The 55,263-nt window shown below is 67.0% G+C and carries 36 protein-coding genes and 3 pseudogenes; 19 read left to right on the top strand and 20 right to left on the bottom strand.

Annotation, left to right across the window (positions count from 1 at the left end; genetic code table 11):
- A partial coding sequence (locus CRO07_RS19425) for a calcium-binding protein (protein ID WP_407919628.1) occupies positions 1 to 359 on the bottom strand: 359 nt, incomplete at its 3' end.
- A gap of 102 nt (positions 360 to 461) precedes the next feature.
- Complete coding sequence (locus CRO07_RS11460) at positions 462 to 719, bottom strand: PepSY domain-containing protein (RefSeq protein ID WP_097030829.1); 258 nt, start codon at positions 717 to 719, stop codon at positions 462 to 464.
- Between the two features lie 114 nt (positions 720 to 833).
- Here CRO07_RS11460 and CRO07_RS11455 point away from each other — a divergent pair, with 114 nt between their 5' ends.
- From CRO07_RS11455 to CRO07_RS11445, 3 genes are read left to right on the top strand one after another with little or no spacing between them, the layout of a single operon-like run.
- Positions 834 to 1,145: a PepSY domain-containing protein gene (locus CRO07_RS11455; RefSeq protein ID WP_097030828.1), complete on the top strand. Its 312-nt coding sequence runs from the start codon at positions 834 to 836 to the stop codon at positions 1,143 to 1,145.
- 5 nt (positions 1,146 to 1,150) lie between these two features.
- The gene (locus CRO07_RS11450) at positions 1,151 to 1,813 is read left to right on the top strand and encodes a response regulator transcription factor (RefSeq protein ID WP_097030827.1); all 663 of its coding nucleotides are present in this window, start codon (positions 1,151 to 1,153) and stop codon (positions 1,811 to 1,813) included.
- On the top strand, positions 1,810 to 3,222 hold the full coding sequence (locus tag CRO07_RS11445) for a sensor histidine kinase (protein ID WP_097030826.1): 1,413 nt from the start codon (positions 1,810 to 1,812) through the stop codon (positions 3,220 to 3,222). Before CRO07_RS11450 ends, CRO07_RS11445 begins: the two co-directional genes overlap by 4 nt.
- 100 nt (positions 3,223 to 3,322) lie before the next feature.
- On the opposite strand, the gene CRO07_RS11440 is transcribed toward CRO07_RS11445, so the two are convergent.
- The 4 genes from CRO07_RS11440 to CRO07_RS11425 all read right to left on the bottom strand — a co-directional run bounded on the left by CRO07_RS11440 (position 3,323) and on the right by CRO07_RS11425 (position 9,960).
- A complete protein-coding gene (locus tag CRO07_RS11440; protein ID WP_097030825.1) occupies positions 3,323 to 4,330 on the bottom strand; it encodes an ArsJ-associated glyceraldehyde-3-phosphate dehydrogenase in 1,008 nt (335 codons plus the stop codon).
- A gap of 5 nt (positions 4,331 to 4,335) precedes the next feature.
- Positions 4,336 to 5,190: a metalloregulator ArsR/SmtB family transcription factor gene (locus CRO07_RS11435; protein WP_097030824.1), complete on the bottom strand. Its 855-nt coding sequence runs from the start codon at positions 5,188 to 5,190 to the stop codon at positions 4,336 to 4,338.
- A gap of 252 nt (positions 5,191 to 5,442) precedes the next feature.
- The gene (mgtA, locus tag CRO07_RS11430; RefSeq protein WP_097030823.1) at positions 5,443 to 8,007 is read right to left on the bottom strand and encodes a magnesium-translocating P-type ATPase; all 2,565 of its coding nucleotides are present in this window, start codon (positions 8,005 to 8,007) and stop codon (positions 5,443 to 5,445) included.
- Positions 8,008 to 8,058: 51 nt separating this feature from the next.
- The gene (locus tag CRO07_RS11425; protein WP_097030822.1) at positions 8,059 to 9,960 is read right to left on the bottom strand and encodes a PHA/PHB synthase family protein; all 1,902 of its coding nucleotides are present in this window, start codon (positions 9,958 to 9,960) and stop codon (positions 8,059 to 8,061) included.
- 230 nt (positions 9,961 to 10,190) lie between these two features.
- Between CRO07_RS11425 and CRO07_RS19105 the strand changes: the two are divergent.
- The 3 genes and pseudogenes from CRO07_RS19105 to CRO07_RS11410 all read left to right on the top strand — a co-directional run.
- Positions 10,191 to 10,337: pseudogene (locus CRO07_RS19105) on the top strand (IS481 family transposase); the annotation flags it as partial.
- A 271-nt stretch (positions 10,338 to 10,608) separates the two neighbouring features.
- The gene (locus CRO07_RS11415; protein WP_235840986.1) at positions 10,609 to 11,352 is read left to right on the top strand and encodes a biliverdin-producing heme oxygenase; all 744 of its coding nucleotides are present in this window, start codon (positions 10,609 to 10,611) and stop codon (positions 11,350 to 11,352) included.
- Positions 11,353 to 11,437: 85 nt separating this feature from the next.
- Positions 11,438 to 13,723 carry a bifunctional diguanylate cyclase/phosphodiesterase gene (locus CRO07_RS11410; RefSeq protein WP_235840985.1) on the top strand — a complete coding sequence of 762 codons (2,286 nt, stop codon included), beginning with the start codon at positions 11,438 to 11,440 and terminating at the stop codon, positions 13,721 to 13,723.
- A gap of 449 nt (positions 13,724 to 14,172) precedes the next feature.
- Here the strand turns inward: CRO07_RS11410 and CRO07_RS11405 are convergent, their stop codons facing one another.
- The 10 genes from CRO07_RS11405 to CRO07_RS11360 all read right to left on the bottom strand — a co-directional run bounded on the left by CRO07_RS11405 (position 14,173) and on the right by CRO07_RS11360 (position 26,957).
- Positions 14,173 to 15,402, bottom strand: coding sequence for a dynamin family protein (locus CRO07_RS11405; protein WP_097030821.1), 1,230 nt, complete (start codon positions 15,400 to 15,402; stop codon positions 14,173 to 14,175).
- Positions 15,403 to 15,415: 13 nt separating this feature from the next.
- The gene (locus tag CRO07_RS11400) at positions 15,416 to 17,542 is read right to left on the bottom strand and encodes a dynamin family protein (protein WP_235840984.1); all 2,127 of its coding nucleotides are present in this window, start codon (positions 17,540 to 17,542) and stop codon (positions 15,416 to 15,418) included.
- Between the two features lie 4 nt (positions 17,543 to 17,546).
- Positions 17,547 to 19,115 (bottom strand): dynamin family protein, encoded by a 1,569-nt coding sequence (locus CRO07_RS11395; protein WP_097030820.1) that lies wholly within the window; start codon positions 19,113 to 19,115, stop codon positions 17,547 to 17,549.
- The gene (locus tag CRO07_RS11390; protein ID WP_097030886.1) at positions 19,112 to 21,124 is read right to left on the bottom strand and encodes a dynamin family protein; all 2,013 of its coding nucleotides are present in this window, start codon (positions 21,122 to 21,124) and stop codon (positions 19,112 to 19,114) included. Before CRO07_RS11390 ends, CRO07_RS11395 begins: the two co-directional genes overlap by 4 nt.
- A gap of 482 nt (positions 21,125 to 21,606) precedes the next feature.
- On the bottom strand, positions 21,607 to 22,350 hold the full coding sequence (locus tag CRO07_RS11385; protein ID WP_097030819.1) for a glycosyltransferase family 2 protein: 744 nt from the start codon (positions 22,348 to 22,350) through the stop codon (positions 21,607 to 21,609).
- Positions 22,347 to 22,901: a VTT domain-containing protein gene (locus CRO07_RS11380; RefSeq protein WP_097030885.1), complete on the bottom strand. Its 555-nt coding sequence runs from the start codon at positions 22,899 to 22,901 to the stop codon at positions 22,347 to 22,349. The genes CRO07_RS11385 and CRO07_RS11380 overlap by 4 nt, the downstream gene beginning before the upstream one ends.
- Positions 22,898 to 23,986 (bottom strand): ceramide glucosyltransferase, encoded by a 1,089-nt coding sequence (locus CRO07_RS11375; protein WP_097030818.1) that lies wholly within the window; start codon positions 23,984 to 23,986, stop codon positions 22,898 to 22,900. The genes CRO07_RS11380 and CRO07_RS11375 overlap by 4 nt, the downstream gene beginning before the upstream one ends.
- Positions 23,983 to 24,783, bottom strand: coding sequence for a UDP-2,3-diacylglucosamine diphosphatase (locus CRO07_RS11370; protein WP_097030817.1), 801 nt, complete (start codon positions 24,781 to 24,783; stop codon positions 23,983 to 23,985). Before CRO07_RS11370 ends, CRO07_RS11375 begins: the two co-directional genes overlap by 4 nt.
- Positions 24,784 to 24,938: 155 nt before the next feature.
- On the bottom strand, positions 24,939 to 26,507 hold the full coding sequence (locus CRO07_RS11365) for a sensor histidine kinase (RefSeq protein WP_176504559.1): 1,569 nt from the start codon (positions 26,505 to 26,507) through the stop codon (positions 24,939 to 24,941).
- A 75-nt stretch (positions 26,508 to 26,582) separates the two neighbouring features.
- Positions 26,583 to 26,957, bottom strand: coding sequence for a DUF2237 family protein (locus tag CRO07_RS11360; RefSeq protein ID WP_097030815.1), 375 nt, complete (start codon positions 26,955 to 26,957; stop codon positions 26,583 to 26,585).
- A gap of 145 nt (positions 26,958 to 27,102) precedes the next feature.
- On the opposite strand from CRO07_RS11360, the gene CRO07_RS11355 reads away from it, so the two are divergent.
- Positions 27,103 to 28,320, top strand: coding sequence for a urate hydroxylase PuuD (locus CRO07_RS11355; RefSeq protein WP_097030814.1), 1,218 nt, complete (start codon positions 27,103 to 27,105; stop codon positions 28,318 to 28,320).
- Positions 28,321 to 28,433: 113 nt separating this feature from the next.
- On the opposite strand, the gene CRO07_RS11350 is transcribed toward CRO07_RS11355, so the two are convergent.
- A complete protein-coding gene (locus CRO07_RS11350) occupies positions 28,434 to 29,336 on the bottom strand; it encodes a zinc ABC transporter substrate-binding protein (protein WP_097030813.1) in 903 nt (300 codons plus the stop codon).
- Between the two features lie 69 nt (positions 29,337 to 29,405).
- Between CRO07_RS11350 and CRO07_RS11345 the strand changes: the two genes are divergently transcribed.
- From CRO07_RS11345 to CRO07_RS11330, 4 genes are all read left to right on the top strand, one after another.
- Positions 29,406 to 29,897, top strand: coding sequence for a Fur family transcriptional regulator (locus CRO07_RS11345; RefSeq protein WP_097030812.1), 492 nt, complete (start codon positions 29,406 to 29,408; stop codon positions 29,895 to 29,897).
- Positions 29,894 to 30,664 (top strand): metal ABC transporter ATP-binding protein, encoded by a 771-nt coding sequence (locus tag CRO07_RS11340; protein WP_097030811.1) that lies wholly within the window; start codon positions 29,894 to 29,896, stop codon positions 30,662 to 30,664. Before CRO07_RS11345 ends, CRO07_RS11340 begins: the two co-directional genes overlap by 4 nt.
- A complete protein-coding gene (locus tag CRO07_RS11335) occupies positions 30,657 to 31,439 on the top strand; it encodes an iron chelate uptake ABC transporter family permease subunit (protein ID WP_097030810.1) in 783 nt (260 codons plus the stop codon). Before CRO07_RS11340 ends, CRO07_RS11335 begins: the two co-directional genes overlap by 8 nt.
- A gap of 185 nt (positions 31,440 to 31,624) precedes the next feature.
- The gene (locus CRO07_RS11330; RefSeq protein ID WP_097030809.1) at positions 31,625 to 34,120 is read left to right on the top strand and encodes a GcvT family protein; all 2,496 of its coding nucleotides are present in this window, start codon (positions 31,625 to 31,627) and stop codon (positions 34,118 to 34,120) included.
- A 60-nt stretch (positions 34,121 to 34,180) separates the two neighbouring features.
- Here CRO07_RS11330 and CRO07_RS11325 read toward each other — a convergent pair whose 3' ends face one another.
- Together CRO07_RS11325 and CRO07_RS11320 are read right to left on the bottom strand one after the other, a co-directional pair.
- On the bottom strand, positions 34,181 to 35,848 hold the full coding sequence (locus CRO07_RS11325; protein WP_097030808.1) for an FAD-dependent oxidoreductase: 1,668 nt from the start codon (positions 35,846 to 35,848) through the stop codon (positions 34,181 to 34,183).
- An 84-nt stretch (positions 35,849 to 35,932) separates the two neighbouring features.
- Positions 35,933 to 37,171, bottom strand: a complete 1,239-nt coding sequence (locus tag CRO07_RS11320; RefSeq protein WP_097030807.1) for an Hsp70 family protein — start codon at positions 37,169 to 37,171, stop codon at positions 35,933 to 35,935.
- Positions 37,172 to 37,565: 394 nt separating this feature from the next.
- Between CRO07_RS11320 and CRO07_RS11315 the strand changes: the two genes are divergently transcribed.
- The 7 genes from CRO07_RS11315 to CRO07_RS11285 all read left to right on the top strand — a co-directional run bounded on the left by CRO07_RS11315 (position 37,566) and on the right by CRO07_RS11285 (position 49,949).
- Positions 37,566 to 40,478, top strand: a complete 2,913-nt coding sequence (locus CRO07_RS11315; RefSeq protein WP_097030806.1) for an SdrD B-like domain-containing protein — start codon at positions 37,566 to 37,568, stop codon at positions 40,476 to 40,478.
- A gap of 126 nt (positions 40,479 to 40,604) precedes the next feature.
- On the top strand, positions 40,605 to 40,787 hold the full coding sequence (locus CRO07_RS11310) for a hypothetical protein (RefSeq protein ID WP_097030805.1): 183 nt from the start codon (positions 40,605 to 40,607) through the stop codon (positions 40,785 to 40,787).
- Between the two features lie 165 nt (positions 40,788 to 40,952).
- Complete coding sequence (locus CRO07_RS11305) at positions 40,953 to 43,409, top strand: hypothetical protein (RefSeq protein WP_097030804.1); 2,457 nt, start codon at positions 40,953 to 40,955, stop codon at positions 43,407 to 43,409.
- A complete protein-coding gene (locus CRO07_RS18705) occupies positions 43,406 to 44,839 on the top strand; it encodes a hypothetical protein (protein ID WP_097030803.1) in 1,434 nt (477 codons plus the stop codon). Before CRO07_RS11305 ends, CRO07_RS18705 begins: the two co-directional genes overlap by 4 nt.
- Positions 44,836 to 46,323, top strand: coding sequence for a hypothetical protein (locus CRO07_RS18425; protein ID WP_097030802.1), 1,488 nt, complete (start codon positions 44,836 to 44,838; stop codon positions 46,321 to 46,323). Before CRO07_RS18705 ends, CRO07_RS18425 begins: the two co-directional genes overlap by 4 nt.
- 143 nt (positions 46,324 to 46,466) lie before the next feature.
- Positions 46,467 to 48,425, top strand: a complete 1,959-nt coding sequence (locus tag CRO07_RS11290; protein WP_176504558.1) for a tetratricopeptide repeat protein — start codon at positions 46,467 to 46,469, stop codon at positions 48,423 to 48,425.
- 213 nt (positions 48,426 to 48,638) lie between these two features.
- A complete protein-coding gene (locus tag CRO07_RS11285) occupies positions 48,639 to 49,949 on the top strand; it encodes an IgGFc-binding protein (RefSeq protein ID WP_204840007.1) in 1,311 nt (436 codons plus the stop codon).
- A gap of 318 nt (positions 49,950 to 50,267) precedes the next feature.
- Here the strand turns inward: CRO07_RS11285 and CRO07_RS11280 are convergent.
- Positions 50,268 to 54,762: pseudogene (locus CRO07_RS11280) on the bottom strand (RecQ family ATP-dependent DNA helicase).
- Between the two features lie 282 nt (positions 54,763 to 55,044).
- Here CRO07_RS11280 and CRO07_RS18920 point away from each other — a divergent pair.
- Positions 55,045 to 55,263, top strand: a pseudogene (locus tag CRO07_RS18920) (hypothetical protein); the annotation flags it as partial.

The raw sequence follows: 55,263 nt of genomic DNA, 5'->3' as shown, positions 1-55,263 counted from the left end.
AAATCATCAAGCTCGATACGGTCCTCGCCATTGACGAAATCGGTGATGATGTCGCGCCCGTCGCCGCGTTCGAATTCGAAGCGGTCCGCACCGGCACCGCCCGTCAGAATATCGTTGCCGCGCCCGCCTTCGATCTTGTCATCGCCGGTTCCGCCGTCCAGACGATCGTTGCCCGCCCCGCCGTCAAGATCGTCGTTGCCCGCATCGCCATAAAGTTGGTCACTGCCGCGGCCGCCGTCCAGATCATCATGCCCGTCAAGCCCGTAGAGGCGGTCATTCCCGTCGCGGCCGTCGATGTCGTCGCCAAACGCACTGCCGCGCAGGGTGTTGGCCGAAGTGGTTCCGGTGATGCGTGTCATGTCTTGGTTATCCTTTTGTCATGCGGGTTTGCAGGGGGCACAGGGGCCTTGCAAACCGGTTTGGTTCCAGGGCGATTCCGCAGGGCAGTCGTTTCTGGGGGGTCAGTCGTCGACGCTTTCGCGCAAGACGCCGGCGGTCGCCGCGTCGACGATCAGTTCGACCCGGACGCCGTCGCGGGTGGTCGCGTCGATTTCAAGCCAGCTTCCTTCGCTGTCGATGTCGTGCACCTTGTAGCCCTTGGCCTCGATCTTCGAGATGGCCGCCGTCAGGGATGGGGTGGTCTGGGCCAGGGCCGTGCTTGCAACAAGCGCCGAGACGACAAGCCCCGCGACAAGGGGTGCGGACAGGATGGCTTTCATGGGTTTCTCCGAATGTATTCGAACCGTGATGCCTTCGGATCGCACAGAGTCGCTGACAGCGGCCTGAGCCGTGCTGTAGGGAAATTGTCAGCGGGGCCGGTGTAGGGTGGTCACATGAAACAGCTTGCCTTTCTCATCGTTGCGCCCCTTGCGCTTTTGCCGCTTCCGGTTGGAGGCGAGGACACCGCCTTTCCGGATTTCGAGATCGCCGAAGATGCCGTGAAGCGGGGCGAAATCCTGTCGCTGGCCACCATTCTCGACCGGGTTGCCGCGGTTCAGCCCGGCCGCGTGATCGAGGTGGAGCTGGAGTTGGAAGACGGCATCCGGGTCTACGAAGTCGAACTGATCAGCCCTGACGGTCGCCTGCTTGAGGTTGATCTGGATGCGCGGACGGGGGAAGTCCTGTCGTTGGACGAGGACAACTGATCCGCATGCGTGCCCTGATCGTCGAGGACGATGCCCGCATCGCCGAAGACCTGACCCGTGCGCTGTCATCTTCCGGGTTCCGGGTCGAACATGTGGCCGACGGGGAAGCCGCGTGGTTTCAGGGCGGCACCCAGGCCTATGACCTGATCGTTCTTGACCTTGGCCTGCCAAAGCTGGACGGGCTGAGCGTGCTGAAACGGTGGCGCGCCGAAGGCGTGACCAGCCCCGTGCTGATCCTGACGGCACGCGGGGCCTGGACAGAGCGGGTCGAGGGCATTGACGCGGGCGCCGATGATTACCTGCCAAAGCCCTTCCGGATGGAAGAACTGCTGGCGCGCGCGCGGGCGCTGGTGCGCCGGACCGGGGGGCAGGCATCGTCGCAGCAGGCGATCGGCAAGCTGTCGATCGACCTGAACCGGATGACCATCGCGGTGGAGGGTGTGCCGGTCAGCGTGACGCCGCTGGAATTCCGGCTGATTGCCTACCTTGCGCTGCACCGCGACCGCGTGCTGCCGCCGACCGAGCTTCTGGACCATCTTTATGGTGACGAGGACAGCCGCGACACCAACGCGCTTGAAGCAATCATCGTGCGGGTTCGGCGCAAACTTGGGCCCGGGATTGTCGGGACCAGACGCGGATTTGGCTATTTCCTTGAGGGGGCTGCGTGAATCGCCAGTCCCTTCGCCTCAGGCTGGGTCTGTTTGGCGGGCTGGCCATTCTTGGCACGCTTGCGCTGTCGCTGATCGGGCTGGCGCTGCTGTTTGACCGCCATGTGGAACGCGTTGCCGTGGCCGATCTGGAAGCCCGATCCTATTCGGTCGCCGCAATGATCGAGTTGACCGGCCCGGAGACGGCCGGTTTTCGCCGCGCTCCGGTTGATCCGCTGTATGAACAGCCCTTCTCTGGCCATTACTGGCAATTGGAGCTGGGCCCCGAGGTTCGCCGGTCGCGGTCGCTTTGGGATGTCACGCTGCCCCGGATCGGCCCGTCTCTGCCCTCGGGAAGCGAGCGTGTGCTGGATCTTGCCGGCCCGCGCGACGCGCCGCTTCTGGCCTTTGAGACGTGGCTGACCGTTGGAACCGGGCCATCGGCGACAGAGGTGCGGATCGTGGTGGCGACCGATCGCGCCGCGCTCCGGGCCGCGCGCGAGGGGTTCATCCGCGATCTTCTGCCCTATTCGCTGGTGCTGGGGGCTGTGCTGTCCTTCGCCTTCTGGACCCAGTTGACGCTGGGCATTCGGCCGCTGACCGCTGTAAGCAAGCGGGTGTCGGCGCTGCGTGCCGGACACATCGCGCGGATGGGAGGAGAGCTTCCGGCCGAAGTCATGCCGCTTGCGCGGGAAATCGACACGCTGCTGACGGACCGGGACGAAGAACTGATGCGGGCGCGCAACCGGGCCGCCGATCTGGCGCATGGCCTGAAGACGCCGCTACAGGCGCTTTTGGGCGATGCGGCGCAACTTCGCGATCAGGGCGAGGCGGGCCTTGCCGACAGTATCGACGTCATCGCTGCATCGATGCAGGGCCTGGTCGACCGCGAACTGCGCCGGGCGCGGATCCAGTCGGATCGGATGCTTCAAACGGCCAATCTCAAGACGATTACCGAAGGTGTGGTGAATGTGCTGCGCCGGACACCCACCGGATCGGCACTGGACTGGGATCTGGCTATTCCGGCCGATCTGACCCTTCGGATCGACCCCGACGATCTGGCCGAGGCCATGGGGGCCATTGCCGAAAACGCGGCCCGGCATGCGGTCTCGCGGGTCACGGTGCGGGCGGCAGCGGATCAGGGGCAGGCCACGATCAGCCTGAGCGACGACGGGCCGGGTGCGCCTGCCGATTCGATGGAAAAGCTGATGAGCCGGGGGTTCCGGCTGGATGAGCGCGAGGGCGGAGAAGGCTTTGGTCTGGCCATTGTCGCTGAAATCGTCGCCGCGGCGGGGGGATCGGTGGCCTTTGCAAATGGCGGGCCGGGTTTGACGGTAAGCCTTACCCTGCCAAGGGCCGCCGGCATTCCGGCAGTGGAGCCCCAGGGCGACTCTTTCGCAAGGCAGAGGGCATCCAGCAACAAAGCATAAAGCACAGGTGCAGGCCCCCGGCCTGATGGCCGAAGCCCGACAGCCCGCCGTGACAGCCAGAGCGGGTCCGGCGACGGTCCGGGCTGGCTTGCGGCGCGGGTCACAGCGACCCCGCAACCATCCGCGCGATGTCGGCCAGCCGGCAGGCATAGCCCCATTCGTTGTCATACCAGGCGTAGATCTTCACCTGGGTGCCGTTGATCACCATGGTGGACGGACCATCGACGATCGCGGATCGCGGATCATTGGTGAAGTCGCCCGAAACCAGCGGCCGCGCTTCGAAGCCGAGGATGCCCTTCAGCGGGCCGTCGGCAGCGGCGGCGAACAGGGCATTCACCTCCTCAACCGTGGTCGGACGATCGACCTCGAACACGCAGTCCGTCAGCGAAGCATTGAGCAGCGGCACGCGCACGGCATGGCCGTTCAGGCGGCCCTTGAGCTCGGGATAGATCAGCGTGATCGCCGTGGCGCTGCCGGTCGTCGTCGGGATCAGGTTCATCAGGGCCGACCGGGCCCTGCGCATGTCCTTGGCGGGGCGGTCAACGATGGTCTGGGTATTCGTCACGTCATGGATCGTGGTGATCGACCCGTGCCGGATGCCAAGCGCCTCGTGGATCACCTTGACCACCGGGGCAAGGCAATTGGTGGTGCAGGAGGCTGCGGTGACCAGCACCTGCGACCCGTCGTAGAGGTGATGGTTCACCCCGTAGACAAGGTTCAGCGCGCCGCCATTCTTGACCGGGGCGGAGACGACGACCTTTTTGACCCCGGCGGCATGATAGGGCGCGACCTTGGCGGCGGACGTGAAGACGCCCGTGCAATCGATCACCAGATCGACGCCAAGTTCGGCCAGCGGCAGCGCCTCGATGGATGTTTCGTGGGTCAGGCGGCAGGTCCGACCGTTCAGGACCAAGGCCCCTTCAGCAAAGCTGACAGGCGTCCGCCAGCGGCCGTGAACCGAATCGAACTCGATCAGAAGTGCATGCTGTTCGGCATCGCCAACGGGATCGTTCAGAAGGACGATCTCGCCGCCCGCGCCCGTGTCGATCAGGTCGCGCAAAAGAAGCTTTCCGATGCGGCCAAGGCCGTTCAGGGCAATACGGGTCATGGATCTCAGGCCTGTGTCTGCGCGTCGGTGCCGATGGCATCGACACGGGATTGCAGGGACATCCGGCTCAGACTGTCGAAGGGAAGTTCGACGAAAGCCGTGACGCGGCGGCGCAGCGCGGCGTAGGTCTGGGCGAAGACCAGCGCCTTTTCGGCATCGGTCCCTGTCGCCTTTACCGGGTCGGGCAGGCCCCAGTGGCCGGTAATCGGCTGGCCCGGCCAAGGCGGGCATTCCTCTGCCGCCGCCGTGTCGCAGACGGTGAAGACGAAATCCATGATGATCGAAGCGGGCTGCTGGAATTCCGAGATGTGCTTTGACCGCAGGCCGGATGTGTCATGTCCGTTGCGTTTCAGGATCTCGATTGCGAAGGGGTTCAGTTCGGTTCCCGGCTGCGTTCCGGCGGAAAAGGCCTGGAACTTGCCCCTGCCCAGATCGCGCAAGAGCGCCTCGGCAAAGATCGACCGCGCCGAGTTGCCCGAGCAGATGAAGAAAACGTCGAAATGGGGCGCGCGTTGGGGGGCAGTCATTCGGGCGGCATCCTTTTGAACGGAGAACAGTGGGCCGAGCAGGTCAGGACGGGCGCGGCCCACGTCGAGCGCGAGGTAGCCGATAAGCCCCTCGGTCGCGTCCAGATCGACCGCGTAGTAAAGCGACCGGCCGGCCCGCGTGACGCAGACAAGGCCCGAGGCCGTCAGGTCGGCCAGATGATGCGACAGCGTGTTCTGTTTCAGGCCAAGCGCCTCGGCGATCTCGGTCGGGCGCACGCCCTGCGGGGCGAAGCGCATCAGCAGGCGAAAGACCGCCAGCCGGCCGGGATGGCCAAGCGTGGCGAAGGCATGGGCGGCGCGATTCTGTTCCATATTTCCGGATTATCGGAAATAATAGTGCCGGTCCAATGAAGGTTCCATGACAGTGCGGACACGCGCTTTCCCTGATTGATCCAGATCACGAACCCTGCGGCGCGCCTCTGGCCGCGGCTGACAAGGACACCCATTTCGCCATCAAGGACGGGCTTGGTCTGAACGGCCGTCCGTGACCCGGTCAGTTCCGACCGATCATTGTGGGCCGATCATTGCGGGCCACACCGCCCCACCGCCATTCAGGGTTCGAGATCAACTTGGCGCGGGCGCAGCGGCAGGGTCCGGCCTGCCACGGAAGAACCAAAGCTTCACCGTCTCGGTTGTGACGATATAGCCGGCCAGGATGGCGACGATTGCGGCCAGCATGGCCGGGGACAGCGGCACGAAGCCAAAGGCGGCACGGACGGGGCCAATCGAGGGGAGGACGAAGGTCACCCCCAGAATCGCGACAGTCAACCAGATCAGGATCCTTCCCGGCTGGCTACGAAGCGCCGGGCGACGGGTGCGAAGGACCAGAACGACGGCGAGTTCGGTCATCAGCGAGATCATGAACCACGAGGTCTGGAACAGCGCCGCGTCCGCCTGAAGCACCCAGATCAGCAAGCCGAAGGTCAGCAGGTCGAAGACCGAACTGGTCAGCCCGAACAGGACCATGAAGCGCCGGATCTCGCTGACGTTCCACCGTTGCGGCGTGGCCAGCCGCTCGGGATCGACACGGTCCGAGGCGATGGCCAGCGAAGGAAGATCGGACAGAAAATTGTTCAGCAGGATCTGCTTGGCCAGAAGCGGCAGGAAGGGCAGGAAGGGGGTCACGATCGCCATGCTGACCATGTTGCCGAAATTGGCGCTGGTGGTGATCGAGATATACTTCAGCGTGTTGGCGAAGGTCCGCCGCCCGCCCTCGACGCCGGCGCGCAGCACTTCAAGGTCGCGGTGCGTCAGCACGATGTCGGCGCTTTCGCGGGCCACGTCCACCGCCTCGGCGACCGATATGCCGACATCGGCTGCGTGCAGCGCGGGCGCATCGTTGATGCCGTCGCCAAGATAGCCCACCGTCGCGCCGGTGCGCTGAAGCGCGCGGACGATACGCTCCTTCTGCTGCGGGTCGATCTCGACGAAAAGCTCTGTCCGGGGGGCGAGGTGCCACAGCGCCTCGTCGCGCATGGCGGCGATTTCGGTGCCGCTGAGCATGGCGCCTGCATCGAGGCCGACCGTCCGCGCGACATGGGCGGTGACGTGGCGGTTGTCGCCGCTGATGACCTTGATCGCGATCCCGAGACCGCGCAGGCTGGCGATGGTGGCGGCGGCGTCCTCTTTCGGCGGGTCGAGGAATACCAGAAAGCCGCGGAAGGTCATTCCGGCCTCGTCGGCCCGGTCATAGTCCTGCTTGGGCGTAAACTGGCGCGTGGCGAGCGCCAGCACGCGCAGCCCCTCGGCGCTGTGGGCGTGGAAGATGGCGTTCAAGGCGGCGCGGTGGCCCTCATCCAGCGCGACCTCGGTTGCGCCGGTCGCCACGCGGGTGCAGATGGCGAGGATTTCGGCAAAGGCGCCCTTGGTCACCATCCGGTGCCCGTCCGCCTCGGCCAGCACGATGGTCAACCGCCGGCGCTCGAAGTCATAGGGGATCTCATCGATCTTCGCGCATCCGGCCGGGCCGAAGCCCGCCGCCTCGCCGGCCGCGACAAGGGCCGCATCCAGAGGGTTCTCGATCCCGGTCTCGAAACGGGCATTCAGCCAGGCAAGCCGCTTCACGCTGTCCGATGGGCGGCCGGCCGCGTCCAGCGCCTGCTGCAACACCACCTCGCCTTTTGTCAGCGTGCCGGTCTTGTCGGTGCAGAGCACGCTCATCGAGCCAAGGTTCTCGATCGCGTCGAGCCGCCGGACGATCACCCCCTCGGCCGCCATGCGCCGCGCCCCGGCCGAAAGCGTGACGCTGACGATGGCGGGCAGAAGCTCGGGCGACAGGCCCACGGCAAGCGCCGCGGCGAACAGCAGCGACTCGACCACCGGCCGGTCGAGCGCGGCGTTCACCGTCAGCACGAAAAGCACGACGACCACCATGACCCGGATCAGCAGGTAGCCGAACTGCCGCACGCCCCGCGCGAAATCCGTCTCTGCGGTGCGGGCGCGCAGGCGCTCCGCGATGGCGCCGAATTCGGTGTGGCGACCTGTCCTGACGGCCAGCACCCTTGCCGTTCCGCTGCGGACCGATGCGCCAAGAAAGACCATGTTCAAGCGTCGGCCCAACGGCGCATCGGCGGCGACGATCCCGGGGCGCTTCTCGACGGGGAAAGACTCGCCCGTCATGCTCGCCTCGCTGACCAGGAAATCCTGCGCCTCAAGCACGATCCCATCTGCCGGGACGAGATTTCCCGCCGACAGCAGGATCACGTCGCCCGGCACGATTCTCGTCACAGGCAGCACCCGTTCCGTCCCGTCGCGCAGCACGCGAGCGGTCAGGGCAAGACGCTTCTTCAGGTCCGCAACGGCGGCCGATGCCCGAATCTCCTGAAAGAAGCCGAGAAACGCGCTGCCCATCACGATCAAGAGGATGATGATCGCATCGACCCATTGGTGAAGCACCAGCGAAATCGACGCTGCGACGGCGAGGATCAGGACGAGCGGACTTTCGAACTGGCGCAGAAGAAGGCGCAGCGTGCCGCGGCGGGGGGCCTCGACCACGGTGTTCGGGCCCAAGGCCAGAAGCTTCGCGGCCGCCCGATCCGAGGTAAGGCCCCGGGATCCGCTGCCCAAACCTGCCGCAACCTCTGCCGCGCCGATGGACCAGTAACGTTCGTCATGCCCTGCCTCAGACAAGGGAACCTCACGCCTCGCGCCTTGATGCTGTCGTGCAGCCATGCGCCCTGCTTATCGTTCAAGAACATATAGCCCCGGTGCAGGACCGAGGGTCGGGTAGCCTTTCTTCACGGACCCGAGCGGGGGCGGAACGTTGCGCCCGGCAGACTGGCTTTCCAGCCAGTCCGCCCAGACCGGCCACCAGGAGCCCTGGGTGCCGGGATGGCTCCGATACCATGTATCGGGGTCCATGTAGGGCGATCCCACAGGCCGGTGCGAGACGCGAAAGTGTCGGCGTTTTTGGCCGGGAGGGCTGATGATGCCGGCATTGTGGCCGCCACTGGTCAAAAGGAAGGTGACGTCCGTCTCGGTCACAAGGTTGATCTTGTAGACCGACCGCCAGGGCGCGACGTGGTCCGTCTCTGTCGAGACCGTGAAGATCGGCGCGCGGATGTCGCTCAGCACGACCGGGCGGCCGTCCACCTGATAGCGGCCCTCGAACAGATCGTTCTTCAGAAACAGGCGGCGCAGATATTCGCTGTGCATGCGATAGGGCATCCGCGTTGCATCGGCGTTCCAGGCCATCAGGTCGAAGCCGATCCGGAAGGCGCGCTGGCCCATCAGGTAGTCCTTGACGACCCGCGACCAGATCAGGTCGTTCGAGCGCAGCAGCTGGAACGCCCCAGCCATGTGCCGCGTGTCCAGATAGCCCTGGTCCCACATGATGTCTTCGAGATAGTCGAGCTGGCTCTCGTCGATGAAAAGCGTCAGCTCGCCCGCCTCGGTGAAGTCGGTCTGCGCCGCCAGCAGCGTCACCGAGTTGAACGCCTCGCGTCCTTCGCGCGCCAGATAGGCCGCCGCGATCGACAGAAGCGTGCCGCCCAGGCAATAGCCAAGCGCATTGACCTTGTGCCCGGGCAGGATCGCCCCGATCGCTTTCAGGGCGTCCAGCACACCAAGGCGCAGATAGTCGTCCATGCCAAGGTCGCGGTCCTCGGCGGTAGGGTTGTGCCACGAGATCATGAACACGGTGTGGCCGCGCCCGACCAGATACTTCACCAGCGAATTCTCGGGCGAGAGGTCAAGGATGTAGTATTTCATGATCCAGGCCGGCACGATCAGGATTGGCTCGGCCCAGGTCTGGTCGGTCGTCGGCGTATACTGGATCAGCTCGATCAGCCGGTTCCGCCAGACCACCTGCCCGGGTGTGACGGCGACGGTCTCACCCGGCCGGAACGCCTCGGCTCCCGGCGGCTCCTTGCCGCCGGCCGCCCGCTCCCAGTCCGAGATCAGGTTCATGGCGCCGCGGACGAGGTTCTGCCCGCCTTCACGAAGCGTCACCTCAAGCACTTCGGGGTTGGTCGCGATGAAGTTGACGGGCGACATCGCATCCAGAAGCTGCCGCGCGACGAACGAGACCACATGTTCGTGATGCGCCGACACGCCGCCGATGCCGGTCGTCGCGCTGTGCCACCATTGCTGGTTCAGCAGGAACCCCTGATAGATCAGCCTGAACGGCCAGCACTGCCAGGCCTCGGCCCGGAACCGATCGTCCTGCGGCAGCGGCTCGATGCACAGCGGGCAGTCGGGGTCTGCGGACACCTCGGCCGCATGGGTTGCCAGCCGAACCGCCTTGCGCACCGCCTTCTCCGACAGTTGCTGCCACTTGCCGGGAGAGGCCGCCAGATGCAGCGCCCAGTCGGAATAGGCGAGGGCGAGGCTTGCCGGCGAAACGCCGGACGTCAGCCGTCCCATCGTGGCATGAAGCAGCCGGTCGCCGCTCGTCGGCGGATCGACTTCGGCTTTATCGATGGGAAAAGCCGCCGGCGCGGGCGTGGCTGCGAACCGCGCCGTATCGCTTCCGGTTCCGACCCGAGAGAACTGCGCCCAGGTCCGCATCAGATCAACCGTCGCCGAGACCCACCAGTCAAAAGGCCCCACGACGGCAAAAGGCTTGGAGGTCGGCGGACTCATGTCCGGGCCTTCCGCGCGGCGCGGATGGTCGGGGGCCGCCCGCATGACAGGCAAAGGCTGTGTGCCGTCACGGCGGCGGCAACCTCTGGCAGACCCATGTGCCCTAACGGACCTCCTGCTGCTCTGGCCCCTGTCGATGGCCCCTTCCATGAAAACTATGCCCGCAAAAGTTGCCCTGCATTGTCGCGGGTCAACCGTGGCGCAGCCCTTCGCAGTTGAGGCGGGAACTGGGCGTCAACCCGAAGACGGTGGCGAAGTGGCGCAAGCGGGCGACAGTCGAGGACATGAAGACCGGGCCGAGGGAACCGCGGTCGACCGTCCTGACCGAGTCCGAAGAGACGACGGTCGTAGCGTTCCGGCGCCATACGCTGCGGCCATGTCAATCGGCTTCCAAAACTGACCCCGGATCGGCGCCCATCAATTTTCACCCCCCGGCTCCGCGAGATCAGGGCCTGAGCCGACGGAACGGTCAGGGTGTGGAGGCGGCTCAGGCCCTGATCGGGCTTGCGTGCTGAAGGTCAGGCCGCGCCAACATCGTGTTGCAGTTCGTGGCCCGGAGCGCACCCCTCGAAAGTCAGCGGCCATACGAATGCGCACGCGACCCCGGCCTCTCGCAGTGCTATCCGCGATGGTCATCCAGAGATTTTCATGAACATGCCGCCCACGACGCAGCCTCAGGACCGGACGCATCCTCTTCGCAGGACGCGTGGCAAGGTGGAAGCGGCCGGCGAGCCTGCGATGTGCCCGCTTGGCCGAAACCTGGACACCGGGCGGCGGTCGGACCTGTCCGAGGCGTCCTTGCCCCTTGCCCAGGACCTCCGCCAGAAGACGGCCGCGCTGCACGAACGGGTCGAAGTGCTCCTCGGCTTGCCCGACAGCATCGCGGACCGGACCGATTACGTGGCCTGGCTCGGGCATTATCTTGCGCTTTACCAACCGCTCGAAAGCCGGATGGCCGCCTTCGACGGCTGGACGGACCTGGGGCGCTTCGACCCGGACCCTGGCCATTCACGGCGTCTGATCCGGGATCTTGACGCCTTCGGCCTCGACGCGCGGACCCTTGATCGCGCGCGCGCCGCGGGTTGCCCGGCGCTGACCAGCTTTGCCCAGGCGCTCGGCGCGCGCTATGTGCTCGAAGGGTCGGCGCTTGGCGGCAAGGTTATCCTGCGCCACCTGCGGGCGCGCCTTGGCGACGAGATCGGGGCAGCAACCGCCTTCTTCGGCGGTCCGAGCCATGCCGAGGCGACGCACTGGCGAACCTTCAAGGCCGCGCTCGACCGGTTTGGCATGGAGCATCCCCACGAGAGGGCGGATGTGCTGGCCGGAGCCACGGCGACCTTTACCGCACTGATCGAGTGGTTCACCCCTTTCATGGCAGAGCGGCGGGCGTGACCGCCCCGCGCAGCCCGAAGGATCTTTGCGATGCTCGCCCGAAAGGGATGGGCACCGATTTCCGCAAGCGGAAGGACACATCACGATGACGACGCTGGCGGCTGCATTCGACACCTCGATCTGCGAGATGGAACCCATCGCGACGCCCGGCGCAATCCAGCCGCATGGGGCCCTCGTCATGGCGCGGGCCGACGGCGGCCTCGTCTCCCATGCCAGCGCAAACCTGGACCAGATCCTCGGCTTGCCGGCGGCCTCGGTCCTTGGGCTGCCCATCGACGCCGTGATCGGGCGCGTCAACGAGATCCTGCTGCGCGAGGCCCGCCGTCGCGGCTCCGAGACGCTGGAGGCGATCGGCTCCCTGCGCCGGGCGGACGGGCGCCTGCTGCATCTTCATGCGTTCCAGTCGGACGACATGTGCCTCGACATCGAGCCGGAGCGCGACGAGGACGGCCCGTTGCCCCCCGGAGCCACCCAGTCGGTGATCGAGACCTTCTCGGGCGCGACGACGCAGGTGGAATTGTGCGAGCTTGCGGTGCATGGGCTGCGGAAGGTTACGGGCTACGACCGGGTGATGGCCTATCGCTTCGGCCAGGATGGCCACGGCGAGGTCATCGCCGAGCAGCGCAGGCAGGATCTCGAGCCCTACCTCGGCCTGCGCTACCCGGCGTCGGACATACCGCAGATCGCGCGGGCGCTCTATCTGCGCCAGCGGGTGGGCTCGATCGCGGATTCGCGTTACCAGCCGGTGCCGCTGCTGGCTCATCCCGGGCTGGACGATCTCGTGCCGCTCGACCTGACGCACAGCTCGCTTCGCAGTGTCTCGCCGATCCACCGCGAATACATGCAGAACACGCATGTGGCCGCCAGCCTGACCATCGGGCTGGCCGATGGCGAAAGGCTGTGGGGCATGCTGGTCTGCCACAACATGACCCCCCGGATCGCCGGCTCCGAGCGGCGGACGGCGGCGGGCATGATCGGGCAGGTGGTCTCGCTTCTGCTGAGCCGGCTGGGCAAGGTCGAGGATGCCGCCGAGAAGCTGGCCCGGCAGGCGACGCTCTCGGCGCTGATCGAGCGGCTTTCGGTTGGCGAGACCCTGGTCGAGGCGATCTGCGCGGCCGATCCGCTGCTGCTCGAGCTGGTCGGGGCCAGCGGGGCGGTCGTGCGGCTGGCAGGGCAGGAGCTGCGCTTCGGGCAGACGCCCCCCGCCGAGGCGGTGCAGACGGCTCTTGATATCCTGGGCCACACCCTGCCGTCAGAGCTCCTGCCCATCGACGATGTCACGCTGCGCTATCCCGAGCTGTCGGACCTGGCCGCGGCGGCAAGCGGCATCCTGCTGCTTCCGCTGTCCTCGGGCGGTGGAGACCTGATCGCCTGGTTCCGCCCCGAGCATGTCCAGACGATCACCTGGGGCGGCAACCCGGCCGAGCACGGAACCTGGAACCCGAAGACCCAGCGGATGAGCCCGCGCGCCTCGTTCGATGCCTGGAAGGAGACGGTCACCGGCCGCTCGCTGCCCTGGACCTCGATCGAACTGGGCTGCGCGCATGAGCTGGGCGAGGCGATCACCGCCGAGATGGCGCAGCGCACCCGGGCGGAACTCGCCCGCCTGCGCCACTACGACCCGCTGACCGGCCTTGCGAACCGCAGCTTTCTTCAGGAGCGTCTGGCGGATGCTGCGCTGACCGGCGGGCCGGATGTGGCGCTGCTCTTTATCGACCTTGACCGGTTCAAGGCGGTGAACGACTCGATGGGCCATGGCGTGGGCGACGCGCTGCTGATCGAAGTGGCGCGCAGCCTCGTGGCGAGCGTGCGGCCCGAGGATCTGGTGGTCCGGCTCGGCGGCGACGAATTCGTGGTGCTGTGCCTCGGGCTGGACAGAGTCAGGGTGATGAAGCTGGCCGAGCGGCTGCGGCAGGTGCTCGATCAGCCCTTCGAGGTGTCCGGCCGCAAGTGCCACATCTCGGCCAGTATCGGGATCGCGATGTCCGACAGTATCGACGACCTCGATCTGGTGCGGGTGGCCGACATCGCGATGTATGCGGCGAAGAAGAACGGTGGCAACCGGGGCGAGTTGTTCCGGTCCTCGCTCTACGAAGAGACGACGCAGCTTTTCGAGCTTGACAGCGACCTGCGCGACGCGCTTGAGAGCGGCCAGTTTCACCTTGCCTACCAGCCGATCTTCGCACTGGCCCCCGAGAAAGAGAGGCTCGTGGGCTTCGAGGCCCTGCTGCGCTGGGACCATCCGCGCTACGGCGCGCTTCATCCCGGCATCTTCATCCCGATGGCCGAAACGCTGGGCCACATCCATGTGCTGGGCGACTGGGTGTTGCGCAGTGCCATCCGGCAGGTGATCGCGTTCCGGGTTGCATGATCCTTAAAATCGGGGGCGCGGGTTAGGAACCGATGAAGATCCGGCAACAAGCGGGGGCTGACGATCGCATTATCCTGAAAAGAATCCCGAAAATTTTCGCACCCGTGCGGATCAGCCATTCGGTCATCATGGCCCCGGTGGCCCGATCAGGCGCCTTCGGGCAAGGGAAAGACCATCTCGGCGCGTGTTCCGCACCGACTGCGCCGGCTGATCTTCAGCCGTCCAGCGCAAAGCGAAGCACCGCCGCCCCAAGGAATGCGGCGGCCGCGAACAGGATGTGAAAGCGCAGCCCTCGGCCAGCCGACCCGTGCATGACGAACCGGCCTTGCCGATCCGGTCTTTCCAAAGGATCGGCCCCCTTCGCCCCACTGCGGACAAGGCAGCAGATCGCAGGGCTGTTGCGCGAAGCTGCCGGAACGGACACCGTGGCAGCGTCGGCAGCGGTCCGCCTAGTCGCGGCGGGTCCAGAGACCGCCAATCCGGCGCAGCGCCGTCCGGGCCAGAACAAGATTGCTGCCATCCTGCCGCAGCAAAAGGAAAGCCACGACACCCGCCCCGCCCAGCGGCACCGCAAGCAGCAGGTTCGGGCCAAGCCGGATCGCGGTCTCATCGACGGGATGGCCGGCCGCCGCTTCAAGCGCAGCCTGCCCGGCCAACAGGCTGCGCAGCGCAGGGGCCAGCCGCAGGGCATCGGCACGACCGGGGCCGAAGGCGGCAAGGCAGTCGCCGGTGGCAAGGCTGGCAATCCCGCCGCAAAGGAACCCGCCCAGAGAGACCGCCACCTCCTCCATCCCGTCGCTGTGGGGCGGGGGTTGCACCTTGGGCGCCTGCACGACGGGGGTCTGCAACACCAGCGCCGGCTGCGCGGGGGGGGCGGCCGATACAGGCGCCGGGGCCACCGCGCCGCGCGGCCCGGCCGGGGGCGTTGGCGCCAAGGTCGGGCGCAAAATCGGTTCGGGCACAAACTGGCGGCGACGGTCCACGATCAGTTCGGCAAGTATCCTCCCCCCCGAGGTTTCCCACGCCCTGTCATCCCCGGCCGCCTGCCGGATCGTTTCGCGCGTGGCCTGAACGAAGGCCACCGCACTGAAGAACGGGCCGGCCTCGCGCTGAACCCGGTCTTCGACCCGGTCCCAGTCGCCGGCGGTGCGCAGCTTGTCGGCACGCGACAGCACGATCACCGACCGGCTGCGCATCGGCGGAAGCTGCGAAAGGATCGCCTTTTCCGACAGCCGCCACGCCTGCGACGCGATCGAAACCCAGATCAGCAGATCCGCCGCCGCCATCAGCGCGATCGCCTCGGCGCCGACCTCGCCGCCGCAGGGGAAGGGAAGCTCGACCAGTTCCACCCCGTCCAGATGCGGCGCGCTGACCATGACCTCGCACAGCCCGGCACCGCCGAAATCGGTGATCTCGTCCAGCGCATCGGCGGGCAAGCTGCGCCCCGATCCGTCGTGCAACAAGACCGTGCCCGCCCCTTCGGACGCATGCCGCACCAGAAAGGCCGGGCGAGACGCCTGCCGCGACTGCATCGGCAACACCGGCTGACGCAGTAAGGCATTGATGACGCTGGATTTACCTGACTTGAACTCGCCCGCGACGACAACACGCAACCGGCGGCCGCCGGCACGGCGCAGCACGGGTTCGTCCAGACGGGGAACGGCGGACTGGAAAGACATGGGTTCCACTGCCTCAGGCGGCCGCAGCCAGATGGGATTTCGACAGACGGCTGTCCGAGATCGACAGAAGCTGTATCCGCCGATCCAGCACCTCAAGCCGGCTTTGCAGACGGTTCACCATCTGCGCCGCGCGCACCGGATCGGCCACAAGCTGCGCCAGCACCGCCGAGTCGGTCCGCAGCCGTTGCGCCCGTTCCGCGGTCGCCTTTTCCACCATCGACAGGATCACCTGAATCCTTTCCTTGCCGGCCAGAACGCGCCCGGCCTGCGCCTCGTTGCTGGCCCGCAATATCTTGTGCGACCATGGCAGAAGTTCGGCAAGCGTGATCCGCCGCATCGCATCCGAGGTCTTTTGCACATCCAGCCCCGGCCGGCGCCAGAACGCCCAACTGCGCGCGGTGATCGCATCCACCGTCAGCGTCTTGCGGCTAAGGGCCAACATGGTCATGAACTCGTCATGCGGCAGTTCGCGCAGGGAAATCCCTTCGGCGATGCCCTCGAACCGCTCGCCCGCGATGGCGGCGCAAGAGACAAGACAATCGTTCAGCGCGGTATCAAGCGCCGCGCGGTGGCGCGCATAGGTGTCTGTCACGTCGCGTTCGATCCGGCCGGCCAGCGCCACCAGATCGATGGTCACCGGCCCGACATCGGTCCGCGGGGCGCGGGCGGCAATCTCATGGTGCTGGGCATCAACGAAGCTGCGAATGGTGGCATCCATCGCCTGTTGAAGCGCACCGCTTGACCGGGCAAGGATACGGTCCACCGCCGCGGCCATCGCCTCGAACCGATCATCCAGCCGCCGCCCCAGATCGGACAGGGCATCAAGTTCCGACCGCATCTCGGACAGGAACCGCGCCGCCCGCTGCGCCCCGGCCGATTCCACCTGTTGCGTCACCGACTCGCGTTCGCGTTTGCACAGCGCGATCAGCGCGCGAACCTCGGCGCGCAGATCCTCTTGAATGGTGCCAAGCTGCTGATAGCCGGCGCCCAGATCGATCAGGCTGCCCAGCGTCCGCTTCACCTCGGGCAGGCCCGAGGCCAGCATCAGCCGTTCGCTCTGGCTGTCGGGCAGATGGCCGTGCCGCGCCTGAAGATAGGGGGTCAGCGCCGCAAGGGTCTCATCGCGCAGGGCCTGCGCCTCGGCATCGTCGCGCAGGGCAAGTTCCGCCAGCCATGCGCTGCCGGCATGGATCGAAAACGCAACATCCGGGATCGCCGTCGCCAGCCGCGCGGCCACATCCTCGATCAGCGCATCGATCTCGGATTCCAGTTCCTCAAGCTCGTCGATGCGGTTGATGAAGACGATGACATTCTTCGCCCGCTCGGCCGACAGCATCCGCAGCAGTGCCACGTCAGCCTCGGTCAGGGGTTGATGCGCCGACAGCACGACGATGAAGATGTCGGAACGATCCAGACTGCGGCAGGTGAATTCATCGCGCACAAGGAACGGGTCGTTCACGCCCGGCGTGTCGGTCAGGATCACCGGCACCGCGAATTCGGGCAGGCGCAGATAGACATCGGCCTCGCGCGTGATCGAGGCGTAGCGGCCAAGCGTTTCGGCTTCCAGCCCCTCGTCGGCACCGGGGCCGGCGCAGACATAGCTTTGCAGCAGGTCCGGCGACAGGAAATCGTAATCGTGGGTCGTGCCCAGCAGCGTGGCATAGGCCCGGCCAAGCCGGCGCTGCGCGCGTTCACGCATTTCCTGCGCCTGCCGCAGCAGGACCGAGGAATCGAACCCCGGCAGCATTTCTTCGGCCATGCGACGCACCTTGGGGTCGCCATGCACGATCTCATCCCACGAGGCTTCGTCAAAGAACCGGAACGAGGCGCCCAGTGCCGGGTCACCCCGCTGGTTGATGCGCAGGTTGGTGACGACCGACGTCCAGGGGTTCACATCCGAAGGCAGCAGCCCCAACTGGCCGATGAACGCATTGAGAAACGAGGATTTCCCCGCCTTCACCTGCCCGATCACCGCCACCCGCGCCGTCCACCCGTCCAGCCGGTTGCGCAGCCGCGCAAACGGTTCGCGCGATTCACGGCCGGCCGCTTCCTCGATGTCGGTGACGATGCGCCGGAGCGCGGCGATCTCTTTGTGTTGCAGCGTTCCGATCTGCATCGCGCCCCCCATCGTCATCTTCATCGACTCAGTCCTGCGTGCCGGCAGCCCGCGCATCGCGGCGGCGACGGACCGGCTGGCCCTGCGCCATCGCGGCCTGAGCCCAGCCAAGGTCAAGCTCGGCGACAAGTCTTTCGATACCGTCAAGGATCGAATCCGGGTCGTCAAGATCAAGCGTCGGCTCGATCCGGGCCCAGAGCATCTGCGCCGGGCCGAACGCCGGCGCCGGCTGGCGCGGACGGGCCGGCGCCATCGCAACCTCGGGCTGGGGTGCGAAAACCGGCTGCGGCGCGGCGGCAGCCGGAACAGGTGCCGCTTCGCCCACGGCATCCGCGACAGACAAAGGCACGGGCGCTTCCGGCGCGGTCACGGCTTCGGCCATCGGTTCCGGGACGGGCTCGGCCATCGGCTGCGGCGCCGGTTCGGCCTCGACCGTTGATGGCATCCCGGCTTCGGGCGCGGCGTCCAAGGCGACAGTCGGGGGTGCCGGATCGTCGGCATCGGCCGAGTCGATGGCCACACGCAGCAGCGCCAGAAAATCGTCGTTGGCCTCGTCCTTGGGCGCAGGCGCCGCTGTGGGCTGCGGGGTCGGCGTCCGGCGCAACAGGAATTCGTCCAGCGGCAGCTTCACCAGATCCTCGAGCGCGTCCGGCGCGTCCAGCGCCGCCGTCAGGGGGTCGGCCTCGGGGACACCCATGGGCGACAGGTCGGGGGCCTCGGCCGCCGGCGTCGGATCATCGGCCACGGGATCGGTCTCAGCCTCGGACGGCACCAAGAGCAGCGGGCGCCCCGGCACCGGCCGGACGCGAATGCGGCGCGGGGCGATCCGCACGGCCTCGTCCGGTGCAGCGCCAATGTCTTGCGCTTCGCCCACAACGCGCACGAAGGGCCGCGAGGGACGGCTGGGCAGGTTCTGCGCGGCCTGTTTCAGCGCCTCAAGCAGCGTGCCGGTATCGGCATCCGACAGGAACGACGCCATGTGGATCGCACCGAAAAGGCCCTCGGCCTCGTGGGACACGCGGCGCATGACCTTTTCGCGGTCCAGCGGATCGGTCAGCCGATCGGCATGGGACAGCACCAGATGGCTTTGCGCCGCGACCTCGGCCGGGATGGCCAGCCAGGCGGATTTCTCGCTTTGGCGCCAGGCCTGAACCACGTTCGAACACCACAGGATCATGTCGGCATGACCCACGATCCGTTCCCAGCAGGCGGCGGGGATGTTCGGATCGGAATTGCCGGGGGTGTCGATCAGATCGAAATGCAGCAGAACCGGGCTGTGATGCGGGATGCGGCAATGGTGGATGGCTTCCAGATCGCCGCCCAGCACATGATCGACCAGCGCCAGTACGCTGTCGAAGCTGCGGGCACGCCCATCCGTGCCGATACATTCCGGCCGGCCTTCGCCGTGGGTGATCCAGATCGGCGGCAGCGAGGTCGAGGTGACCGCCGACGGCAGCAGGTCTTCGCCCAGAAGCGCGTTCACCAGCCGCGTCTTGCCCGAGCTGAACTCGCCCGCGACCATGATGCGCGGCCGTGACGCCCCGCGCGCGGGATCGAAATCGGACACGAGTTGCGTCAGTTCCAGAGGCACGGTCATGCGGCTCCCCTATTGCTCATGTCATCCAGCGCCTGTGCCATGCCGGCCAGCAGGCTCTCATCGGTGGCAGGGCGCTGCATCGCATCCAGCACCGCCCGGACGAAATCTTCCTGCCGGGTGCAGAAGTCGCGCCCGGCGGCGGTGACCTGCCCGGCGAAGGCGGCAAAGGTCTCGCCGCCGACATCTTCGATCAGGGGGTTGGTTTCGGCCAGAATCACCGCGCGATAGCGCCGCGCGCGATCCTCGGGCGAGCCGCGCCGCAGGAAGAAGCGCCGCCACCACGAGGTCTGCATGTCCAGCGCGATGGTCTGCGCGATGATCCCCGGCGCATGGGGCGCCGGGCCGGTGGGCAGATGGATCGCCACACTGCCTTCGGGGACGCGCAGATCCTGACAGATCAGCCGGCCATAGGCTTCGGCGGCCTCGGTCGCGGCGTCGGTCAGACCGCTGCGCAGCGTCTTGCAGGCCGTCATATAGGCCGAACGGATCATCATCCGCAGGGTGGTGGGATCGCAGCGCCAGCCCTCGGCCTCGCCATAGGCGGCGATATGGGCCGCCAGCGAGCCGATGGCACCATCGACGAACTGATCCTGCGCACGGCGCAGACGTTCGGTCAGCGCGGCGGCACTGTCGGCGGCGACAGTGCGAAGGCGATCGTCGCAGGCGCGGCCGATGGCGGCGGCGCGGGCCTCGATGGCGGCGCGGTCGATCTCGGCCGCGGCAAGGCCGCCGCTGCGCGCGACGATATCCACCGTCTCGACTTCCGAGATGACGTTGCCGGCGACCGACTGGATGTCGGCCAGCATCGCCCGCCCCGGACCTTCGACCACACGCCGGGCCACCGCGCGGTGCAGATCCGGCACCCCCGAGGCGTCATAGGCGATCTGGCGCAGCCGCGGCCCGAACAGGTCGGCCGGGGCACAGTCCGCCCGCGCCGCGGCCCAGCGGGCCAGCGCATGACGGCTGTCGGCGGGAAGCGCGTCGCAGGTGTCTTCCAGCGACCGCATCGCCCAATGCGCGCTGCCGAACAGGATCGTCAGCCCCTCGCCCACGCCAGCCCGCGCCAGCGTGCGGCGGATCGAGGCCTCGATCTCGACGGTCTGGGCCACCGGGTCGGGAAGTTCGTCGATGCGGTTGACGAAGATCAGGATCTCGCGCGCCTCGACGTTGCCGATGATGCGCAACAGCGCCATGTCCATCGTCGACAGCGCCTGATGCGCCGACAGCACGATCACGCAGACCCGGCTTTCGCTGATCGCGTTGATGGTGATCTGTTCGCGCATCATGAACGTGTCGTTCACGCCGGGCGTGTCGCGGATGCACAGGTTCTTCGGATAGCCCGGCAGGTCGATATACAGATCCGCCGTCTTGGTGATGTCAGCATAAAAGCCCTGCGCGCGGCCCCTGTCGTCGCCGGCATCGCCATAGCAGATATAGCGGTCGATCACCTCGCGGCTGAGGATCGGAAAGGCGTGGCTGGTGCCCAGCAGATCCTCGAAGGCAGAGCCAAGCCGGCCCTCGGTCGCGGCGCGCATCTGCATGACCTGACTGCGGATCTGGTCGGCCTCGGCGGCGAAGCCCGCGCGTTGGGCCATCTCGCCCAGACGGCCGCCGGTCGTCACCAGCCGGTCCCATTCCAGCGCGTCAAAGAAACGGAACAGCGCCCGGATGTCGGCCGGGCGCCGGGGCGAGTTCAGGTGAACGTTGGTGATGACCGATGTCCAGGGATTCACATCCGACGGCAGCAGACCCGGCTGGCCCAGCATCGCGTTCAGAAGCGTGCTTTTGCCCGCCTTGACCTGTCCCAGAATGCTGACCGAGGGTTCGAACGCGTCGATCCGTTCGACAATCCGTTCCAACTCGGCCCGCAGCGTGGGGGCCGCATCTGCGGACAGATCGGCCAGTGCCGCCCTGATCCGGTTCAACCCGTCCCAGCAGGCTTCGAGTTCGCCAAAACCTTCCGGATTGCCCGGAGGCACGACATCGTCCCGTTCAGCAAAATCGCGCACGTCCAATCCCCACACCCAGCAGTCCGTCGCCTGACACGCAACCCGCCATCGACGGGTTCCGTCGGGCGGCACCTTCGCCGCGTCCTGTCCCGTCGATCATTCAGGGACAATGTGCTGCAATTTGTGCGACCACCGGGCAATTTGTGGACGCTTGAAGGCAGCCCCCGGGGCCGCCGCCACCCCGCAACCGCATCAAGAGTCAGGGTTTCCACCGCAACCGGGAAACCGGCGCCATGTTTTTGCCGTATTTCGGGCCGGGCGCGGCAACGGCCGCCGCAAAAGGCCAAGTATCTGGAAACGATTCGGAAATGCCGTCGGGGCGGCGTGCGGTCGGGGTGGATGCCGTGGCCAGCCTGATCGGCGGACCGACGGGACTGCCCGGAAAAGGCCACCAGAGAAACAGCAAAGCCCCCGGCGCGACAGGCCGGGGGCAAAGCGTCAGGACACAGGCAGGCGGCACGACATCGGGCCGAAGCCGCGGCCTAGCCCCAGAAGAATTGATGCCGAAGCGGCAACGATCGGCGGCCATCGGCCCAGGGGCCGGGCAGGCCGGCCTGTCGCCGCAGGGCACGGATCTGGTGCAGCGCCCGGTGCGGGGGAATGGTGCGGAATATGTCCGCCATCATCGCCGCATCGGCCAGCAGCCCGCGCGCCAGCCCACGCTTGGCGGCCTTGGCCGGGCTTTCGACGCCGGGCAGGTCCACCACCGCCAGCCGCGTGCCGGCCGCGATCCAGCGCGCGTTCAGCCAGACCTCCAGCCCGAAGCGGGGCAGGGCTGCGATCTCGTCCAGCCGATGCGCCAGCATGGCGCGCGGCACCACCCTCTCGCCCGAGATGTAGTCGATCCCGGCCAGACGCCACGCCCAGGGCGCATTGGCCCGCAGGCTCAGGCTGGCCTCGGCCTCGGCCATCAGGACCGGGGCGAGCAGCGCGGTCAGATGATCGGACCGAAGGCCCTGAAGATCGGCATCCAGCAACATCAGCAGCGGCGCGCGGGTGGCGGCAATGCCCGCGGCGATGGCGGCACTTTTGCCGCCATTCACCGGCTGGCGCAGCACGCGGGCGCCCGCGGCGCGGGCCACCTCGGCGGTGCCGTCCTGCGAGGCGTCGTCGATCACGATCACCTCGTCCACAAGGCGGTTCTGAAGCACGGCGGCCAGAACGGGGCCGATCCGGTCGGCCTCGTTGAAGGCCGGAACAAGGCAGGCAACGCCGGGAAGGGTCACAGGCAGGATCTCCGTCGGAACAGGATGAACAGAAGGGCGGCCAGCAGGGTCAGGCCAAGGGCCACCCAGCCGATCCAGCCGCCAAGACGGGCATGGGCCTCGCCGAACCACCAGCCAAGCAGCACAAAGCCCAGACTTTTCGGAAGGGTGGCCGCAAGGTTGCAGGCCATGAACAGCCCGAAAGGCACATGCGCGGCGCCAGCGGCAAACAGCACCGCGGCGCCCGCGGCATGGGTCAGCTTGGCCCCGATCAGCAGCGCCGGCGCCCGTGCCCGCAGCGACAGCGCCAGCGTGTCAACCTGCGCATCGCCCAGCCGCAGCACGCGCAGCACCGCCCGCCCGCCGTGGCGGCCGGCCGCGTAAAGCAGCGCATCGCCCAGCAGATCGGCGAGGATCACCGTGACCGTGACCGCGCCCACATCCAGCACCCCGCGCTGCGCCAGCCATGCGGCAAGGATGGTCACGATCGGCCCTTCGATCAGCGCCAGCGGCGCCACCAGCGCGACGCCATGCGCGGCCAGAAGCGACAGGGCGATCTCGGCATCGATCATCGCGCGGCCGCCTGCGGCGCCATCGCGGTGCCGCGCCACTCGAACCCGCTGCGCAGGAAGGTGGCGGCCCACAAGGGCAGCAGTGCCGCATCGCGCAACATCGAGGCCACAAGATCGCGTGGGCCCGCGGGCCAGCCCATCGCCCGGCACAGCGCCCATTCCGCGCCATACCAAAGCCCAAGAAACGGCACCGCCAGCGCCGGTTGATGCAAGAGCAGCGCCAGCAGCGGCAGCACCGGGCCGGCCAGCGGCTCCAGCGCGAACAGCCCCGGAAAACCCTGCCGGCGGATGCGCGACCAGCGCAACTGCCGGCCCCAGACCGCGCGCAGGCTGCGTCGGCCGATCGGCTGGCCGAAGGGCCGCGGCGCAAGGCGCACGGTCAGCCCCGCCTCGCGCACGATCTTGGTCGCGGCCGCATCCTCGGCCAGATCGCGGCCAAGAACGGCAAGCCCGCCCTGCCGGTCCAGCAGATCCCGGTGCAGAAACAGGGTCTTGCCCTGCGCATGGCCATGGCCCACCTGATCTGCCGACAGTTGCCAGCGCGCCTGCATCCCATTCAGGAACGCGGCCTCGACCGCGCCCCACAGCCCTTCGGGGCGGATGCCCGCAGGCGGCGAGGTCACCATGCCGGTTCCGGGTCGCCAGCAGGCCCAAAGCGTGCGCAGATAGTCGCGCGGCAGTGCCAGATTGGCATCCGCCATCACGATCCAGTCGGCGCGGGTCGCGGCCCAGCCCTTGGCCATGTTGTTCAGCTTGGGGTTGGCGCTGATCCGGTCCTCGCCGATCAGCAGGCGGGCACGGGCGCCGGGGTGGCGTGCGATCATCGCGCGCAGCGCAGGAACCGCCGGATCGGTCTCATGCGCGGCGCAGAACAGGATCTCGTAATCGGGCCAGTCCAGCCCGAAACTGGTTTCAAGCGTTTCAAGGTCGAAGCGGTCAAGACCGCAGACCGGGCGCAACAGGCACAGAAACGGCGGCATGTCGGGCGGGGCATTGCCCCGCCGCTGCCCGTGCCGCAGCGCCAGAACGACCGAGACCAGATGCAGCGCCAGCAACAGGCCGGCCGCGGTAACGGGAAGGATCATGCGAAACCTCTGGCAGGGGCAAGGTCGGGCGCGGGCGCCTCGGCCGGTTCGGCGTCATGGCTGAGCAGGCTCAGCCGGCCATCGGCGTCCTCGGCCAGCGCGGTGAAGCTGTCGACCCAGTCGCCGCAATTGGCATAGGTCAGACCGTGGTGGTCATGCAGCGCGGGCTTGTGGAAATGGCCGCAGATCACGCCGTCACACCCGGCCCGCTTTGCCCGCGCGATCAGACGCGCCTCGTATCCGGTTCCCAGCGCCATGGCCTGCGTGACGCCCGCCAACAACGCTTCGATCAGGCTGCGGCTTTCGGGGGCGGCGGTGCGGCGCAGACGCTTCAGCCGGTCATCCAGATGCCGCAGCGCCCAGTCCAGACGGCTGCCCAGCCGGGTCAGCAGGTGCCAGCGCAGGATACGCGCATCGGCCACGTCGCCATGGATCACCAGATAGCGCCGGCCATCGGCGGCCTTGTGCACCGCTTCTTCGGCCACGGTGATGCGTTCCAGATGATCGCCCAGATACAGCCGCATCGAGGTGTCGTGGTTGCCGGTCAGATAGGTGATCCGCGTGCCCTGCTGCGCGCGGCGAAACAGCAGCGCCAGCACCTGATCCTGTGCGCTGCCCCATTGCGGGAAGGGCGGGTGCCACAGGTCAAGGATGTCGCCCACCAGAAAGATCTCGGCGGCGGTATTGGCGCGCAGGAAATCCAGCAGGCGGTCGGCGCGGCAGCCACGCGCGCCCAGATGCAGATCCGACAGGAACAGGCTGCGGTGACGCCGAGGGGTCGGAAAGGCGTAGCGCATGGGAAGCTCCGTTGCTTCAGGCCGTCCTTGGCCTGCGCCCTGCTATGTCCGATGACGGCCAAGGTTTTATGACACCACCGCGCGATCCGCGCGCCATTTGCCACAGGCAGCAGCCCCCGGCGCCGGGTCGGTCGACCACAGATCGGCGGGCGGGTTCAGCCCGCCTCGCGCAGCGGGAAGGTCAGGACCGCAGGCTCGGGCAGCGGGAAGGCAAGCCGGTATTCGGTGCCCGCGTCGGTCCGGCGATCCAGCCGGGCATCCATCTGGCGGGCCAGCGCGTCGACGATGTTCAGCCCCGACCGGCGGTCGGTGACAGTGGGCGTGCCGATCCCGTCATCTGCCACGATCAGCAGCGCCCCCCGGTCGCCATCCCGAACCAGACCCAGACGGATGGTGCCCGCGCGGTCGTCGGGAAAGGCATATTTGACCGCATTGGTCAGCAGTTCCGACAGGATCAGCGCCAGCGGCACCGCAGTATCGGACCCCGCGACGATCCCGGCCTGAAGAGTGCGGTCCACCGTGATCCCGCGTTCGGGCGGCACAAGCGCGGGGCTTTGCGACAGCCGCGCGATCAGTTGCCCCAGATCGACGCGCTGATCGTCGCCCGATCCCAGCAGCAGCCCGTGAACTTCGGCGATCGCCTCAAGCCGGGCCTTCAGATCGGCCACATCCACCGTTCCCGTGCGCCGCAATTGCAGATTTATCAGGCTGGAAATCGTGGCGAGGTTGTTCTTCACCCGGTGGTTCAGCTCTTGCATCAGCTGGGCGCGCTGTTCGGCCAGACGCTCGGTCGCGGCAAGCTGTTCGCGCATCGCCTGCGCCAGAAGGTTGGCGCGGATGCTGCGCTGAACGCGGCCGGCCAGCGTGAAGCTGAACAGGCCCAGCGTGCCAAGAAACAGCCAGCCCGGCAGCGCCCGCATCAGCCAGCTGGCCCGGATGGTCGCGACCGGGATGCCGTGATTCACATAAAGCGGCAGCCCGTCGACACGGACATAGGAATAAAGCCGTTCGATATTGTCGGTGACGGCAACGGTGCGGAAACCGCCGGAATCGCTTTGGGTGATCTCTTGCACCGCGCGGGTGTCGGCCCCCAGCATGACCGGACCCGTCAGGTCGCGGCGCAACAGCAACATTCCGTCCGCCCGCAGAATCGAGGCGGCCTCGTTCTCGTCGCGCGCGATGCCTGCAAGGAAGCGGTGGATCACCCGCAGATCAAGCGCGGACAGGAACAGCCCGTTGAAATCGCCCACCCCGACAGGGGCCGCGATCAGGATCAGGTCGCGATGCGGGGCGGCGGTGGTCAGCCGATCGGTCATCAACGGCCAGCCGCCGTCGATGGCCTGAACATAATCGGCCACGGGCGGATGCAGATCGGGCGGGAAATCGCGGCTGGCGGCGATCAGCCGGCCGTCGCGGGCATAGATCGCCACCCCGCGCGAGCCGTCCTGCGCCGATTGCACATCGGTCAGAAAGTCGGAGAACCGCTGCCCGGTCGGGCTGTCCGGCCCCTGCCCCGCGCCATGGCGCACCGCAGCCTGCCCCAGGATGATCTGGGTCTGAACCAGACGCTCCATGTAAAGCGCCATAAGACGGGCCTTGCCCAGCCCTTCTTCGCGGTGAACGCGCAACTGGTCCTTCCACGACCAGCCGGACCACAGAACCATGCCGGTCAACGCCAGCGCAAGGCTGCCATATCTGAGGATCAGGAACTGCCTGCTGTTCATGCTGCGGCGCATCTCCGACGGGCGGGGAAAGACTTTCGGTGCGGCGCGACAGGCCTGCCCCGCCTGCGGCGCCGGTCAGGGCGCGTCAGTGGCGTAAAGCATCAGCGCATCCAGCGGCACCACCTCCAGCGTGCGGCGGTGGGTTGCCGCCAGCCGGACCTGTGGCGCGGCACCTTCCTGATGCGCCTGAAGGAACCGGCCCGCGCACAGACACCAGTGGTCGCCGGGCTTCAGGCCGGCAAAGCCGAACTCGGGCCGGGGCGTCGACAGGTCGTTGCCCAGATATTTCGACATCGCCAGAAACTCGGCCGTCATCAGCGCGCAGACGGTATGCTGGCCGCGATCCTCGGGGCCGGTGTCGCAACAGCCGTTGCGGTAAAACCCGGTCAGCGGCAGCCGGGAACAGGGCTCCAGCGGGCCGCCCAGCACATTCACACTCGGTTCCTTCATTGCGGTCTCCTTCGGGATCGGTGCAGTCTGCCCGATGGGACGCCTGCTGCGAAGGCGAAATCGCGCAACCCGCGCCGCGGCGGAGATTGCACTTTCGCCGCGATGCGGGAAAAACAGGACCAGGCCGCAGCCCGGGAGCTTGCCGATGTTCGACCTTGCCGTGCTTTGGGAATGGGTGATGATCGCCGCCCGCTGGACCCATGTCATCACCGCGATCGCCTGGATCGGCTCATCCTTCTATTTCATCGCGCTGGATCTGGGGCTGCGCAAGACGCCGTCTTTGCCGCCCCTGGCCCATGGCGAGGAATGGCAGGTTCATGGCGGCGGGTTCTATCATATCAACAAGTATCTGGTGGCCCCCGATTTCCTGCCCGAGCATCTGACCTGGTTCAAATGGGAAGCCTATGCCACCTGGCTGACCGGATTTGCGCTGATGGTGCTGCTTTACTACTTCGGCGCGGACTTGTTCCTGATCGACCCCACGGTGATGGAACTGACGGTCGGGCAGGCGGTGACGCTGTCGGCGGGTTCGCTTGCGTTTGGCTGGCTGGCCTATGATGCGCTGTGCCGCTCGGCCATCGGGCGGCATCAGACGCTGCTGATGCTGGTGCTGTTCGGGCTGTTGCTGGCGATGGCCTGGGGCTATGCGCAGGTGTTTTCGGGGCGGGCCGCGCTGCTGCATCTGGGCGCCTTCACCGCCACGATCATGAGCGCGAACGTCTTTCTGACCATCATGCCGAACCAGCGGATCGTGGTGGCCGACCTGAAGGCCGGCCGCCGCCCCGACCCGAAATACGGCGAGATCGCCAAGCAACGCAGCCTGCACAACAATTACCTGACGCTGCCGGTGATCTTCCTGATGCTGTCGAACCATTATCCGCTGGTGTTCGCAACGGAATGGAACTGGCTGATCGCCAGCCTTGTGTTCCTGATGGGGGTGACGATCCGGCACTGGTTCAACAGCCGTCACGCCCGCAAAGGCAAACCCTGGTGGACATGGGCCGCGACGGCGGCGATCTTTCTTGCCATCGTCTGGCTGTCGTCGGTCCCGATGCGGGCCGACGAAGCCGCGGCCCTGCCCCCCGGCGCGGCACGCTTCGCCGCCGCCCCGGGCTTTGATGAGGTGGCGGACATCGTGATGGGCCGCTGTTCGATGTGCCATGCGGCCGAACCGGGCTGGGACGGCCTGCACTGGCCGCCAAGGAACGTGCGGCTGGAAACCCCGGACCAGATCGCGCAAGAGGCGCGGCGGATCTATCTGCAAGCCGGTCTGACCCACGCCATGCCGCCAGGCAATCTGAGCTGGGTGGAACCCGAGGAACGCGCCGCCATCGTGCGCTGGTATCGCGCCGGCGCGGGCTGATCGCCGGGACGAGACACCCGGGAAGGCGGCCGAAGGCGGGCGCTGCCCGCCGTCAGAACCCGCCCCCTCGCCGGTCGCGCGCACAGCCCGTCATGGACAGCGCCCTGCCCGGCTCAAGGTGCGACGCAGTCGGCAATGCCATCGGCCAGCGACCGCAACACCGCCTCGTAAAGCGCCGGTCCGGGGTCAAGCAGGCTGCCCTCGGGGTCGAGGGCCGCGCCCACCTTCGCCCCGGTCTCGTCCGCGATCTGGGCGACCAGTTTCGGATCGTGCTGCGCCTCGGGGAAGATGCAGCGCGAAGAGCCGGCCATCTGCGCCCGCAGTTCCGACAGATGCGCCGCACCCGGCGCCGCCGCATCGCCGGCGGAAATGCTGCCCGCCACCGTCAGACCGTAATGCCCTGCGAAATAGCCATAAGCATCGTGAAAGACATAAAACGGCCGACCCTGCGCCGGGGCCAGTTGCACGGCAATCTCGGCATCCAGCCGCTGCAAGCGGGCCTGCGCGGTTTCGGCATTGGCGGCATAGGTGGCGCCATTGGCGGGATCAAGCCGCGTCAACTCGGCCGCGATGGCACCCAGCCACAGCCCCGCATTGGCCGGATCAAGCCACAGATGCGGATCAAACCCGTCGTGACCATGGCCGTCATGCTCGTCGTCATGGCCATGATCGTGCGCCTTGTCCGCGCCGAACTGTTGCCGGTGGGTGCCGGGCACGTCCGCCAGCCGCAAATCCCCGCGATGTCCGCCAAGCGCACGGTCCAGCCAGGGCGTCATTTCCGGCCCCACCCAGACCACCAGATCGGCAGCGCCAAGATCGCGCACCTGGCTTGGGCGCAACTGGAACGAATGGGCGTCGGCGCCCCGGTCCAGAAGCAGAACCGGCTGACCCAGATCGCCCATCACCTGCGCCACAAGCGACTGAACCGGCGGCAGATCGGCCACCACGCGCGGCACTTCGGCCAACGCAGGACCGGCCAGCAGACTGGCGAAAGCAAGTGATATGGTATAACGCATCGAAGCACCTTTCCATCGGAACGGTATCGGGATATATTGTTATAACATATCATGTCAACTGGCCAGACCATGCGCGATGATCCCCCCGGCGCCACGCCGTTCCAGCCGCACGACCATTCCCGATGCACCAGCACGACGCTGGCCCATGCCGAACGGGCGGTGGCCGAAACCGGCGCCCGCCTTACCCCGGTGCGGCGGCGGACGCTGGAAATCCTGCTGGAGGCACACCGCGCACTTGGCGCCTACGAGGTGCTGGACCGGCTGGCGCAGGACGGCTTCGGCAACAAGCCGCCCGTCGCCTATCGCGCACTGGACTTTCTGGTGGATCAAGGGCTTGCCCACCGGATCAGCCGCCTGAACGCCTTCACCGCCTGCATGCATCCGGGCGTGGCCCATGCCCCCGCCTTCCTGATCTGCCGCGGCTGCAACCGCGTGGCCGAAGCCCCGGCAGATCCGGTCCGCACAGCCCTTGAAACCGCGGCCACCGCCCTTGGCTTCACGGTCGAACGCAGCACGGTCGAGGCGCTCGGCCTCTGCCCCGCCTGCCACGAGGCCCCATGACCCTGATCTCTGCCAGCCACCTCGTCATCCGCCGCGGCGCGGACGATATCCTGACCGACATCAGCCTGTCGATCTCGGCAGGCGAGATCGTGACCATCGTCGGCCCGAACGGCTCTGGCAAAAGCACACTGTTGCGGGCGCTGCTCGGCATCCTGCCCCCCACCTCGGGCAGCGTCAGCCGCAAGGCCGGGCTGCGCATCGGCTATGTTCCGCAAAAACTTCAGATCGACCGGACGCTGCCGCTGACGGCGCGCCGCTTCCTGTCGCTGCCCACACGCCAGACCGCAGCCGCCACCACGGCCGCCCTGATCCGCGTGGGCGTGCCCGAAGTGGCCGACCGCCAGATGACCGACCTCTCGGGCGGCCAGCTTCAACGCGTCCTGCTGGCACGCGCCCTGCTCAGCACCCCCGAAATCCTGATGCTGGACGAGCCGACACAGGGCCTCGACCAACCGGGAGAAGCCGCCTTCTACCGCCTGATCGAGGAAGTCCGCCGCACCACCGGCGCCGCAATCCTGATGGTCAGCCACGACCTGCATGTGGTCATGGCGGCCTCGGACCGGGTGATCTGCCTCAACCGGCACATCTGCTGTGAAGGCGCGCCGCGGGTGGTGTCGAATGCACCGGAATACCGCGCCCTCTTCGGCCTCGGCACTCAGGGCGCCTTGGCACTCTACCGCCACGAACACGATCACGACCATACCCACGACTGCGGCCATGCCCATACCGCCGGCCAGCCGCACCAGCACGGCCAGACCCATGTTTGACGATTTCCTGATCCGCGCGGCACTGGCCGGCATCGGCGTCTCGCTTGCCGCAGGGCCCCTCGGCGCCTTCGTCGTCTGGCGCCGCATGGCCTATTTCGGCGATGCCACCTCGCACGCGGCCATCCTCGGCGTGGCGCTTGCCCTGGCCACCGACCTGCCGGTGGGCCTTGGCACCCTCGCTGTGGCCCTCGCGATGGCCATCACTGTGGCAGCACTCGCCGGCCGCGGCTGGGCGATGGATACCACGCTCGGCGTTCTCGCCCATTCCGCCCTCGCCTTCGGCCTCGTCGCGGTCAGCTTCCTGCCCACCGTCCGCACCGACCTGTCCGCCTGGCTGTTCGGAGACATCCTCGCCGTCTCCCTCCCCGACCTCGCCTTCATCTGGTCCGGCGCCCTCCTTGTCGTGGCCCTCCTGATCTGGCGCTGGCAAGCCCTGCTCACCACAACGATCAACGAGGATCTCGCCGCCGCCTCCGGCCTCAATCCCGCGCGCGAACGACTGGTCCTGACCCTCGCCCTCGCCCTCACCGTCGCCGTGGCGCTGAAGGTGGTGGGCGCCCTCCTCATCGCCTCGCTGCTCATCATCCCGGCGGCGGCCGCCCGCGGCCTTGCGCGCAACCCCGAATCCATGGCGATCCTCGCCGCCACGATCGGCGCGGCCGCCAGCCTCGTCGGCCTCGGCCTCTCGCTCGGCCTCGACACTCCGGCCGGCCCCTCGATCGTCACCGCGGCCGCCCTGACCTTCGCCGCCTCGGCCATCCTGCGCCGCCCCTGACCCCCGACTTTCATTCTGGCCCAAATATCCCGGGGTCCGGGGCAGCGCCCCGGCCTTCCTTTCCCCCACGCCCACACCTTCTGATCGCCATGTCGTTTTCGGACGCCAAAGGTCGGGCGCACCTGTTCGGACGCCCCGCGATGCGTCATTGATGCGGCAGACCCTGCCTGTGACGGAGTGCCCGGATGAAAACCCATGTGAAAGCCCTTGTCGTCGGCGGCGGCGCCGTCGGAAACGGCATTGCCTACCATCTCGCGAAAGCTGGCTGGGATACGATGCTGGTCGAACGCGACGAACTCACCGCAGGCTCGACCTGGCACGCGGCCGGTCTCTTGCCGCTGTTCAACATGAGCTACGCCACCACCCATATCCACAAGTATTCGGTCGATTTCTACAAGGGCCTGGAAGCCGAAACCGGCCTGAACCCCGGCTTCTATGTCGTGGGCAACCTGCGCATGGCCCAGACCGATGCGCGGATGGATGAATACATGCTGTATTCGTCGGTGGCCGAGACCGCAGGCGTCTATCACGAATTCCTGACGCCCGCGCAGATCAAGGATCGCTGGCCGCTGCTGCGCACCGATGACCTGAAAGGCGCACTGTTTCATCCGCAGGACGGCTACATCAACCCCGCCGACGTGACGCAGGCCATGGCCAAGGGCGCCCGCCAGCTGGGCTGCACCATCGAGCGCAAGATCCAGGTCAACGGCTATCGCTGGACCGGCAGCGAATGGATCGTCTCTTGCGTGCGCATGGTCGAGCAGGGCGGCAACCTGATCCCCTCGGACGAGACCTTCGAGATCCACGCCGAACATGTCGTCACCGCCACCGGCAACCACGCGCAGCGCACCGCGCGGCTTCTGGGCATCAAGATCCCCGCCATCCCGGTCGAGCATCAGTATATCGTGACCGAACCCGACCCGGCGCTGGTCGAATGGCGCAAGACCAATCCCCAGCATCCCGTCCTGCGCGACGCCGACGCGAAATGGTATGTCCGCGAGGAACGCGGCGGCTGGATTCTGGGCCCCTATGAACGCAATGCCCCGGCACGGTTCCTGTATGATGTGCCGCAAAGCTTCCGCGCCGACCTGTTCCCGCTGGATCTGGAACGGATCGAGGCGGAATACATGTCGATGATCCACCGCCTTCCGTCTTCGGAAACCGTGGGCCTGAAAGACGACTACAACGGCCCGATCTGCTACACGCCAGACGGCAATCCGCTGGTCGGCCCTGCCCCGGGCCTGCGCAACATGTGGCTGGCCGAAGGCTTCAGCTTCGGCATCACCGCGGCGGGCGGCACCGGCCATTACCTTGCGCAGATGATGACCGAGGGCGAAGCCGAGATCGACATGGCCTCGCTTGATCCGCGCCGTTACGGCAACTGGATGACGACCGAATACGCCGCGCGCAAGAACGAGGAATGCTACGAACACGTCTTCATCCTGCACCACCCCGACGAGGAGCGCGAAGCCTGCCGGCCCCTGCGCACCGCGCCGGTCTATGACCGCCAGAAGGCGCTTGGCGCACAGTTCGGGCAGGTGAACGGATGGGAGCGGCCGAACTACTACGGCCCGCTGGATGCGCCGTCGCAGTTCGACCACGACAGCCGCAGCTTCCGCCGTGGCGGCTGGTGGCAATATGCCCGCGCCGAGGCCGAGGCACTGCGCGAAACCGCCGGCCTGATCGACGCCACCGCCTTCACCAAGCATCTGGTGCGCGGCCCCGGCGCGACCGCCTTCCTCGACTGGTTCACCTGCAACAAGCTGCCGGCGGTGGGCCGGATCAACCTGACCTATGCGCTGACGCCCACCGGAACGACCCGCACCGAATACACCATCGTGCGGCTGGCCGAACATGAATACTACCTTGTCTCGGCCGGGGCCTGGACGGCCTATGACGCCGACTGGCTGAAGAAATGCGCTGAGGACAAGGCGGCCGACTTCGGCTGGATCGACATCCATGACGTGACGACCCAATGGGGCGTGTTCGCCCTTGCCGGCCCGAACGCGCGGGCGATCCTGAACGAGATCGTCAAGGACGCCGATCCCGCCACGGTGCTGTCGAACAAACGCTTCCCGTGGCTGTCGTATCGCGCCATCGAACTGGGCATGTGCCCGGTGCGTGCGGTGCGCGTGGCCTATACCGGCGAGCTGGGATGGGAATTGCACCACCCCATCGAGATGTCGACCTATCTGTGGGATCTGCTGCTGAAGGCAGGCGAGAAGCACGGGCTGAAACTGGTCGGCGCACGGGCGCAGAACTGGCTGCGGCAGGAAAAAAGCTATCGCGCCTTCGGCAACGAACTGGGCCGCGATGCCACGCCACTGGAAGCCGGGCTCGATCGTTTCGTCGATCTGTCGAAGGACTTTCAGGGCAAGCAGGCGATGCTGGCGACCGGCATCCGGTCGAAATGTGTCACCCTGCTGATCGACGGGCCGGCGGATGCCGACCCCTGGGGCAAAGAGGCGCTGCTGCTGGATGGCGAAAAGGTCGGGCGGCTGACCTCGGGCGGCTGGTCGGTGGCCTTTGGCAAGCAGATCGGCATGGGCTATGTCCGCCCCGATCTGGCCGAGGTCGGCACAAAGCTGAAAGTCAGGATGTTCCGCGACACCTTCGACGCCGTGGTGGCCGAGGATTCGCCCTTCGATCCGACCAACGCCCGCATCCGCAAGGACGGCTGAGACCCCTCGCCCACGGCTGTCGCGGCCGGGGGCTTCCCCCAACGGCCGCGGCCTTGCGCGTCAGGGTGCGGGGCGGTCGTCGTTGTCGGCCGTGATCGGCCATGTCACGCCATGACGGGCCATGTAGGGCGCGAAATAGTCGCGGAACGCCTGAAAACTGTCCGCCAGCCGCAGGAATTCCTCGCGGTTCAGCACCAGAACCTTGGTATCCTCGACCGCGCGCACACTGGTCTTGCGGCGCGTGGCCCCAAGGATCAGCCGCTCGCCGAAATGGCCGCCGGGACCGATGATACGGGTCACCATCTCGCCGGTGTCGGGGTCGGGGCGGGTCATCTCGACCGCGCCGGTCACGACGGTGTAGAACCCGTCGGCGCGGTTTCCGACCTCGTAGATCTCATCCCCGGCACGGAAATGGACATAGCGGATCGAAGGCTGCGGCGCGGCGCGAAGCTGCACCACGCTGCGCGGGCTGATCCCGTCCATGAACCAGTTCATCGCCACAAGGATGCGCGTCGAGATCCCCGGCAAAAAGGCAAGATAGTAGAACCGCCACAGAAGCCAGGCGAAAAATCCCTTGAATTCCAGGCCAAAGACCTGCGCCACCCCCCGACGCGCCCCCAACGAGGCCAGCGCCCCACGCGACTTGTAGTCGAACGGGCGCGCGGGTTCGCCCGCCACCGTGGCCGCGATATTGGCGGCCAGAACCTTCGCCTCGCGCACCGCGAACTGCGCCGTGGGCGGCGCATAGTCGCGCGGGCCTTCGGGCGCGTCCTTCATCGCGATCAGCGCGCAATCCCCCAACGCCCAGACATCCGGCCGCCCCTTCACCGCCATCGTGCGTTCAACCACGATCCGGCCGCGGTCCGACGGCAGCGCCATCCGCCGCACCACAGGCGAAGGCGCATTGCCGATGGTGGCGACGATGGTGCGGGTGTCGATCACCTCGCCGGTCGAGGTCACAAGCTGGGTGCCGGTGGCGCCGGCAACGCCGGTGCGCAGCATCAGCTCGATCCCGCGTTCGCGCAGCGTGCGGGCGGCATAATCGCCCAGCCCCTGGGACATCTCGCCCAGAATACGGTCGGCAAATTCGACCACGATCACCCGGACCTCGGACGGATCGATCCCCGGATAGAACTTCAACGAGCGGTCGATCAGGTCTTTCATCTCGCCCACGGTCTCGATGCCCGAGAAGCCGCCACCCACGACGCAGAAGGTCAGCGCGCCGCGCTTGACCTCGGGGCGCCGGGTGATCTGGGCATGTTCCAGCTGCTCGATCACATGGGCGCGCAGGCGGCGGGCATCCTCCAGCGTGCGCATCTTCAGCGCGTGTTCCTCAAGCCCCGGAATGCGCGACAGATCCGCCGATTGCCCCAGCGCGATCACCAGATGGTCATAGCCGATCTCGGTCGGGCGGCGCTGGATGCCCTGGAACACGGTGACGGTCTTGCGGTCGAAATCGACATGATCCACCACCGCCTTGCGCACCGCCACATCGCGCAGCAAAAACCGCAGCGGCGAAACGGCATGGGCGGGCGTGATCGACCCGGCGCCCACCTCGGGCAGCAGGGGCTGAAACACGAAATAGTTTTCTGCGTTCACCAGTTCGACATGGGCGGCCGCGCCCAGCCGGCGCTTCAGGGCGCGGGCGGCATACATGCCGCCGAATCCGCCGCCCAGCACTACGATCCGTGTCGTCACGCCGATTCTCCTGATTGCTGCGGGCAGCATAGGCGATTGCGGCCCTGTCGCCAGAGGCTTCGGCGGTGGGGCGGCACCGCGCTGCGCAAAGCCGCTTTCCGCGCCGCGCAGGGCTTAGGCCGCGGTGGCCAGCGCCAGCCCGTCGACGACCGCGGTAAAAGCCTCGGCCTTGCACAGCCGGGCGCCGGGGCACAGCGCGCGGGCCTCGGACTCGACCAGCGCCATCAGACTTGATCCGCCGACAAGGATCACCGTTCCCACCGCATCGGGGGAAATGCCGGCCATGCGGCAGGTCTCGGCCATGGCCGCGGCCAGCGCCTCGCGGTGGCGGGCCAGCGCCGCAGCCAACGAGTCCGCCGTGATATCGGCGTAAAGCCCGCGCTCGATCCGACCCATGCGGATCATCGCCCCCGGACGGCCCATGTTGGCTTCGATCTTGCCACGCTCGACCGCAAAGGCCAGATCGTGGCCCAACTCATGTTCCAGCACGACGGCAAGACGGCGCAGCAGCCGCGGATCGTCGGCCCGTTTCAGCATGTCGGCCACCGCCGTCCGGGTCTCGCGGGTGTAAAGGAACGGGATCTTTGCCCATGTCGCCAGATCCACGAACAGATCGTTCGGCATCGGCAACAGACCGGGGCCGAACTCGCGCCGCAGCATCCCGCCATGGCCAAGACAGGGCATGGCATGGGTCAAAGACACCGCCTGATCGAAGTCGGTGCCACCCAGCCGGATGCCATGGCTGACAAGAATCCGCACCCGCCCGCCTTCGGTGCAAAACAGCGAAAAATCCGAGGTGCCGCCGCCGATATCGACGATCAGGCCCACCTCGCCCGACGGACCCAGCCCGTGGCTGGCCTGCGCCGCGGCCTCGGGTTCGAACAGGAAATCCACCGTCTCGAATCCGGCGGCCAGATAGCAGGCGCGCAGGTCGGCCTCGGCCTGCGCATCGCGGGCGGGATCGGCGTGGAAATGCACCGGCCGGCCGGACAGCGCACGACGGAAGGGCTGGCCCGCCACGCCCTCGGCGCGCAGCCTGACTTCGGCCAGAAAGGCGGTGACGACCGCGGCCAGGGTGCGGCGCTGGCCCCCGATCAGGCGCGGCTCGTGAAACAGTGGGGTTCCCAGCACGCTTTTCAGCGCCCGCATGTAGCGGCCTTCCTCGCCCGCGGTCAAAGCCTCGGCCGCGGCGGCCCCGATCCGCATCGGGCCACGGTCGGCGGGAAAGAACACCGCCGTGGGCAGCGTTTCGGCCGCCCGTTCGATCGGCAGCCGGCAGGGTGCCCCGTCGCGCAGCATGGCGGCGGCCGAATTCGAGGTTCCGAAATCGATGGCAAGCGTTGCTGGGGGCATGGCGAAGGGTCCAAGGCGGCCAAAGTCCGCGCCGCTACGCGAAATCACGCCCCGCCGCAAGGGCGACCCGCAAAGCCGCGGCAGGGTTTACAACCCTACACTCCCGACGATGTCGCCGCAAAACAACCCTGGATAGATAAACTGCATTCTCTCTGACTTGTGGGCGGAAATCGCTTCAATCCGTGGAAAAATTGTGGCGATTTATGGGCTGCATGGAGACGAATCCCCGAGGGACCGGGACAACCTATCGGCAGCGCCTTCGGGCGGAATTTTCACGGCTTGTCGGCAAGCAGCGTTTGAATTTCCAACCGAATACGCAACCCAAAGTGGATTCGGCTTTTTCGACGACACAGAGCAGCGACAGTTCGTCGCAATAGGCGGAGTAATTTTACAAATGACTTTCTTCTGGCCGCAGACCAAAACCTACAATTTCACCGCCTTCAGCGCCAATCAGTTGCTGTCTCAGGGAACCCTTGGATCGTCGGTCAGCATCGGCGACTGTTTCAAGATGCCCACCGCCGCCGACACCAGCTTCTGCGTCAAGGATGACGATTCCCGGCTTTCGGGCGACGCCTGCCGCGACGAGAATGCCGACGACTGGTCCGGACAGACCGCATCGATCACCACGCTGGGCCAGCCCGCCGGCAATGGCGGCCAGATCTATGCCGAAAGCTATTTCTGGGTCCAGGATCAATACGGCCGCACATATATGCTGATCGAGATCGAGCAGGAATGTGGCGGCAGCTATTATACCTTCAGCGGATCGTGCGGTCTGCCGCCGGCCGGGTCGCTGCTGAAAATCGTCGGCCAGTGCAACGTCTCTGGCGACTGGATCGATTACTGCTCGCTTGGGGCGGGACAAGAGCAAAAGCTTGGAACCGTCTCGGGCACGGTCTTCAGCGACACCAACTGCGACGGCATCAACGGCATCCAGAAGGTCATCCCCGGTTGCGACTATGTCATCGAAGCCGAGGCGATGTGCAAATCGAACTTCGTGACCGTCTGCTCTGGCGGCGCGTCGGGGGGGAAATTCGTGCGCCTTGCCTGCAACGGCGGCACGGCCGAACTTGCGGCCAATTTCGGCGGCAAAAGCGGCGTCTATGACATCACCATCCGGGTGCAGGACGAAAACGACGGCCGCAGCACGATCAAGCTTCTGATCGATGGCCAGTATGTCACCGCGATCCGGCTGGACCGCGACACCGATGGCGCGGGTTCGGACTGTGGCGGGTTCTCGACCTTCGTGATCCGGGACGTGAAGGTGGATTGCGGCGACCAGATCAAGCTTGCGGTCTGGTCCGATGGCGGCGAATTCGTCCGCATCGACAACATCAAGCTTGAAGGTCAGGACACCACCCTGCGCACGCCCGAGCCGACAATGGCCGGCGTGACGGTGCAGCTTGTGAAGCTGGACGGAACGGTGGTGGCGACAACCGCGACCGACGCCAACGGCGATTACAAGTTCGCCAATGTGGTTCCGGGGCAATACAAGGTCGTGGGCGTCAATCCGGACGGCACCAAGTTCACCATCAAGGACGCCGGCGGCGACGATACGATCGATTCCGACCTCAACTCCAAGGGCGTCTCGGACATCGTGACGGTGGCAGGCGGTGCGACGGCGGATGTGGATTTCGGCCTTTGCACGATCAAATACGGCTCGATCGCCGGGCGCTATTTCCTTGATGGCAACCGCGACGGGGTGGACAACGCCGAACCGGGTCTGGGCGGCAAGACCGTCTCGCTGCTTGATGCCAACGGGGCGTTGATCCGCACCACCACGACCGCGGCCGACGGAAGCTATCTGTTCGCTCAGGTCGAGCCGGGCACCTACAAGGTCGCCTTTGCCGAGCCGACCGATGGTCTGGTGTTCACCGGCCAGAATGTCGGCGCCGACGACGCGGTGGATTCGGACGTGGACCCGCAAACCGGCGTCACCGCCACCATCACCCTTGCCCCCGGCGAGGCCAAAACCGATATCGATGCCGGCGTGAAAGATCCCGCGACCGCGGAAGTCGGCAATCTGGTGTTCCTTGACGCGAACGGCAACGGCCTGCGTGATGAAGGCGAAGTCGGCGTGGATGGCGTCGCGGTCGAATTGCGCGACGACAAGGGCGCCGTGGTCGGCACGACCGTCACCGCGAACGGCGGGCTTTATTCCTTCACCGGCCTGACCGCGGGCAGCTATGCGCTGGCCTTTGCCGCGACCGAGGGGCTTGCCTTCACCACGAAAAGCGCCGCCGCAGCCGACGCGCTGAACGATGACAGCGACGCGGACGCGCTTGGCCTGACCGATACGTTCATCCTGTCCGCAGGTGAGATCGAAACCGACATCGACGCGGGCCTTGTGGTTCTGAACAAGGCGCCGACGCCGCAGAACGACACCGGCCGCGGCTGTGCCGATACCGAGATCGTCGTCAATGTGCTGGGCAATGACAGCGATCCCGAAGGCGACGCGCTGACGGTGACCAAGGTCAACGGCATCGCCATCGGCGCCGAGACCATCGACATCGACGGCGTGAAGGTCACGCTGCGCGACGGAAAGCTGGTGTTTGACGGCGAAACCGCGCAGGCGGCGCTGGACATCGGCCAGAAAGCCACGGTGTCCTACAGCTACACCGTCGCCGATCCTTCGGGGAACGAGGCGATCGCGAATGTCGACATCACCTTCTGCGGCGACGCCAACTCGGTCGAATCGTTCTGTGCGACCCTGCCTTCGGGCGCGGTGACGTATCAGGTCGCCGCGTCGAACGTGCAGGCCCCGGTGGGTCCCGAGGCGTTCACGGTTCAGATCATCTCGTCCGGTCAGGCGCGGTTCGATGGCGACATCTTTGCCAACGCCTACTGCATCAGCATCTACGAGACGATCGAGACCACCGAGACGCTTCCCGGAACCGACGTCATCGGCCGGATGGTGTGCAGCCTCGATCCCGCGGCGGCCACGCTGTTCAACGCCAATCAGGTCAGCATTGCCAACGGCAAGACGGCGGCCGAAAACCTCGACATCGTCAACTGGATCCTGAACCAGGACTTCGAGGCGGCAGGCACCTACACCGGCTGGGAAATCCAGCGCGCGATCTGGGAGTTCACCGACAAGGTCAACACCGACTATCTGTCGACCCGCGATCCGGGCTATGGCAGCAACGCCGCGGTGGACGAACTTGTCGCCCTTGCCAGCCAGCATGACGGCTATGTGCCCGGTCTTGATGGCAAGGTCGGCGTGATCCTTGAACCGACCGACGGCATCAGCAAACAGCCGTTGATTGTCGCGATCAATGTGGAAGACTATGACTGTTTCTGCTTCGTCTGAGCAGAGACGCATCCACCCGCATGTGCGCCCCGGCGCGCATGCGGCAGGCGGACATCCCGCCGGTCACGCCGGGAGATCAGCTTTGCCGGCCCCGACATCCATCTTTAATCCACGACGGAGATAATCATGAAGAAACTGGCTTATTCCGCCCTTGCCCTGCTGGCCGCCGCCCCGGCCTTCGCCAATAACACCAACGCCCTGCCCCCGTCCGAAGTGCCGGAAATCAGCGCGCTGGACGGCGTGGCCGCGCTGGCCGTCGTGTCGGCGCTGGTGCTGCTGGCGTGGGAGCGTCGCCGCCGCGCGGCCTGATCCGCCCGGACAGGCCACGGCCATCGGCCCCGCCCGGCATCATGCCGGGCGGGGCCTTTTCATTGCCTGACCGACATGTCGCACCCCCGCGCCTGGCCGATGCTGGCGCGGGGGTGCCATCGGGTGCCATACTGCCCCGGTGGTAAAGGCAAGTCGGATCAAGGCATGGGCAGGCGGCTGTCGGCTTCGGGTTTGTGGCGGCGCATCGCGGCGGGCGGGTTGATGCTTGCCAGCACGGCCGAGGCCCAGACCCCGGCCGAGTTCGACGCCGCAGTTGCCGCGCTTTCGCCCCGGCTGGGCGGCGATTGCATGGCGGCCGATCCGCCCGCGGCCGCGGCGCTGCGCGACCTTGGGCTGACGGTCGAGGCAGCGGCGGCCTGCCCCTCTCGTGGGGCGGCACTGGTGGCGGTGGCGTTGCCATCGGATGCGCGCGACGGTCAGGGCGGTGCGCTTGGGCTGGCGTTCCTGCGTGCGCATCTGGCGCAGGGCCGCGCGCCCGTGGTGCTGATCGACCGTCAGCGCGGCATCGGCATCGCGGTGGTCGCCGCGGGCGCGGCCGAAATCGCGACCGAGATCGAGCCGCTTTCGGCACTGGTGGCGGCGGCAGGCGGCCCAAGGGTGCTGTTCGACGGCCGCCAGCCCGGTGGCGACTGGCAGCCGCATCTGGTGCGCGGGGGGATGGCAAGCTCGATGCGCACGACGCCCGACGGGTTTGACATCGACGTGACGGCGGGGCCGCATGGCCGCATCACCGGCCTGCGTTCGGCACAGCCGCTGGTGACGCTGCCGCTGCCCGGTGATCCCGAAAGCCTGCGGCTGCGGTTCGATCTTGACCCGGCGCGGCTGTCGAATGCGGTCTTTGCGTTGGTCCCACCCGAGGGCGAGGGCAAACGCGACTGGGACGTGGCCGTGGTCTGGCTGGGTCTTGAGGCGAAACCGGCAGGGGCGGCGCCCGAGCTGATCCTTGCCACGCAACGCCGCGAGCAGGCCCGCCTTGCGGTGACGGACATGACCGCCCTTGCCGGTCTGGCGCTGGAGATCCGACCCGACGGCACCGTTCTTGCGCAGAACGCAACCGGAGAAACCCTGCTTGAAGGCCGCCTTTCCCCCGATGCAGCAACCGCGCCGCTGCATCTTCAGGTTTCGGCCAGCCCGCCGACGGGCGACCTGCCCGCCCGCCTGATGCTGCGCCGCATCCTGCACGAAGCCGTGCCGTTCCGCGACAGCAACCCCGCCGCCATCCTGACCCGTTTCGGACAAGAGGTCACCCTGTTCGACGGCAGCGCCCGCGGCCCGCATTTCGATCTGCACGGCCGCCCCCGCCCATCGACCGGCACCGCGGTCGCCATGGAGCACGCGCTTCTGGCCACCGCCCCCGAAGGCGCGGGCCGCAGCGGCCCCGGCCTTTTCAGCCCCGACCCGGTGATCTGGCTTGACCATTTCGCAAAAGGCGGCGGCGCCCGGCTGCGCTTCACCTTCGATCCGGCCCAGACCTCGGGCTTTGAAATCGCGCTGACGGTGCCGATGTCCACCGACCAAGGCGAACCGGGACGACCGCGGTTTCTGCTGCATTGGCGGCGGATGCCCGATGGCACAATCCAGGCGACGCGCCGCATCGATACCAAGACGGCGGTTCTGGACGCCACACCCACGGCAATGCCCCGGACGGTCGATCTGCTGCTGACCCCCCTTGGCGTGCAGGTGCTGGCCGAGGGCTTTCCCGAGAGCGTGGCCCCCTGGCCCATCCTGCGCGAGGGGCTGGGCCTGCGCCTGAATGTTCATGCGATGGCCGAAACGGCCAGACAACCGGCGGCACTGCGCCTTGAGCGGATCGAGCTGACCCGGATTCCCGCCTCGGGGATCGCCCCGCCGGGTCCGCCCGCGCCGGGGGTCACCCCGTTGCCGATCCGCCGCTTCTTTCCCGACCTCGACACCCCGTGGGAGGCCTATGGCCTTGCCGGCGTCCCCGCCGCCGAGGCGATCCGCCCGCATGGCGATGGCATCGCGGTCACGACGCCCGAAGGGTTCGAACATGGCCGGGCGGGGCTGCTGTCCTCGGGGCCGGTTGCGGTGCTGGATGCGCGCCTTGCCCGCACGCCCTATCGCCTCAGCCTGCGGTTCGACCCGGCGATGACCGACAGCGCCGAGGTGATCCTGTCGACCCGTCGCCAGCCTGATCTTTGGAACGGCTCGGAAATCGCGCTACGGCTGCTGCGCGAGGCGGGTCCGCGCGGCGCGGGACGCTGGCGGCTGGCGCTGATGCGCGACCATTACCTGCACTGGACCCGCCAGCTGACCGCCGAGGAAATGGCGCAGTGGGACGGCGGGCTGGATCTGGATCTGGGGCCGGGCACAGTGGCGGCGACGCTTTCCGGGGTCACCACGGTCGCAGGCACCGGCTTTGTCGGCGTGGCCGAAGGCACCGCGTTCCACATGACCGCCCATTCCTGGGCCGAAGGCTACGGCGGCGCACGGATGGCGCTGACCTCGGTCAGCGGCGGCTGGGTCACCCCGCCCGACATGACGGCACGCGAACGGCTGGAACTGGTCGATGCCGACGACTTTGACGCCGCGCGCTATATCGACCTGCTGGCCCGCGAACTGGCAGGAGACCCGAAATGAAATGGCTTGTGTGCGCGCTGCTGGCGATGACGCTTTGGCCCGCCATGGCGCTGGCGGACCAAAGCCTTGACGACCGGATGAAGCTTGCCCGCGAAAAGAACTACCTCAGACCGCGCGTCAGCGATCTGTCGGCCTATTCCCAACCCACGATCGACCGCGTCAAGGAACGTGTGGCCCAGATCGACGATCCCTGCATCGCCGCCGTCGAAATGGCGCTGTTTCTGGACATGCGGCGCAATGAAACCGGCGTCGAGGCGCTGATGGAAGAGGTGGAAAACCCCTGGATGCTGGCGCTGGACATCGCCGCCGCCTGGGGCACGCCCGACAAGCCCGAAATCGGTGCGCGGGTGATCGACGGGCTGCTGTGGCAAGGCGCCAAGCGGTTCAGCCATCTCAGCACCATCGACAATCTTGGCAAGACCGCCGATGCCATCGACCGCCATTTCACCGGCACCGTCGCAAGCCGCCGTGGCCGCTGGGCCTATGAGATCTGGCGCCAGGCGCAGGACATGGGCTGGAGCGATGCGGAAATGGTGGCGATGCAGCGCGACATGGTGGCCGAAAGCCAGGCGTCGCTGGCCCTGATCCACGAGGCCACCGAAAGCCTCGATCGCAAGATCGTGCCGGTGCATCTGATCCACGGCCAGCGCATGATCGAGATCGAGCGCCGCCATCAGGACCGGCTGGATGCGATCATGGTCGAGGCCGGCGGCGACCGCTTTCGCATGGACGAACCCGCCTTCGTGCTGAAGCGCGCCGATGCCCGGAATGCCTTTGTCGCGGAAAAGCAGGCCGAACTGCAACGCTATCAGGACCACGAAAACCAGGTGATCGCCGAGCATGACCGCCGCATCAGCGCCGAACTGGCGAAGATCGCGCGGCTTCAGATCCAGCGCGAGGCGCTGGAACGCTATGCCCGGCCAGTCCGCGCCGGCGATTGCGCGCAGGTGACGCAAAAGCGCAAGCCCCGCCCGGTCGGCCCCGCGCAGGATCGCCACGACGATCCGGTGGTCTCGCCCATCCTTGGGCTGCCCAACGAACAGATGCTGAAGTCGCTGGCCGAACTGGGAATTACGCCCTCGGAGGACTATCTGTCCTGCGTCTGCCGGGCGGCGGGCTATGGCTCGCCCCAGACCTCGCAATATTATCATCCCGACACGATCGGCGAGTATGACGCCCGTTACAGCTGCAACAAACCCGGGCCGCCCTGCATCGTGTCGGGGTTCGGCTGCATGCGCTATCCGATGCCGGCGCGGGCCGCGACATGGGATACCTGCGGCGCGGTCAACGGCGCCGAAGGCGGCCCGACGATGACCGAGACGGTCCGCGCCGGGTTGGCCGCCCGCGCCGCCACCGCCCCGGGCCAGCAAGGCCCGGATGCACAGGGCGCAACCACTCAGGGCCCCGCCAAATCAGGACAAACGCCATGACCCACGCCCGCCGGATTTGCCTGATCGTGGCGCTTGCCCTTGCCAGTGGGGCCCATGCCGAAGGCACCACCGGCAAGGTGCTTGGCGGGCTGGTGGCCTACAGCGCGCCGCCCGGCTGGGTCGCGCTGCAAGAGACCGACCGCTTCACCCTGTTGGCCGAGGACGCCGGCGGCTATGTCTCGGTTGCCGTCGGCGGCGCGGTGCTGGCGCCGACGGGTCTGGCCGGCAAGGTGCCCGCGGGCCAGTATGCCACCTTTGTCGATGCCCACTACATGCATTGGAGCGAATTCGGCTGGCGCAGCGACCGGGCCGAGTTCCTTGACAACGGCCAGCCGGCGCCAGGCTATCACATGTTGCGCGTGGCGCGGCGCTGCCTGCCCGGACAGGTGCCGGTGGCGCTGGTCTGGGGCGGAACGGACAGGTTCCGCACCGGCGAGACCCTGAAAACCGTGCTGGGCGGCCTGACCTTCAACTGGCCCGCGGCCCTGACAGACTGCACACCGGAAAACGCGGGCGCAGGACAGGGCGCGGTCGCCGCCCTGCCGGTGCCGGCCGCACCTGCACAGCCGATGCCGGCGGCGCCCGCCCAACCCGTCCTGCCCCCGGCCCCGCCCGCCCCACCACCGACGCCCGCCCTGTCCGAACCCGACAGTTTCACCGCCGACGCCAACGGCTACACGCTGTATCAAAATGCCCGCTACGGCACGCGGATTTCGTTCCCGGCGAGCTATTTCCGCCCCGACCCGCCCCCCGGAAACGGTGACGGGCGGCAGTTCACCTCGGCCGATGGGGCCGCGCGCTTCATGGTCTTTGCGCAATACAACGCCCTTGGCCTGACGCTGGCGCAGATGATGCGCGACGAGATGGCCGCCCGCCCCTCGGTCAGCTATCACGCCTCGGGTCGGGACTGGTATGTGCTGTCGGGGGTCGAGGGCGCCGCGATCTTCTACCGCAAGGTGACGCTTGACCCGTCCGGTCTGGTGCAGGTGTTCGAGATCGCCTACCCCGCCACGCTCAAGACCCAGTTCGACCCGGTCGTAAGCTGGATGGCCCAAAGCTTCGGCCCCGCGCCCGCCATGGACCTGCCCGCAACCGGGCAGACCACCATGCCACAGGTGGGCCAGCTTTGGACCCCGCCGCCGAAATCGCCCGAACGCGCCGCGCTGATGGATGTCGCCCGCGGGCCGATCACGGCCGAGATCGGCCAGCCGGTGATCTTCGTCGTCTCGGTCCTGCGCACCGATGGGGTCTGGGCCTATCTTCAGGCGCAACCGCGTCGGCCCGACGGCGGCCCCATCGACTGGTCGCGCACCCGCTTTGCCCACGAAATGCAGGTCGGCGGCATGAGCGACACCGCCATGGTCCTGATGCGAAAGGACGCCGGAGGCTGGACCGTGATCGAGCATGTGATGGGGCCGACCGATGTCCACTGGATCGGATGGCTGGACAGCTACGGCCTGCCCGAGGCGCTTTTCACCCCCTGACGGGCGCAGGGGCAATCCAGCGCATCCCGACACGTCATTGGCCCTTGGCGGTTGCCCCGCAACCCGCCATCCTTGGCGGGACGGAACCGGGTGCCGGGTCCGTTTTCTTCGGCAACGTATTTGCAATGACGGAGGATTGCCGCATGACCCCCACGCCCCGACCGCATCTTGCCGGGCTGCTGCGCCGCGCGGCAGTTTGTCTGCCGCTGATCCTGCCGGCCGCAGCCCCGGCCGCCACCCTGGACGAGACGCCCTCGATCGACGGGCTTCTGGGCACCGCGCCACTGATGGGGACCGAAGGCGCCGGGCAGGGCGTCGTCAGCCTGCCCCGCTCGCTGGGACTGCTGGGCGCCGAAGAGGAAACCCTGCGCCAGCGCGCCGAGGCCGATCCGCGCAACATCGCCCTGCTGAAACAGCTTGCGCTGGTGCAGGTCAGGAACGGCCACCCCGAAGCCGCCATCGAGACGCTGGAAAAGGTCCACGCCCTTGCGCCGCAGGATGCCATGATCGCGCTGGACATCGCCCGACTGGTCGGCGCAACGCAGGGTGCGCCCGCCGCACGCGCCGCGTTGGAACGGTTCCGCACCGCGGCCGCCGATCCGTTCCCGTTCGAACTGGCCCTTGTCCAGCTTGACCACGATGCCGGGGCCACATCCGCAGCGCGGGCCCGGATCGCCCAGATGCTGACCACGGCACCCGAGGCGCAAAAGGGCCGGCTGCGGTTGCTGCTGGCGCGCTATCTGCTGGCTGCGGGCGACACGGCAGGCGCGGCGGCGCAGGTCGAATCGGTGCTGGTGTCAGAGCCCGCCAATGTCGATGCGCTGGCGTTCCGGGCCCTGTTCCGGCTGAACGCGCTGGATCTGGACGGCGCGCGGGCCGACATCGCCGCGGGGCTTGGTGCCGACCCGGACAATGTCGCGCTGCTTCGGCTGTCGGCGCGCGGCGAATGGCGGGCGGGCCAGCGCGATCTGGCGATCGAGCGGCTGCTGCGCGCCGCCGAGCTGTCGCTGTGGCACGAAGATGTCGTTCTGGACGCGGCGAAGGCACTGGACGATGCCGGCCGCAGCCAACAGGCCGGAACGCTGATCGAAACCGCCTTGGGCCACCAGCCCGACGCGCCGCAGCTTCTGGCACGGCTGGGCCAGATCCGGCTGACCGCAGGCGACTGGACCGGCGCCGAGGCGGCGGCGGCGCAGTTGCGGCTGACAGGCTCGGCAGAGGCGATTTCGGATTCGGAAAAGATCCGCGTTGCGGTTCTGCGCGGGCGCGGCCAGACCGAGGAAGCCTTTGGCCTGATGCGCAGCCTTGCCGATCAGGGCGCCGATCTGGGCGCCATCGCCGAGGTGGTCAACCACCATCTGGCCAAGGGCGACCCCGCCGAGGCGCTGACCTATGTCGACACGCGCCTGTCCGCCGCCCCCGGCCAGCCTGCGCTGCTGCTGATGCGCGCATCGCTAAGCGACCTGCTGGGCAAGCCGGACGCGGCCGAGGCCGACTATCGCCGCGTGGTCCGCACCCTGCCGCAAAGCGCGGTCGCCCATGTCGCACTGGCCCGTCACCTGATGCACCGCGACCGCCCCGCGGATGCCGAAGCCGCCCTGCGCGCGGGCCTTGCCGAACGGCCCGACGATCCCTCGCTGAAGATGCCGCTGGTCGAGATCCTGCTGCGCCGCGCGGACATCGACGGCGCGCTGGCGCTGATGGAAGATATGGTCCGCGCCTATCCCGACAATGCCCTTGTCGCCAACAACTATGTGTCGCTGGTGACCGATCACGCCCCGCTGGACCCCGTCCGGATCGCACGGGCCGCGGAGGTGGCCGGCCAGCTTGGCACCTCGGCAGTGCCGCAACTGCGCGACACCTACGGCTGGCTCTTGCACATCCGCGGCCAGCACGCACAGGCGCGTCAGATCCTTGAACCCGTTCTGGCCGAGATCCCGCAGGACGCCTGGGCGAATTATCACATGGGCATGGTCTGCAAGGCCCTTGGCGACCGTGAAGGCGCCGCCCGCCACTTGCAGGCGGCCCTGCGGTCAACGGATTCCTCTTTCACCAAGGCTGAACAGGTTCTTTCCGCATTACAGGCACTTACAGAGAACTGACCCGACCGCCGGATCAGCCGGCAGCAATTTTCCTTGACGGAAAGGGGTTTGGAAAACATCATTAACCAGTATGCCTCAATGTGGGCATAATAAAGCCTGTTCTCTCGTTTTGCGTTTTTTACAAGGCAACCAATTCAACCTAAGGGGTATCCTCCGATGCCGAGACGATCCCACTTGCCTTCAGCCCTTGCCGGCACATCAGCCCTTTTCCTGTTGACCGCCGGCGCAGCCCACGCCTCTTTCGTCGCCAACTTCCACGCCAATTATTACGATGGACCCAACTCGCTTTTCGTCTTCGGGAACGAAGGGACAAGTGGCACGATCTCGGGCAACGACGGCTTCAACCAGACCTTCACGATCGACGCCACGGGCGTGTTTTCGCTGGCGCTTGGCCCCGGCGGGCGCGAGATGACCGGAAGCGGCACGGTCAACAACCTGTCTTTGCTTGTCGAATCGGCGGACCCGATCAGCGGCCTTGCGCTGAACCGGGCCTTGGCCACCACCGACATGACAACGCTTCTCGACCTTGATGGGCTCAGCACGAAATATCGTGTCCTGACCATCAAGGGGCTGACATTCGACGGATCGCAGATGTCCGTCACCGCGGTCGAGGACAATACCGTCGTCACCATCACCCCCAAAAGTATCCTGGGCAAGACGGATGGCGTGCCGTTTGAGGTGACGCTGCAAAAGGGCGAATCGGTCTATTACGGGTCCGGGACCAATGCCGATCTTAGCGGCACACTGGTCGAGTCCAGCAAGAAGGTGGCGGTGTTCTCGGGTGCGCAATGCACCAACGTTCCGGAAGGCATCGCCGCCTGCGACCACCTGATCGAACAGCAGTTCGGCACCGACAATTTCGACACCGAGTTCCTGATCGCTCAGACCCCCTTTGCCGGCAGCGATCAGGATCTTGTCCGGGTGATCGCCGATCAGGACGGCACCGAAGTGTTCCTGAACGGCGTCTCGCAGGGCACGATCAACGCCGGCGAGGTGTTGACCATCGACAATGTCGGCAACGCCAAACTGACCGCGACCAAGCCCGTCAGCGTGGGCCAGTTCATGCGCGGCCAGAACGGGTCGCGGACGGTCGGCGACCCGGCCTTCGCCATGCTGCCCAGCGTGGACCAGTTGCTTGACGCCTATGCCTTCATCACACCGATCGGCGTTGACGCCTTCACGCAGAACCTGCTGAACATCGCGATTGCCGCGGTGGATGCGGCCTCGTTGAAGCTGAACGGGGTGGCGGTGGATACTTCGGGCTTCACGCTGTTCGACGGCATCCTGTTCGGCAATCTTGCCATCGGTGTCGGGCCGGGCCGGATCGAGGCGGCAAAACCGTTCCTTGCCACGATCTCGGGCTTTGACGATTTCGACAGCTACCTGACCCCGATCGCTTCGGCGTTCTCGCCCGGCGTCTCGCCGCCCCCGAGCGTGATCCCCCTGCCCTCGTCGGCACTCCTGCTGTTGGGTGGCCTCGGCGCGATTGGCGCGCTTCGCCGTCGGCGGCAGAAGTCCGCCTGATACGGCACTGAACCGACGCTGAAAGTCCGGCCGCCATCGTCGATGGCGGCCGGACTTTCACGGCGAAAGCGCGGGCCTTGCAAGGCCGCCAGCGCGGCCGATACGGGCATCCTCATTCGGAAAAACATCGGTGCGGTGCTTGACCTTGCCGTTCAGGCACCTGATCGGATTACCACAGCAGTAGAGGCTGCAACTACAGCATACAGGCAACGCGCTGAGAGTCCGGTTTGGGCCGACTTCAACTCTCCGGCCGCCGGGTCGCTCTCTGCGCGCGGCAAAGGTTCAAGTTGAAACATCGCCCGAAGTCCTGAAGCAATGTCAGATAGTGCGAGCTGGCGCTTTCTTTCGAAACACGAGTTCGGGCAGGATCGTCTCCCATTCGTCGCGTTTGATATAGCTCTGGTAGCGATCGTCGTTGTCGGACTTGCGCCAGCGCACGACCGCACCCACCTTGCCCGCGACCAGAACGGTGCCCTCGGGCGGCGCCCATGTTCCCGCCATGCGGCCCAGCACGCGGCGATGGCCGTCGAGGATCAGCCACTTCCCCTCGCGCGACTCGATCGTCACCGGATCGTCGACCTCGGCGGCCGCAATGGCGGCCAACGTCGGATTGGTCTCTGGAAGCCGTCCGGCATAGGACAGATCGACCACGGCCATGTCGGGAACCTGATACTGGTCCGGTTGCGGAAGATCGATCCTGTGCGGCATCTCGACCTTGCGCAGCATCTCGCAATCGCTGTCGGCCTCGACGAAGGCGTGCGCTCCGTTCGTCACCACCGCCAGACTGCGGCGCGCACGGGTCATGGCGACGTAAAAGAGGCGGCGGGGCGCCTCGCCGTCCTCGCCCTGCGACAGCGCCTTCCAGCCGCCGTTCAGGATCACCACATGGTCGAACTCGAGCCCCTTCGATCGGTGCGCGGTCAGCAGCAAGAGCCCCCTCTGGGCGCTGCGGATGTCCTGCGCCCATTCGGCAAGCCATTCGATCGTGTCGGGAACCGGGATCGTCTTCCTGCCCAACTCGCGCGCGAGATCCGCGATGCCTTCGGCGATGAGATCGGCCCAACGGTTGGAACGCTGTTCGTTGAGCACGTCGAGCATGTCCTGAATCGTCAGCATTGCCGCCGGGCGTCGGCGCAGGCCCGCCACGAAACGCTGCATCTCGCGCAAGCGCCAGATGCTGGGCAGCTTCTCGTTCGCCATCTCGACGGGCAGCCCAAGCTTTTCGGCGTAGGCACGCACGGGGCCAAGCCGACGCCAGTCGCGCGAGATGATCGCGCACCGGGCCCAGGTGAATCCCGGATCGAGCCGCGCGATCCGCATCAGTTCATCGACCGCTGCCACCGCCTGCGCCGTGTCGTCGGCCGCGACGTCAAGAAACTGCACCCGCCCCTGACCGACCGGATCGTGGCGCGCCATCACGCCGCCCCCTGGATCGAGGCTGCGCATCTTGTCCACGGTGATCGGATGGCCGGCCTTCATCCGCCCCCGCGCCAGTTCGATGACCTGGTTCGCCGCATCGACGATGTGCCGGGTCGAGCGGTAGTTCTCGGTCAGGAACTTGGGCTTGGCGCGGTAGTCTTCTTCGAACCGACGGATGAAGGAAATGGAAGCCCCGTTGAAGGCGTAGATGTTCTGGTCGTCGTCGCCCACGGCAAAGAGGCTCAGCCGCTGGTCGGGATCGTCGAGCGAGCGCCCGGCCACGGCGGCAATCAGCGCATATTCCGCGGGACCGATGTCCTGATATTCGTCCACGAGGATCCAGCGGTAGCCCTGGATCAGCGCCTCTCGCTGCGCTTCGGCCTCGGAGCGGCTGAGACCCTCGCCGTTGATCTGCCGCACGGCCTCGCGCAGCACCTCGTCGAAGTCGCGCCGCTCGGCCGTGCCGCCCGTGAAGCTGGCCCCCACCAGCCGCATCGCCAGCGCATGACAGGTCGATACGGTGACGCGCGCGGCGTCCTCGCCGACCAGATGGCGCAGGCGGGCGCGGATTTCGGCGGCGGCGTGGCGGTTGTAGGCAAGCACGAGGATGCCGCCGGGATCCTCACGTTTCACCCGCAGCAGATAGGCGATGCGATGGACGAGCACCCGCGTCTTGCCCGATCCCGGCCCCGCCAGCACCAGCACGTTGGTTTCCTCGCGGTCGTCGGCGACGATCTCTTGCTGCACCGGGTTGCCCAGATCCTCGAAGATCTGCTTCCACGCCCGGCCGGTGGTCTGCCGGCGAAGTTCCGTGCCGCGGCCGGGCATCCAGCGGCGCAGGAAACTGTCCTGATCGAGGGCGAAGTAGTCCCCGGACAGGCGCACGGCCTCGTCGATCCGCTCCAGCCCCGTCTCGGCGTAGGCGGCCATCACGTGGGTCTGAAGGGTCTGCTCGCGGTAGTGCTCTTCCAGCGGCAGGAAGTCCTTTCGGGTAAAGCCCGCGTGCCCCGGCTTCAGGTGGATGGTCATGGCCGAGCGGAACACCGTCAGGCCCTTGCCCAGCGTCATCACCTGCTGCTCGTGCAGCCACAAGAGCGCCCGCTCCATCAGCTTGGTCATGTCCTTCACGCCGGACGCCGCGATCAGCGCGTCGCCGTGCAGCGCCGCCAGCAGGTCGCCCAGGGTGGTCGGGCGGCGTGTTCATGACGTGGCGCACGATGCTCAACAGCTGGTCGCGCCGCGCCCGCGTGATCTCGGCGCCGGTCAGCCGCGCCTCGGCCTCGGCCAGCGACCGCACCAGAAGCGACGACGGAAAGACCTGCACCCGGTTTTCCTCGCGCGAGATCAGCGTGGCTTCCTCCAGCCACGAGATCGCCGTCTTGACCCGCGTGTCGTCGGTGACGCTGTCGCGCACGAAGGCGCGATCCTTCTCTTCGCGCACGATCTCGCCCGCGGTGGCCACCACCTTGCCGCTGTTGCGGGTGTGCTCGTCGATGCGGCGCAGCGCCTTGAGGATGGCGCCGATCTCGTGCCGTTCAAGGCGCGAGCGCGCGGTCAGGGTGAACTGCCGCTCCACGTCGTCGGCATGGTAGAGCAGCACGCATTCGGCGGGGTCGCGGTCGCGGCCGGCCCGCCCCGCCTCTTGCAAGTAGTTTTCCAGCGAGCCCGGAATGTCGGCGTGAAGCACCAGCCGGATGTCGGGCTTGTCGATGCCCATCCCAAAGGCGTTGGTGGCCGCGATCACCCTCAGATCGCCCACGCGGAACCGCTCTTGCACCGCCTGCTTGTCGTCGGGGGTCAGGCCCGCATGGAAATGCTCGGCCGCAAGCCCCTGACGTTTCAGGAAATCCGCGATGCGCTCGGTCTCGGCGCGGGTGGCGCAATAGACGACGGCCCCCGACCGGTCGTCCCGCGGCAGACGCTCGGAGATCGTGGCCAAGATGTCCCCAAGCTTGCTCTCCTTCGTCGTCGCCAGCACCGAAAAGGTCAGGTTGGTCCGCGTCGCCCCGCCGTCGAACAGCCCCAGTTCGACGCCCAGACGTTCGCGGAAATGCTCGGTGATGTCGCGCACGACCTCGGGCTTGGCCGTGGCCGTCAGGCACAGCACCGGCGCAGGCGTCGCGTCGCCCGAGAACTCGCGGATGAAGCGCCCGATGTAGCGGTAGTCCGGCCGGAAATCATGGCCCCATTTCGACACGCAATGCGCCTCGTCCAGCACCCAGAGCCCGACCTCGCGCTGCGCCAGAACGGACCGGACCGAGACACTGCGCAACTGTTCGGGCGAAATCAGCAGGATGGCCGCCCGGCCAAGACGCACCCGGTCCAGCGCCTCCTGCCGTTCGGGCATCGAGAGCATGCCGTTGATGGTCACCGCCGACGAGATCCCCGCCCGCTCCATCCCCTGCACCTGATCGGCCATCAGCGCGACGAGCGGCGAGATCACCACCGTCAGCGCCCCGGTCTTGTCGTAAAGGCTCAGCGCGGGAACCTGATAGCAGACCGATTTGCCCGTGCCGGTGGGCAGGATGCCAAGGACGTTGCCGTGGCCCATGGTCTCGGCGACGATGACCTGCTGAAGCGGCCGACCGTCCGCGTCCGCGGGCTGGGGACGGAAACCGTCGAACCCGAACCACTTCCGCAGCGCGCCGACGGGGTCGTTCATCTCGGCGCACCAGCCGCAGGCGGCGTCGCCGCAGTTGGTGTCCCGCAGATCGCGCACGATCAGCGCCGCCTGCGGAAAGGCGGCGCGCACCCACGGCGGCATCACGGATTCGCCGCCCGCCACCGAGATCCAGGCCAGCGCATAGGCCATCGGCCAGCCCGATCGCGGGTCCGACAGCGCGTCGAGCACTCGCCCGACCTGTGCGCCACAAGCCTTGCCGGCCAGCAGGGACCGGATCGCCGCCAGCGCCGCGGCGCGATCGGGCTGCCGTGCCTTGCGGATGTCGGAAAAAACCGCGTCGAAGCCCTCGGCCCGGTCCATGCGGGTCGCGAGGTAATGATAGGCCAGCAGGGTGTCGGGAGAGCGCCCGCCAAGCTCGGTCAGCGCGGCGATCTGGTTTTCCAGCACCTGAAACACCAGTCGCGCGTCAAGCTCGGGGTCGTTCACATGCCCCGCCTGAAGGCGCCCGTCGTGGTAGTGCTTCACGAGATGGTGGTAGGGGTTGCGCGGAAAGGCCAGCGGATTGAGCCAGAGCGTGTCGATCGGCGCGGCCATCTTCGCAAGAAGGTGCGGGCGCGCCGCCAGCAGATGCTCAATGTCGTGGCGCAGGATGTTGTGGCCTATGACGTGCGATGTCTTGCCGAGCGCCTTTTCAAGCTGATCAAGGCCCTCCTTGATATTCCCTTTCGCGGCGACAACGGCAGGCCCATCCCCGAACCGCACCGCTGCCATGTCGAAAACCTCGGCCGTCTTGGGATTGACTTCGAGATCAACCGACAAACAACGTGCCAGCAGAGGCGTCTTGTCCTCGCTCCTCGAGCGTAAGAAACTCAGTAAAGCCATCAATCCCAAGCAAAACAACAGGTCGCGCGAGACTAGAGCGCGCCAACCGGCACCGCAATACACCACACCACACCACTTAGCGTAATCGCCACGTCCCACCCGCGGTCGCCGCCGTTGCAGGATGGGTCTGTCGCTCTGGCACTTCGCCGGGGCTTGAGCAAGGAGGATGCGATGGGAGTGTTTGCGGCGTTGGACGTGTCCCAGGAAGAGACAGCGATCTGCGTGGTGGGGCAGGACGGGGTGCTCGTAGCCGAGACGAAGGTTCCGACCTGCCCGGATGCGATCACCGGCTGGCTGAAGAAGCTTTCGGCCACCGCGTTGTCGTGGCAGTTTCCTCGACGGCTCATAGAGTGCTCAAGATTGTGGGCGCGCAGGAAGGCGGCCCAGTCC

This window comes from Cereibacter ovatus, from assembly GCF_900207575.1.
GTDB classification, from domain to species: Bacteria; Pseudomonadota; Alphaproteobacteria; order Rhodobacterales; family Rhodobacteraceae; genus Cereibacter_A; species Cereibacter_A ovatus.
Note: the sequence above shows the minus strand (reverse complement) of the source record. Positions and strands in the feature narration are given on the sequence as shown.

What these genes read in the sequence shown, in the direction of transcription:
- CRO07_RS11460 (WP_097030829.1), bottom strand. Translation starts at nt 719, where the DNA reads ATGAAAGCCATCCTGTCCGCACCCCTTGTCGCGGGGCTTGTCGTCTCG.
- CRO07_RS11455 (WP_097030828.1), top strand. Translation starts at nt 834, where the DNA reads ATGAAACAGCTTGCCTTTCTCATCGTTGCGCCCCTTGCGCTTTTGCCG.
- CRO07_RS11450 (WP_097030827.1), top strand. Translation starts at nt 1,151, where the DNA reads ATGCGTGCCCTGATCGTCGAGGACGATGCCCGCATCGCCGAAGACCTG.
- CRO07_RS11440 (WP_097030825.1), bottom strand. Translation starts at nt 4,330, where the DNA reads ATGACCCGTATTGCCCTGAACGGCCTTGGCCGCATCGGAAAGCTTCTT.
- CRO07_RS11435 (WP_097030824.1), bottom strand. Translation starts at nt 5,190, where the DNA reads ATGGAACAGAATCGCGCCGCCCATGCCTTCGCCACGCTTGGCCATCCC.
- CRO07_RS11425 (WP_097030822.1), bottom strand. Translation starts at nt 9,960, where the DNA reads ATGAGTCCGCCGACCTCCAAGCCTTTTGCCGTCGTGGGGCCTTTTGAC.
- CRO07_RS11415 (WP_235840986.1), top strand. Translation starts at nt 10,609, where the DNA reads ATGAACATGCCGCCCACGACGCAGCCTCAGGACCGGACGCATCCTCTT.
- CRO07_RS11410 (WP_235840985.1), top strand. Translation starts at nt 11,438, where the DNA reads ATGACGACGCTGGCGGCTGCATTCGACACCTCGATCTGCGAGATGGAA.
- CRO07_RS11405 (WP_097030821.1), bottom strand. Translation starts at nt 15,402, where the DNA reads ATGTCTTTCCAGTCCGCCGTTCCCCGTCTGGACGAACCCGTGCTGCGC.
- CRO07_RS11400 (WP_235840984.1), bottom strand. Translation starts at nt 17,542, where the DNA reads ATGAAGATGACGATGGGGGGCGCGATGCAGATCGGAACGCTGCAACAC.
- CRO07_RS11395 (WP_097030820.1), bottom strand. Translation starts at nt 19,115, where the DNA reads ATGACCGTGCCTCTGGAACTGACGCAACTCGTGTCCGATTTCGATCCC.
- CRO07_RS11380 (WP_097030885.1), bottom strand. Translation starts at nt 22,901, where the DNA reads ATGATCGATGCCGAGATCGCCCTGTCGCTTCTGGCCGCGCATGGCGTC.
- CRO07_RS11375 (WP_097030818.1), bottom strand. Translation starts at nt 23,986, where the DNA reads ATGATCCTTCCCGTTACCGCGGCCGGCCTGTTGCTGGCGCTGCATCTG.
- CRO07_RS11370 (WP_097030817.1), bottom strand. Translation starts at nt 24,783, where the DNA reads ATGCGCTACGCCTTTCCGACCCCTCGGCGTCACCGCAGCCTGTTCCTG.
- CRO07_RS11365 (WP_176504559.1), bottom strand. Translation starts at nt 26,507, where the DNA reads ATGAACAGCAGGCAGTTCCTGATCCTCAGATATGGCAGCCTTGCGCTG.
- CRO07_RS11360 (WP_097030815.1), bottom strand. Translation starts at nt 26,957, where the DNA reads ATGAAGGAACCGAGTGTGAATGTGCTGGGCGGCCCGCTGGAGCCCTGT.
- CRO07_RS11355 (WP_097030814.1), top strand. Translation starts at nt 27,103, where the DNA reads ATGTTCGACCTTGCCGTGCTTTGGGAATGGGTGATGATCGCCGCCCGC.
- CRO07_RS11350 (WP_097030813.1), bottom strand. Translation starts at nt 29,336, where the DNA reads ATGCGTTATACCATATCACTTGCTTTCGCCAGTCTGCTGGCCGGTCCT.
- CRO07_RS11345 (WP_097030812.1), top strand. Translation starts at nt 29,406, where the DNA reads ATGCGCGATGATCCCCCCGGCGCCACGCCGTTCCAGCCGCACGACCAT.
- CRO07_RS11340 (WP_097030811.1), top strand. Translation starts at nt 29,894, where the DNA reads ATGACCCTGATCTCTGCCAGCCACCTCGTCATCCGCCGCGGCGCGGAC.
- CRO07_RS11335 (WP_097030810.1), top strand. Translation starts at nt 30,657, where the DNA reads ATGTTTGACGATTTCCTGATCCGCGCGGCACTGGCCGGCATCGGCGTC.
- CRO07_RS11330 (WP_097030809.1), top strand. Translation starts at nt 31,625, where the DNA reads ATGAAAACCCATGTGAAAGCCCTTGTCGTCGGCGGCGGCGCCGTCGGA.
- CRO07_RS11325 (WP_097030808.1), bottom strand. Translation starts at nt 35,848, where the DNA reads ATGCTGCCCGCAGCAATCAGGAGAATCGGCGTGACGACACGGATCGTA.
- CRO07_RS11320 (WP_097030807.1), bottom strand. Translation starts at nt 37,171, where the DNA reads ATGCCCCCAGCAACGCTTGCCATCGATTTCGGAACCTCGAATTCGGCC.
- CRO07_RS11315 (WP_097030806.1), top strand. Translation starts at nt 37,566, where the DNA reads ATGACTTTCTTCTGGCCGCAGACCAAAACCTACAATTTCACCGCCTTC.
- CRO07_RS11310 (WP_097030805.1), top strand. Translation starts at nt 40,605, where the DNA reads ATGAAGAAACTGGCTTATTCCGCCCTTGCCCTGCTGGCCGCCGCCCCG.
- CRO07_RS11305 (WP_097030804.1), top strand. Translation starts at nt 40,953, where the DNA reads ATGGGCAGGCGGCTGTCGGCTTCGGGTTTGTGGCGGCGCATCGCGGCG.
- CRO07_RS18705 (WP_097030803.1), top strand. Translation starts at nt 43,406, where the DNA reads ATGAAATGGCTTGTGTGCGCGCTGCTGGCGATGACGCTTTGGCCCGCC.
- CRO07_RS18425 (WP_097030802.1), top strand. Translation starts at nt 44,836, where the DNA reads ATGACCCACGCCCGCCGGATTTGCCTGATCGTGGCGCTTGCCCTTGCC.
- CRO07_RS11290 (WP_176504558.1), top strand. Translation starts at nt 46,467, where the DNA reads ATGACCCCCACGCCCCGACCGCATCTTGCCGGGCTGCTGCGCCGCGCG.